Consider the following 57,070-nt stretch of genomic DNA (forward strand, 5'->3'; position numbering starts at 1 on the left):
GTCATGACCTCGCGCACGTCGGTTTCCGGCTCGCTGACCAGCAGCGTGGACAAGGGCAGGATGCCTTGCAGCTTGTCCTGCCGGTCGACCACGAAGATCTGGTCGGTGTGGTCGGGGAGTTCATGCAGCCGGCGCAGGTAGCGCAGCACCACTTCCAGCGTCACGTCCTCGCGCACGCGGACCATTTCGAAGTCCATGATGGCGCCGACGCTGTCCTCGGGGTAGCCCAGCGCTTCCAGCAACTGGGCGCGTTCTTCCTCGGTCAGGCCTTTCTGCACCTCGGCCACCACGTCGGGCGGCAGGTCGGGCGCCAGGTCGGCCAGCTCGTCGGCGTCCAGGTTGCCGGTGGCGGCGACCAGGTCCTGCCGGTCCATCGCCTCGATCAGCGATTCGCGGACCCAGTCCTCGACTTCGAGCAGCACGTCGGCGTCGTGCTCGGGGCTGACCAGGCGCCAGACGTTCTGGCGCTCGGCCTTGGGCAGCGACTCCAGGATGAAGGCGATGTCGGCCGGGTGCAGGCCGTCGACCAGGGCCTTGAGTTCGGCTTCGTGCTGGCGCTGCACCAGTTGTTCGACCAGGTCGGCCTTGTCGTCGCCTTCCTCCTGGCGGTGGACCAGGTTGGCCACCACCTCCTGGCGGCGCAGCAGTTCATGCACTTCCGCCAGCGCGTGCTGGGCGTCCTCGGGATCGAGGCGCCGGGGGGCGTGGCGGGCGGGGGGCGAAGACTTGGTCGCGGCGGCGGCTTCCGTCATGCGTGGAATTCGTCAGAGGGTAGGCAGGGGGCGGCTGTGGCGGGCGTCGTCCGTGGCGACGTAGACCAGGGTGGCCTCGGTGACCTTCACGACTTCGGCATCCAGGCGGTGGCGCTGCGCATAGACCTCGACGGAGACGGTCACCGAGGTGGTGCCGGTCTTGACGACTTCCGCGTAGAAGCTGCAGACATCGCCGACGAACACGGGCTGCTTGAAGACGAAGGAGTTGACCGCCACGGTGGCGACGCGCCCGGCGGCGCGCCGGGCCGCGGGGATGGATCCGGCGATGTCCACCTGGGCCATGATCCAGCCGCCGAACACGTCTCCGTGCACGTTGGCGTCGGCCGGCAGGGGCATGACGCGCAGGACCGGTTCGCGGTCCTTGGGCAGGGAATTCGAGTGGTGGGGCTTGGTGGAAGTCATGAGGCCGGTTCCTAACGGAGAACCGGCCGATTATGCAGGAAAAATGCGCTGGCGTTTGTGGCGGCGGGGTCCGGCGGCCGGCATGGGCGGCCGGCCGTCGCGCCCGCGCGTCAGCTTGGCCTCAGGTCGCCAGCTTGACGATGGCGTAGCCGCCGAAAATCAGCCAGGCGTAGATGATCAGGCCCAGGGCCATGACGCGCGGGCCGGCCTTGCGGATCTGGCTGAAGCGCGTCTCGATGCCCAGCGCGGTCATGGCCATGGTCAGCGCGAACACGTCCAGGCGCTTGGCCACGGCGATGACCGGCTCGGGCAGCACGTGCAGGGAATTGACGACGGCCAGCACCAGGAAGCCCACCGCGAACCAGGGCACCGGCAGCTTGGCCGCCGGCGCGCCGTCGGCGCCGCCGGCGCGGCTGCCGCGCAGCCACAGGCCGAGCACCAGCAGCACCGGCACCAGCAGGGCGACGCGGGTCATCTTGACGATGGTGGCGACTTCCGTGGTGGCCGGGTCGATATTGCTGGCCGCGCCCACCACCTGGGCCACTTCGTGCACCGTGCCGCCGATGTAGATGCCCAGCGCCTGGGTGTCGAAATGCAGCCAGCCGGCCCGGTAGAAGACCGGGTAGAGGAACATGGACAGGGTGCCGAACAGGACGACCGTGGCCACCGCCACCGCGCTCTTGTGCGGCTGGGCGCGCAGCGTGGGTTCGAAGGCCAGCACCGCCGCGGCGCCGCAGATGGCGCTGCCGGCGGAGGTCAGCATGGCCGTGTCGCGGTCCAGGCCGAGCAGGCGCTGGCCCACCACGGTGCCCAGGACCAGGGTGCCGACCACCACCGCCACCGACACCGCCAGGCCAGGCAGGCCGACGGCGGCGATCTGCTGGATGCTGATGTTCAGGCCATAGAAGGCCACCGCGATGCGCAGCAGCTTGCGGGCGGTGAAGTTCACGCCCACGCCCCAGTCCGCCGGCATGGTGCCGCGCAGGAAGTTGCCGTAGATCATGCCGCAGACGATGCCGACGACCAGGGGCGAAAAGCCCAGGTTGCGGATGGCGGGCAGGTCCGCCAGTTGGACCACGGCGGCGGCCATCAGGCCGACGAACAACACCCCGTTGAGCTTGTCGCGCCAGGGCGAGGAGAGGGGGAGGGCAGTGGAGGACATGGTTTCTTTATAAATAAATAACTACAAGAAATATTAGGTCCGCCGTCGATATTTGAAAAATGGCATTATTGAATATGTAATATCAGGAATTCGGATAACGTGTGCGTCACGCCGCGGCATCGCCATGGAGGCGGCCGTCGCGCCGGGGCCGAAGCCGTCCCGCCCTCATCCACGATTCACCGATCGAAGCGCCATGACCCCTGAACAGCTCCTGACCTTCGCCTACGTCGCCGATACCGGCAACATCAGCCGGGCCGGCGAACTGCTGCATCTGTCGCAGCCGGCGGTGTCCGGCCAACTGCGCGCCCTGCAGGAATGGTTCGGCGAACCCCTCTACCGCCGCCGCGGCCACGGCGTGGCGCTGACGAGCGCCGGCGAGCGGCTGGCGGAACAGGCGCGGCTGCTGCGCCAGGCGTATGGCCAGGCGCGCGCCGTTCGCGACGACTGGCGCAACGTCGCCTCCGGGACCCTGCGCCTGGGCGCCAGCACGACGCCGGCCAGTTACCTGCTGCCGGCGCTGGTGGCCGAGTTCCGGCAGCGCTATCCCGCCGTCACCCTGCATCTCTCGGACGGCAACACCGCCGAGATCGTGCAGCGGCTGCCCTTGCTGGACATGGCGTTCATCGAAGGCGAGGTGCCCGCCGGCCTGCCCGCCGATACCCGCGCGCATGCCTGGCGGCGGGACGAAGTGGTGGCGGTGGTGCGGGCCGATCACCCGCTGGGCGGCGCGCGCTCGGCGACGCTGGCCGAACTGGCGCGCTATTCCCTGGTGATGCGGGAGCCGGGGTCGGGGGTGCGGCGCCTGGTGGAGCAAGCCTTCGCGCAGGCGGGCCTGGCGCCGGAAGTCGCGCTGGAGCTGGCGGGCGTGGAGGGCGTCAAGCAGGCGGTGCGGGCCGGCCTGGGCGTGGGCTTCGTCTCGGCCATGTCGATGCGGCACGAGGACGGATCGCTGGCGGCGCTGCGCATCGGGGCCGGGGGCGCCGCCGAAGGGCTGGCGCGCACGCTGAGCATCCTGCTGCCGCATGCCGGCGCTCCCGCCCGCGCCGCCGCGCTGTTTCTCGAATTGTGCCGCCGGGAGGCGGCCGCGCCGGTGGCATGAGGCACGATCCCCATGCGCCTATGCGGGAAGGCGCCTCGCCGCTTCCTTCAGCGCGCCTGCCCCAGCCACTGGCGCGCCACTTCCACCCAGTAGCTGCCGCCCAGGGGCAGCAGGTCGTCGTTGAAGTCATAGCTGCCGTTGTGCAGCATGCACGGCCCCAGGCCGTGGCCCGCCTCGCGGTGGGCGCCGTCGCCGTTGCCTATCCAGACGTAGGCGCCTGCCTTGGCCTGCAGCATGAAGGCGAAGTCCTCCGCCCCCATGGTGGGCTGGACGTTGGCATTGACGTTCTCCGCGCCGACCAGCCCGCGCATGACCTCGGCGCAAAAGGCGGCGTGCTCGGGATGGTTGATGGTGGGCGGATAGTTGCGCGAGAAAATGAACTCGGCCTCGCAGTCCATGGCCGCGCAGGTGTGCTCGATGATGTCGCGCATGCGGCGCTCGATCAGGTCCAGCGTCTCCAGGGTGAAGGTGCGCACCGTGCCGCGCATGACGGCCTCGGTCGGCACCACGTTGTCGGCGCTGCCCGTGTGGATCTGCGTAATGCTGAGCACCGCGGCGTCCAGCGGATTGCGGTTGCGCGTGATGATGGTCTGCAGCGACTGCGCCACCTGCACCGCCGTCATCACCGGATCGATGCCCAGGTTGGGCATGCCCGCATGCGTGCCCTTGCCGGTGATGTTGATGATGAATTCGTTGCTGGACGCCATGATGGGGCCCGGCGTCAGGGCAAAGGTGCCGACCTTCATGCCCGGCCAGTTGTGCATGCCGAACACCGCTTCCATCGGGAATTTCTCGAACAGGCCGTCGTCGACCATGCGCTTGGCGCCGCCGCCGTTCTCCTCGGCCGGCTGGAAGATGACGTAGACGGTGCCGTCGAAATCCCGCTGGTCGGCCAGGTAGCGCGCCGCCGCCAGCAGCATCGCGGTATGGCCGTCATGGCCGCAGGCGTGCATCTTGCCGGGGGTCCGGCTGGCATGCTCGAAGGTGTTGACTTCCTGCATGGGCAGGGCGTCCATGTCGGCCCGCAGCCCCACGGCGCGGCCATTGTCGGTGCGGCCCTTGATGATGCCGACCACCCCGGTGCCGCCCAGCCCGCGATGGGTGGGGATGCCCCAGGCTTCCAGGCGGGCGGCGACCACGTCGGCGGTACGGTGTTCCTCGTAGGACAGTTCGGGATGGGCGTGCAGGTCGCGGCGGATGGCGGCGATCTCCGCTTGCCAGGCGACGATGGGTTCGAGCAGGTTCATAAGGCACCATATTGGGAGCGCGCCACGGACGGGCGCGGCTGCGGGCGGCGCCGGTGGGCGCGCGCCGGGGACGAAGCGATCGCGCCCGCGGATGCGGCGAAGCGCCGGGCAAGCCTGGCGGGGCGATCGTATACGTCTGAGCGTATCATCAAACCCAAAATGGATTAAATGGAGACTAACACCATGCCCCGTCCATGGCTCAGCCACTATCCGCAGGGCGTGCCCGCGGATATTTCCGCCGATGGCTACGTGTCCCTGGTCGATTTGCTGGACCGCGCCTGCGACCGCTATGCCAGCCGCGTCGCCTGCACGGCCCTGGGGACCGATATCAGCTATGGACGGCTGGACCGCCATGCCCGCCATTTCGCGGGCTGGCTGCAATCCCTGGATCTGGCGCCCGGCAGCCGGGTGGCCCTGATGATGCCCAATGTCCCCGCCTACCTGGCCTGCATGCTGGGTGTGCTGCGGGCCGGCCACGTGGTGGTCAACGTCAATCCGCTCTACCGGCCCGCGGAGTTGCGGCGGCAGATGGAGGACAGCGGCGCCGAAGTCATCGTCGTGCTGGAGCGCTTCGCGCACGTGGTGCAGGAGGCGCGCGGCCAGGCGTCGCCGCGCCACGTGGTCGTGGTGGCGATCGGCGACCTGCTCGGCGGCCTGAAGGAAACGCTGGTCAACGTCGTGGCGCGCCATGTCAGGAAGGCGGTGCCGCCCTGGCGCATCGCCGGCGCGCGCACCCTGGCGGCCGTCCTGCACGCCGGGCAGCGCGCCGGGTTCGCGCCGCCGGCGCTGTCGATGGACAACCTGGCCGTGCTGCAATACACGGGCGGCACCACCGGCATACCCAAGGGGGCGATGCTCACCCATCGCAACCTGGTCAACAACGTCCTGCAGACCGAGGCCGTGGCCTGGCCCGCCCTGCACGATATCGCCGGGCAACTGACCATCCTCAGCGCCCTGCCGCTCTATCACGTCTTCGCCATGACGGTCTGCGGCCTGTACGGCATCCATGCGGGGATGCGCAACCTGCTGATCCTCGACCCGCGCGACCAGGCCACGCTGGTCAAGGCGTGGCGCCGCACGCCGGTGAACATCTTCCCGGGCGTCAACACGCTGTTCAATGCGCTATCGCACAACCCGGACTTCGCCGCGCTCGATTTCTCCGGCTTGCGGCTGACCTTCGGCGGCGGCATGGCGGTGCAGGGCGCGGTGGCGGAGCGCTGGATGAAAATGACGGGACGGCCGGTGATCGAAGGCTACGGCCTGTCCGAGACCTCGCCGGTCGCCGCCGTCAACCCGACCAATTCCCTGGCGTATACCGGCAGCATCGGCCTGCCGGTGCCCTCGACCGACATCGCCATCCTCGACGATGCGGGCCGGCCGCTGCCCTATGGCGAGCGCGGCGAGGTGTGTATCCGCGGACCGCAGGTCATGCGCGGCTACTGGCGCCGGCCCGACGAGACGCGGATGGTGATGACCGAGGACGGTTTCTTCCGCACCGGCGATATCGGCGTCATGGACGAGCAGGGCTACATCCGCATCGTCGACCGCAAGAAGGACATGATCACGGTCTCGGGCTTCAAGGTCTATCCGAACGAGGTCGAGGACGCCATCGCCGCCTTGCCGGGCGTGCGGGAAGTGGCCGCCATCGGCGTGGACGACGCGCACTCCGGCGAGGTGGTCAAGGCCTACGTGGTGCGCGACGACGAGACGGTGACCGAGACCCAGGTGCAGGAGTGGTGCCGCGCGCGGCTCACCGGGTACAAGTGCCCGCGCACGGTGGAGTTCCGCGAGGAATTGCCCAAGAGCAACGTGGGCAAGATCCTGCGGCGGGAGCTCCGCGAGCAGTGAGCGGGCCGCTCGCGCCCGCGGCGCGGCCCGGCGGGGTTCAGCCCTGTGGGGTTCAGCCCTGTTTTGCCGGCGGCGCCTTCAGGTGCGGCGCCAGCATGCCCTTCAACGCCTGGGCGATCTGCGGGTTGCCCGACACCACGTAGCCGCCGATGGGCCAGGGATCGACGCCGTACATGTCCTCGGCCACGCCGCCCGCTTCGCGCAGGATCAGCGTGCCGGCGGCCACGTCCCAGGGCGCCAGGCCCATTTCCCAGTAGCCGTCGAAACGCCCGGCCGCGGTCCAGGCCAGGTCCAGCGCCGCCGCGCCCAGCCGCCGCACGCCGCGCGTGTGGTTGATGGCATGGTGCAGCGTCGGCATGTATTGGTCGGCGAAGGAAAAATCGCGGAAGGGAAAGCCGGTGGCCAGGACCGCGTCGTCCAGCGTCTGCGTGCGCGAGCAGTGGATGCGATGACCGTTGAGCCAGGCCCCGATGCCGTAGACGGCGTTGAACAGCTCTTCCCGGCTGGGATCGTAGATCGCGGCCACCACCGGCGTATCGACCTCGACGGTCGTGCCGGCGGCGACCTGCGTGCCGGCGTGGGCGATCAGCGCGATCGACACCGCGTAATGCGGGATGCCGTGCAGGAAGTTGGTGGTGCCGTCCAGCGGATCGATATACCAGGTCGCGCGGCCGGCGACCTTGCCGCCGGTTTCCTCGGCGACGATGCCGAATTGCGGCGTGCGCTCGCGCAGTTCCTGGATGACGGCTTCCTCGGCCTCGCGGTCGGCCTGCGAGACCAGGTCGTTGCGGGCCTTGCGGTCGATCACGAGATCGGCGCGGTGATGCGAATAAGATTGCAGGATGGCGGCGCCGGCGTGCGCCGCCGTCACCGCGGCATCCAGTGCCGCGCCCAGGTCGAGAGGTGCTTCCGTCGACGGAGTCTGGCTGGTGTTTGGCATGCGGTGTGACCTTTGTACGTAGGGAGGACGGTGCGCCGGCATTCGTCCCGCGCGGGACGGCGGCGGCGCTGCGTGCGCCAGATCATCCCGTGGGTGTAATCTGCCGGCCGCATTACCCGCGATTCTACGCTTTCGAGCTCAACGCAATAGGTACGCCGCGTATTGCGAGGTCCACCCGCAGATGTCTTCGTTGTTTTCCTACCAGCCCCTGATTCCCGCCGAGCCCGCCACCGATGCGCGCGGCATTCCCTATAGCGAGCGCTATGGCGATATCTACCATTCCCCGCATGGGCCCTGGGGACAAATCGACCATGTCTTCCTGCGCGGCAACGGCCTGCCCGGCCGCTGGCGGGGGCGGGAGGCCTTCACGGTCTGCGAGACCGGTTTCGGCCTGGGCCTGAATTTCCTGGGCTTGTGGCGCGCCTGGCGCAACGATCCGGCGCGTTCGCGCCGTTTGCACATGGTGTCGTTCGAGGCCCATCCCTGGCGGCGCGACGATCTGGCGCGCCTGTTGCGCGAGCATGCCGGCGCGGATGACGTGCGGCCCTTGGGCGAGGCGCTGCTGCGGCAATGGCCGCCCTTGCTGCCGGGCGTGCATCGCCTGGATTTCGAGCAGGGCTGCGTGACGCTGACGCTGGCGTTCGGCGACGCCGCGGCCTGCGTGCCGCGCATGCGTTTCGGCGCGGATGCATTCTTTCTCGATGGCTTCGCGCCGGCCCGCAATCCGGCCATGTGGACGCCCGAGCTGATCCATGCCCTGGCGGCGCACGCGCGGCCGGGCGCGACCGCCGCCACCTGGTGCAGCGCGGGCGCGGTGCGCCGCGCCATGCAGGACGCCGGTTTCGCGGTGAACAAGGAGCCGGGTTTCGGCGGAAAGACGCATATGGTGACCGCGCGCTGGACCGGCGCGCGGGAGGGCGACGAGGGCGCGGGTGAACACGACCGCGGCCGCTTGGGCGAGCGGGTGCGTACAGGCGGCGTCCTGGTGGTGGGGGCAGGGCTGGCCGGCGCCGGCGTCGCGCATGCCCTGGCGTTGCGAGGGATTCCGGTGACGGTGGTCGATGCGCATGCGGCGTTGGGCACGCCGGCCTCAAGTACTTCGGCGCCAATCTCTCCGGCGCCAGGCTCCCCGGCCGCCGGCCTGCCTGGACCAGCATCCCATTCGGTCGTCCTGCCGCATGGCGGCCACCTGGCGGCGGCACTGACGCCGCTGGTCTCGCGCGACGACAACCTCCGCGCCCGGCTGTCGCGCGCGGGCAGCCAGCGCGCGCTGGCCCGCTGGCTGGGCTTGCCGGCGCCGGCCGCGCCTCTGCGCTGCGGCACTTTGCAATTGGCGCGCGATCGTGGACGTGGCGCGCAGGACGGCGCCGACGCCGCGGCGGAGATGCATGCCGCCAACGAATCAATGCTGGCGGCGCTCGGCTTTCCCGCCGAATGGGTGCGCGCCGTCGATGCCGAGGAAGCGGCGCGGCTGGCGGGCCTGCCGGTATCGCGCGGCGGCCTGTATTTCGCCGACGGCTTGCTGGTGCGGCCGCAAGCGCTGATCGACGCGCTGCTGGCGACGCCCGGCATCGCGCGCGGCGCCGCGCGCGTCCTGCGGCTGCGGTCGCGGGACGACGGCTGGATCGCCGAGACCGATCGCGGCGACTTGCCTTCATTCGCGGCGGTGGTCCTGGCCAATGCCGCCGGCACGCCCGCCGTGCTCGCCGCCAGCGGCTTGCTGGAAGGCCTGCCTCGCCTCGCGCGGATGCACGCGCTGGCGGGCGAGGTGGCGCGGATAGAGGCCGGCCTCCTGGACGGCGGTCCGCGCTGCATCGTCGGCGGCGAGGGCTATCTGCTGCCCGCGGTCGACGGCGGCTGCGTCGCGGGCAGCACCTATGTGCATGGCGCGGAAACGGCGGAAATCAGCGCGGCGGGACAGGCGGTATGCCTGGGCAAGGCCGCCTCGCTGCTGGGCGGCGCGCCCGCGGCCGCGCTGTCGGCGCTCGCCGATGCGTTGGGCGGGACGACGGCGAGGGTGGAGGGCGCTGCGGATGCGGCAAATGCTGTCGGTGGAGCAAGTGCGACGGATGCGGCAGGGCCGGCCCCCTTGCCGGGATGGGCCGGCTGGCGCGCCGTCCTGCCGGGGCGCTTGCCCGCCATCGGTCCCGTTCCGGCGGCGCCGGGCCTGTTCCTGGCGACCGGTTATGCCTCCCGGGGGTTGAGTTGGAGCGCCCTGGCCGGCGACCTCATCGCGTCCATGCTGTGCGATGAGCCCCAGCCGTTGGAGACGGACCTGTTGTCCGAAATCGTCCCACGCTGACTCCCGGACTTGATAACTTGTCAAAAGTTGAACGCAATTGGCGGATTTTGCGCGCCGATCCGCGCCATATCGGGTTCCCCCGCCAGTCTGTCGCCGTGCCCTTCCGCACAAAATGAGTGCTTGCTTTCGCGATCGGGCGCATGCTTACGCGCGCCTGTCGGCCCCCTCATGCGGCCCCAAAAAGCAGGTCGAGTTTATTTCAGCGGATAAATCCGTCAAAATAGCGCCTTTTGGTGCTTTTTTGGCTTCAGCGGGGGATGCTCTGTGCCGTCCAAGTACGACTTTGCCCACACTAACCAACTCGAGACGGTCGAGTTGCTGACTGCCCGCCCCAGCCGTATCGATTTCGACGCGGGCGACGGTCTGCGCCTGGTGGTCGAGGCGCATGCGCCGAACGTGCTCCGCCTGCGTTTCGGGCCCGCCCATCAGTTCGCCGACGACAAGCCGACGCCACGCGCGCGGGCGGTCGCCGAAATGTTGCTGGCGCGCCAGGAGGCGGTGGGCGAGGCCACCGTGGCTCCCGTGGGCGACGGCGCCGGCTGGCGCATCACGCAGGGCGATACGGCCCTGGAAGTGCATGGCGATCCGGTTCGCGTGGCCTTGTTCAAGGGCGAACAGCGCGTTCTCGAATCGGCGCTCAACGAACACACGCCGGGTTTCGGCCACAACGCGCTAGACGACGCCAACGAGGCGGTTTGGACCGCCGGTTTCGCGCTCGGCGCGCAGGAGCGCGTCTACGGCCTGGGCGAAACCCCGGGCGACCTGAACCGGCGCGGCGAGGACGTCGTCTCCGACGATCCTGAACATCGCGCCCTGCCGCTGGCCTGGAGCCCGTCGGGCTGGGGCGTCTACGTCAACACCATCCGCCGCGTGCAGCACGCTCCGGGCGTGGCGCCGGCCGACGATGCCTACATCGTGACGGTCGACGATACCGTCCTGGATCTTTTCCTGTTCGCCGGCGAGCCGGGCGAAGTGCTCAATCAGTACACCGCCCTGACCGGCCGCGCCGGGCAGCCCGTGCTGTGGGCGATGGGTATCTGGCTGCGCCAGGCCGAAGGCGAAATGCCCACGCAGACCGCGGCCCTGATCGAGCGCCTGCGCGAGCAGCAACTGCCGCTGGACGCGGTGTCGCTGGCGCAGCCGGCGGCCTGGTCCTTCCTGGCCGACAAGCCGCTGCTGGAATGGGACGCGACGCGCTTCCCGGACGCCAGGCAGATGCTCGCGCTGTTCCACAAGCACAACGTGCACGTGTGCGCCTCCGGCTTCCCCGGTGTCGTGCTGCACACGCCGCTGTTCGAGGAGCTCGAGGATCGCGGCTGGCTGCTGCTCAAGGACGAGGGCGGCGCCCAGGTTTTCGACGGCACGCCGGCCTCGGGCGGCAGGCCCTTCGGCCTGCTGGACCTGACGCATCGCGACGTCTATTCGCTGTGGGTGGAGCGTCACCGCCAGTTGATCGACGACGGCCTGGATGCGCCGGCGGGCGATGCCCAGCCGAATATTCCCGACAACGTCACCGCGCGCGGCGGCGAGTCGGGCCCGGCCTTGCGCACCATCTATCCCTTGCTGGCGCGGCGCGCGCTGTATGACGCCGTGGCCGGCCTCAAGGTGCCGCCCGAGGGCGTGGCGCCCGGCGCCGACCTGTTCCCGGGGGCGCAGCGCCTGCCGTGGCAGACGGGCCCCGCCGTCAGCAACGACTGGCACGGCCTGCAGCACAGCCTGCGGACGGCCTTGTCCATCGGCGCCAGCGGCGTGCCGGTGCAGATGCACAACCTCGGCTCCGCCACCGCGCCGCACGAGGCCATGACGCCGGAGCTCTATCTGCGCTGGCTGACATTCGGCGTGTTCTCGGCCAATTTCTGTTTCGAAGGCGTGGACCGACTGCTGCCCTGGGCCTTCGGCGAGGAAACGCTGGCGCATGCGCGGACCTGGCTGCAGTGGCGCTACCGCCTGGTGCCCTACGTGCTGGGCGCCATCGAGGACGCCGCCCGCACCGGCTTGCCGGTGCAGCGTTCGATGGCGATGTCCTTCCCCAACGACCCGCAGGCCCACGACTGGGATCTGCAATACCTGCTGGGACCGGCGCTGCTGGTGGCGCCCATTGTGCAGCCGGGCCAGAGCCTGCAGGTCTACCTGCCCAAGGGCGAGGCTTGGTGGGACCTGAACACCGGCCATCGTTACGAAGGCGGCAGCGTGCTGACCGTCGAATGCGGCCTGGGCCAATACCCGGTGTTCGGGCGCGAGGGCCATATGCTGTGCCTGGGACCCGCCGCCCAGCATACGGGCGAATTCAATTCGGCCCGCATCCTGGACGAAGTCTGGATGTTCGGCATGCCGGTGCACAACCCCGTGGTGATGCGCAACAAGATCCGCGTCATGCAGATGCAGGGGTCCAGCTACATCAAGGGCCTGGAAGGCCTGCGCATCCTGCCGTCCGAAGGGTTGGAGGTCAAGCGCCGCGGCGCCGAAGTGCGCATCTCGCGCGCACGCTGACGCCGTCCTCCGCCGCGCCATGGTTCCTTCCCCGGAAGGGCCATGGCGTTTTCTTTTGCTTCGAGCACTTATAATTGAAAGTTATAAAAACTAGAAGAAATGGTCGTTCTAATTAGAACGGCCCTCGTCCAGAATGTCGCGTCATGATTCATATCGAAAATCTCCATAAAACCTATGCCACGCCGCACGGCTGCTTCGAGGCCTTGCGGGGCATCAGCCTGGACATCGCCCCGGGCGAGGTTTTTGGAATCATCGGCCCCAGCGGGGCCGGCAAGAGCACCCTGGTCCAGTGCATCAACCTGCTGGAACGTCCCGACGAAGGCACGATCGCCATCGGCGGCCAGCCGCTGACCGGATTGTCCGAAGTCCAGTTGCGCCAGCAGCGCCGCCGCATCGGCATGGTGTTCCAGGGATTCAATCTGCTGGCGCGCCGCACGGTCTACGGCAACGTGGCGCTGCCGCTGGAAATCGCCGGCGTCGCCAAGGCCGAGATCCCGGCGCGCGTCGAACGCCTGCTGGCGCTGGTCGGCCTGGAGCACCTGCGCGACCGCTATCCCAGCCAGATCAGCGGCGGACAGAAGCAGCGGGTGGGCATCGCCCGCGCGTTGGCCAATTCGCCGGACGTGCTGCTCAGCGACGAGGCCACGTCGGCGCTGGATCCGGAAACCACGCACAACATCCTGGCCCTGCTGCGCGACATCAATCGCAAGACCGGCGTCACCGTGGTCATGATCACGCACCAGATGGAAGTGGTGCGCGAGGTCTGCGACCGCGTGGCCGTGCTCGCGCAGGGGAGCGTCGTCGAAATGGGGCGCACGCTGGACGTCTTCGCCGCGCCGCGCCACGAGGTGACGCGCGCCATGGTGTCGGCCGCCACCTCGGCCGACCTCAGCGAGGCCAGCCTGCAGGCCGTGCGCCAGCGCATGAAGGATGCGGCCGCCCGCAAGCCCGAGGCGCCGGTGCGGTTGCTGCGCCTGTCGCTGGGCGGCGCCGACGATGGCGCGGGCGTGCTGCTGCAGTTGGCGCGCCAGTTCGATCTCGACCTGCACATCGTGCAGGCGCGCGTCGATGACGTGCAAGGCGTTGCCGTCGGCACCCTGTTCGTCCTGGCGCAGGGCCTGCCGGCCGCCTTGCAGCAGGCCGTGGCCGCCCTGGCTGCCCGAGAAATCACCGTACAAGAAATTGCCCATGAGTCCGCAACTGTTCGATCTTCTGCTTTCCTCGCTGCTTGAGACCCTGCTGATGGTGGGCGTCTCCAGCGGCTTCGCCGTGCTGCTGGGCGTGCCCCTGGGCGTGGCGCTGATCGTCACCGGGCGCGGCGCCATGCTGCAGAACCTGCCGGTGAACCGCGTGCTGGCGGTCATCGTCAACGCCACGCGCTCGGTGCCTTTCGTCATCCTGATGGTGGCGATCATTCCGTTCACGCGCTGGATCGCCCAGACCTCCATCGGCACCGCCGCGGCCATCGTGCCCCTGTCGGTGGCCGCCATCCCGTTCATGGCCCGGATCGCCGAAAACGCCATGCGCGAAGTCGATCCCGGCCTGATCACGGCCGCGCGCGCCATGGGCGCCTCGCCGCTGCAGATCATCCTCAAGGTCCTCCTGCCGGAGGCCTTGCCGGGGCTGGTCGCGGCCACCATCGTCACCGTGGTCAGCCTGATCGGCTATTCCGCCATGGCGGGCGCCATCGGCGGCGGCGGCCTGGGCGACATGGGCATCCGCTACGGGTACCAGCGCTTCCTGCCGGAAGTCATGCTGGCCGTCGTGGTGGTGCTGGTGCTGCTGGTCCAGGCGATACAGAGCTTCGGCGATTGGCTGGTCCGGCGGATGTCGCATCGTTGATGCCGGCGAATCGACGCAATCGAATCGACGCAATCGAATTGACGCAGCCCAATCAAGACACCCCGAATTACCAGGGGAACCGCCCGTGATCCGGGAGCGACGGTTTCCTTTTTTTCATCCAGACGAGCCGATCCGGCTACAGGAATAGTGCAAATGAAATCGACCCTTCTCAAAGTGCTGGCCACGGTCGCCCTGGGCGCCAGCTTCGTGTTGCCGGCCGCGCAGGCCCAGGACAAGCCGTTGAAGGTGGGCGTCACCGGCGGCCCGCACGCCGAGATCTTCGAAGTGGTCAAGCAGGAGGCGGCCAAGCAAGGCCTGAACATCCAGATCATCGAATTCTCGGACTACGTGCAGCCCAACGTCGCGCTGGCCTCGGGCGACCTGGACGCCAACAGCTACCAGCACCAGCCTTATCTGGACAATGCCAACGCCGACCGCGGCTACAAGCTGGTGAGCATCGCCAAGACCGTGATCTTCCCGATGGGCGTCTACAGCAAGAAGGTCAAGAGCCTGGCCGACCTGAAGGAAGGCGCCCGCATCGGCGTGCCGAACGACCCCACCAACGGCGGCCGCGCCCTGTTGCTGCTGCAAAGCCAGGGCCTGATCAAGATCAACCCCACCGCCGGCCTGAAGGCCACGCCCCTGGACGTGGTGGAGAACCCCAAGAAGATCCGCTTCATCGAACTGGACGCCGCCCAGTTGCCCCGTTCGCTGGACGACACCGACGCCTCGGTGATCAACACCAACTTCGCCATGCAGGCCGGCCTCGATCCCAAGCACGACTCCCTCGTGCAGGAATCGGCCGATTCGCCCTACGCCAATGTGCTGGTGGTGCGTGAAAAGGACAAGAATCGCCCCGAGTTCGCCAAGCTCGTCGCCGCCTACCACTCGCAGGCCGTGAAGGACTTCATCGCGAAGAAGTACAAGGACTCGGTGGTTGCTGCCTGGTAAGGGGAGGGGAGGCGAGCGCCTGAGCTATTCCAGCCGCCACGTGGCAAAGCGGAGGGAGGCGAGTCTCCACGCCACATGGAAGGCAAGCCAGGTCCCCACGTCCGATGCTCGCTTCCCGCACTGGTTTGACAATCAGACTCGACCTAGGCCATAATCATTGGCTTCGGTCGGGTCGTTAGCTCAGTCGGTAGAGCAGCGGACTTTTAATCCGTTGGTCGCGCGTTCGAGTCGCGCACGACCCACCAAATTCCCCTGTAGTATCAAGTGCTTAACGCAGCCCTAGCCGGCTGCGTTTTTGCTTTCTGGGCTGACTGTGTCCAAAAACTGACCCTATGAGTAGGGTGCGCCAAGTGCAATGGCGTGAGATGAGTATGCTTCTGAACCCCGCTCAGGGGCCCTTCGTTGATAACAGTTCATCCCCGCGCATGCCAGTGGCCGCGGCCGACTGCTCGCTGGGGTGACGGCCTACGGAGACACGTCGGCGCCGGAGTAATTTCAGAGGCTGGGCTGGCACACTACCTCAGCGTGCCGCCAAGCTTCTCGCAATCTATGGTCTTGCCGTCATCAAGGCGATAGCTCTCGCCGGAGGCCACTGGCCGTGCCCACGCCAGCGCGCCCATCCGATGGCCAGACTTTACCTCCGTGACGACATTGGCGCCGGTTCGACGCGCCTCATCGGCAGCGACCTGAAGGACCTCTGTCGTCCCGCCATACCATCGCTTCGAGCCGACCAGTCTCCCAACGTGGGTTGCCTTTACGTATGGGGGAAGCGGGCTAGGAAGGAAACACACGGGGCCGTTGTAGCGATTAAACTCCGGACCGTCCTTCGGCCGTTTCGTGGAGCTTCTGGCAGCACAGCCTGCGAGCAGCACCACGATAAGCAACCCGCTCAGTGTTTTTCCTCTTTGCATGCGTTTTTCCACGTGCCCCCTTTTGGCGGGACGCATTGTATTGGGAAACGTTCCCAGGCTGTGGGTTGCCTTGGTGTCCGATCGACGCCGCAGTTCATTCGTATTCCCCATACGCGGTGCACCTTGAGCCAGAGAAGGGAACCCCGGCTGCGAGGTTCGCGACCGCCTGCGCGGCGAGACGAACGGTCTCTGGCGAGGACTTGTCAGCCTCAGATATTTGATAGAAGGTGTGCTAGCGCCTCGCTCGTATACAAATACGCTTCAGCACAGACAGTGGAGCAGCCGATGCCAGATAAAAATCTCGATGAGAACGCGGCGGAGCAGATGGCAAGTAATTGGGCTATTTCGCGTGGGCGTCCGCCGGCAAAATTCCAACGATTCGCAATTGAACATCTTCGTAAGAATCCGAATATCAATTCAGAAAACCTCAAGGTCAACATGGAGTATTTTGACCTCGCTACCGAAGAAGCGAAGAACCTGTGGCTCAAGTATTGTCATGAGCAAACTAATTGGTCAGGCGAATGGATGCTGGAAACGGTGAAGCACCTAGCCATCATCAATGCTGCGGGAATCGCAGGTGCGGCAACTCTGCTCGCAACGCAGAACGCCGATGGGTGGGTCAAGCTCGCATTTTGCTTATTTACGGGAGGCTTATTGTTAGCGGTTCTCGACCTGTGGCTCTGCGCTTGCGGATTTCAGTCCCGAAGCGACGAGGGGGGCGTCGTTTTGTCGCAGCCCGTGATGCTTTCACATGGGAGCAATGGGGCAAGTCACTCGATCCTGTTGTGCACGGCAAGAATTGGTTCCAAGTTGCCGAACGGGTTGGATGGACTTCCGCGATATCTTGGATCGCTGGAGCTGTAAGTCTAGGGGTGCATTTATTCAGGTGAGGTACGCGAGGTATAGCCACTATCAAGCAGTCAAGAAAGCCGGCGCCTGGCGTTATTCCTGCCGAAGATTAGTCGCGATACCAATGCCAAAGTGCAGACCGCTCGGATAACTTTCCATCGGGTGCGGCGACGCCTAGTCGATCTGGTGCAACAGTTATGTGGCACCTGTGCGCACGAAGTCGAACGAGCCAACGAGGCCGCGAGTACCAGCCTACGGGTGCCGCCGTTGCCACCAGGCCCAGGCCTCATAGGCTCAGCAGGACAAACTCCGCTGCGACGCTATTGCCAAAGGCAACCAAAACCAGAGCGATAGTCGCCAGCAACGCTCGCTCTGGCGATCCAATGCCATCGGTGCATCGCGGTACCGGAGCACCGAAAAGTCTGGCAACCATCACACGCACTTGCGAAGAGTCCAAGCCACCGCGCCCACGTCATGGAACACCATGCGGCAGCGCGCCGTGCGCAAGTCCGTCACGGTTAGCCGGTCGGCGTGCGCGTCAGCCGCTTCTTCTCGCGGATCACGAAGCCGCCGTTCCGCCGACAGTGGCCCCAGGAAATGTTCGATCAACTCGAAGGCCGAGGCCGGCCCCACATGCTGCGCGAAGTAGTGCCCGCCCGGCTGAAGAACGTGATGGATTTCCGCCCAATCCGGGCGCGCTGGATGGCGCGACGTGACTAGCGCGAACGGGGCATCGGCAAAGGGTAGCGCCGCGCCATTCTCCACCGCAACGATCTATACGCCACGCGGGCCCAGGCGTGCATACACCTTTTGCACGTTGGGCGTCCAGGTTTCGGTCGCGCACATGCGCGGCGGAAAGCGCTCGGCCTCCTCCAGCACTTCACCGCCACCCCTGTCCAGATCCAGCGCCGATTCCAAGCTGGCCAGCCGCCGAGCTGCGCTTGAAGCAAACACCGCAAACATGCCACCCATCGCAGTCATGCAATAGTGTGCAATACTAGGAAAAACAGCCGATGCGAATTCCTGAATTCACTATTTCGGCAAAAAAAAACCACGGCCGAAGCCGTGGTCAAGTGTGTCCGACTACAGTCTCTCGGCGGTACTGCGGACGCCGAGGACAAGCCGGGTTATTACCCTATCAAGGTTCCGACGGCGGATTGAGTGACAGTCCGTGCGGGGGTAATACAGTTTTTTGTCGCGTGAAAATACTATGCGTCAGGAAAGCCCCGATAAAGCCGTGCTTTTTATGTAGCGGAAAGACAGGAAAGTTACATGAAAGATTGCGCCTGCCATGGTAGCGTTTAAAGCACGATATACACACCAGATACACACCGGACTGTCCCCCTTCATCTGGTTCTCCATTCCTGCCGGACCTGGCAGCCTGTCAGGTTCTTGCAGCCCGCAAATCAGCATTCTCCGGAGGTATTGGCATGGCTACGAACGGTACTGAAAAGGTCAAGGAAGCGGTGAAAGAGGGCGCCGATCAACTGGACGACGCCGTCCAGACCGCCGCCCGGAAAACGTCCAAGGTCATCGGCCAGGCCCGCAGCAAGGCGGGAGACCTGATCGACGACGGGGGCGACGTTCTCGAAGACGTCCTGGCCAATGCGAAGGACGTGATCAGGGCGAATCCCCTGACGGCAATCATCGCCGCCGCCGGCGTCGCCTATCTCATCGGCAGGCTGCGGAGGTAGGCGAATCCAGGCACGTCTCCCAAGCGTATGATGCACAACGTGACCCGATAAAGGACTGCGTTCGATCTGCGAAGGGGTTGTTGACGTGCCTATCATCTATCTGCGGCGGCTGACCTCGGTGCAGCGAAGCCCCATGGCCAACCAGCATTTGGCGTGTTACCTGGCGTTCGTGGCGGGCGCGGTCAATGCGGGGGGCTTCCTGGCGGTCAAGCAGTACACCTCGCATATGTCCGGCGTCGTCGCCACCATGTCGGATTCCCTGGCGCTGGGCCAGATCGACGTGGTCCTGAACGGCGCGGCGGCGCTCCTTTCCTTCCTCCTCGGCGCGGGCACGTCGGCGGTTCTCATCAACCTGGCTCGCCGCGCCGGCCTGGCCAGCGTGTTTGCCTTGCCCCTGGTCCTGGAGGCGGGACTGCTCCTGGCCTTCGGCCTGGCGGGCGCCCGTCTCGATGCGCAGCGCTGGTCTTCCGTGTCCATGACCGTGGTGCTGCTTTGCTACATCATGGGACTGCAAAACGCCATGATCACCAAGGTCTCCAAGGCCGAGATACGCACCACGCACATCACGGGCATGGTCACCGACATCGGCATCGAGCTCGGCAAGCTTTTCTATTGGAACCGGATGGCCGAGGGCGGCGGCGGCGACAGGGTTTGGGGCGACCGCAAAAAATTGCGCATTCTCGGCGCGCTGGTGGGCCTGTTCTTCCTCGGCGGCCTGGTGGGGGCCGTGTGCTTCAAGGAAATCGGCTTCATCTCCACGCTGCCGCTGGCGGTGCTGGTGCTCCTGCTGGGCATCGTCCCGGTCTGGGACGATATACGCAAGCGCGTGGCGCACTGAGCCGGACGACGCCTGCCCGCCATTGCGCGTTTCCCTTAAGTTCCTGCGGCCTCGTGCCGTAAGGAAGAAGGGACGGAGGCATGCCGCTTCCGCATGCTTCTATCGCTGCCTGCCACAATGACCACACTGTCGTCGCTGTCCTCGCTGGATTCCGTCACGCGCCTCGATGCCAATGCCGCCCTGGCGTCGCGCGTCACGGCCCAGCAGGACGCCGCGCCCGCGTCGACCGCCGTCATATTGGGACAGGCCAGCGATACGGTGCAGACCTACTCGGTGCGCAGCGTGACCTCCGCCGTCAGCACGGTATGGGAAAGCGACACATCCGATGCCGTCAGCGCCCTGATGGCCGCCAACAGCCGCGACGCGTCGCTGTCGGGCCGCTTCAACGGCCTGGGCGCGGCCCTGTTGAACAGCCTGGCCAGCGGCGGCGGCGCCTATTCGCAGTCCGCGTTGCAGACCAACACCGCCGGGCAATCCGACGCCGTGGCCGCCGCGGCCACGGCCATACGGCAGACGTCGCTGCATACGAAGGCCGACAACCAGATCACGCTGTCCGTCAAGACCGCGCGCGGGGTGCAGGTGACGATTACGCTGGGCAGCCAGCAGAACGGTCTCGCCGCCAGCATCCAGGTCGCCGACGGCGCAACCTTGAACGACGCGGAGCGCAAGGCGCTGGGCGCGCTGGCGGACAGTTTCCAGGATGCGGTCGACGGCTTGACGGCGGCGCCGCCCAAGCTCGCCCTGGGCGGCCTGACGCAGTTCGACGGTTCGGTGTTGTCCTCGGTCGACCTGCAGGCCAGCGTGCAGGCCGACGGCGGCGTCCAGACCCTGAGTTTCCACGCGGACGGCAAGGGCCGCAGCGTCGAGTTCGACGGGCCCGTGGGCACGGTGAAGGTGAATGTCGATATGTCCGACGCCCGCGTGTTCGGCAGCGATGACCAGCGCGCCGCCGCCGTCGCGAACTATCTGTCGGGCATCGACAGCGCCGGCCGCCGCGGCCATGGCGATAGCGATCTGGTGGACATGTTCAAGGACGCCTTCGCGCAGATGAACAGCAACTATGGCAGCGCGACCCAGCCCGATCCGCTGGACCGCCGCCGCATTGCATTGAGCGATACCGATCACGCGCTGACCTCGGGTCTGGCCGACTTCACGGCCTCGGTCAAGAAGACGGCGACTTCGCCCAACCCGCTGCGGCCGGAGGAACAGGACACCTTCTCCTACGAAGCCAACCAGCGGACGGAAATCGGCGGCAGGAGCATGCGCGACCGCACGATCAGCCAGGAACAGTACTCGCACCTGACGGCCAGCTACCACCAGCAGATCAGCCCGGACATTCCGATGAATCTGACGCTGGACCCGAATACGCAGAACTATTACTACACCCGCATCGACGATAGCGCGAGCACGCAGGTCGATCTGGGCTACAGCGACGGCAAGCTGGTGAACGCGACGGCGCAACGGTCGGCCAGCCAGACCACGCATACGCAGAAATTCATCGGCGGCAAGGTGACGGAAGACACCGTCACGCCGGACAGCGCCACGCAGGTGGAAAACCTGCTGGCCACGCTCAAGCAGGATCCCTCCGACGAGGAAAATCCCAGCGCGCTCGACCTGGCGCGCTGGCAGCAGACGATGACGGCCCTGCGGCAGCGGCTGATGCTTCAGGCTACGCCCTCCGTGCTGCGGGACCAGGCCGTCGGCCATGGCGTAACGACGCAAGAATAAGACTTTTCTTATTTTTGGCGCCGTACTCAGCAAATAGACTGCGGGCATCTCTTTTTACGTTTTGCGCAACCGTTTCATCGCGGCTGTTCGATCCGAGATGCTGTTCGCCGTGTTTCCTGCTGCCGGTCGTCGCGTTCCGCTCGCCTGTATCGCCGCTCACCTGCGTGAGCGGCTCCATCATGGCAGGGGGCTCTCGCGCGCCGGCCGCAATGTCGGCCACAACGGCATCCACCGCGATGCCGTTGCGCAGCCGAAGCCATGTCCCCACTCCAAACCAAACCGATCGTCATCCAGTTGCTCGGCGGCTTTAGCATCCGGGTCGACGGCGTAGACCGCACCGAAGAAATCGGCTATTCCAAGCCCAAGCATCTGCTCGCGGTGCTGGCGCTGGCGCATGAACGCGTATGGTCCCGCGCCGCGTTGTCGGATCTGCTCTGGCCCCACGGCAATGGCGACGGCCGCGCCAATCTGCGCCAGGCCCTGTGCGTCCTGCGGCGCGTGCTGGCGCCGGCCGCTTCCGCCTTGCTGGCGACTTCCGGCACGGTGGCGCTGGACTTCCGCCTCGTCGAAGTCGACGCCATGGTGCTGCTGGGCATGGGCGACTATGGGAGCACCCCGCTCAAGGACCGGCTCGTCTTCGACCGCGGCGATCTGCTCGAACATCTTCCGCCCGTGGCCGGCACGGGGCTGCATGCGTGGCGCATAAGCTGGCAGTCGAGATTGGCGCAGGAGGTCTCGCGCTGCCGCCAGCAATACCTGCTCTCCCTGACGCGTCGCGGCGCCATCGACGAGGCGCTGGCCGGCGCCCGCAAATGGGTTTCGCTGCATCCCGGCGACGAGCTGGCGCATCGCAACCTGATCCGCCTGCTGCGCGATGCCGGCAGCCGCGAAGCCGCGCTGCGCGCCTATGAACACTGCGCGGCCGTCATGGGCGAATACTACGAAACCGAACCCTCGGCCGAAACCCGCGCGCTATTGCAAACGGGCGCGCCGGTCCGGGAGACGCCGGCGGCGCCGGCCCATACGCAAGGGCCATGGGCGGCGGGCCCCGTCGCCATCCTGGCGCTGGCGGTCTCGCAGGACGACGACGGACGCAGCCGCTGCGCGGCCGACCGGTTGCAGAATACGCGCGAGCACCTGCTGCAATTGGTCAGCGGGCGCGGCGGCCTGGTTTCCGCGGGCGCCGACGGCAGCATCTCCGTCACCTTCGGCTATCCCGAATCCTGCGAATCGCCGGCGGACGTCGCGGCCCGCCTGGCCTGCGACCTGCGGCGCTTCGCGCCGCCCGCCAATGCCATCCTCGGCATGGGCATCCACGCCGATCTTGCCGCCCAGGAAGGCGACAGCGCGGATGGCGCGATCATGCTGATCGGCCAACGCGCCATCCGCCTGGCCTATCTCGCGGGCAAGGGCGAGACCCTGGTCAGCGACGCCGCCAACGCGCAATTGCATGACCGCTACGTCATCACCCCCGAGGAACGCTATGGCTTGCGGGTGGGCGTGCTGGATTGCGTGGCCGAGGCCCCGCCCGTGCATCGCATGTTCGGCCGCGCGGCGGAGTTCGACATTCTCGTCCGGCGCTGGTCGGAGATCGCCGCCACGGGGCGCGGCCGCACGCTGTTGCTGCACGGCGAACGCGGCGTCGGCAAGACCCTGCTCATGTCGGTGTTCAGCGAGTATGCGCGCCGTGCCGGCGGCGCGGTGCGCATGCTGGAGTGCCGCCAGGAGAATCGCCAGCGCTGCCTGCATCCCTTGTACGACTATCTCCTGCGCCACGTGCTGGATGCCGCCGGCCCGGCCGCGCTGGCCTTGTCCGAGGCGGACAAGGCCGTGGCGCGCCTGGTCGAATCCCTGGGCTATCGCGCGGGCCTGGACCGGCACACCAGCGCCAGCGTCCATGAACAGGTCTTGCGCCCGGCGCCGCTGCGTCAGCGCAGCCAGCGCGGCGGCGCCGGTCCCACGGAAGGCGTGCTGCACGCCGTTACCGCCTTGCTGCTGCAGCGGGAGCGGGCGGGCCAGCCCTTGCTGCTGGTCATCGACAGCCTGCAATGGGCGGACGCCGCCACGCGCGAACTGACCGCGCGGCTGGCGCGGCTGGTGGAAACGGCTCCCGTCATGCTGATGCTGGTGGCGCGCGGGCCCTCGGCGGAACTGCCGGCGGCCATCGCCGTGCACGTCGAACCGCTGAGCTCGGCGGCGATGGTCGAACTGGTCAGCGCCCGCGCGCGCGGCAAGCGCCTGGCGCCCAAGATCCGGCGCCATATCGTCGAGGGCGCTTGCGGCATTCCCTGGCGCGCGGAACAGATGGTCCGCGATTTTCCCCTCGATGGCGGCGAGGCGGACCTGGCGGCGCCGGACGCCTGCGATCCCGCCGACGGTGGCGCGGGCAACCGTTCGCGCGCCGTGTCCAGCCTGAACCTGGATTAGGGCCGCGCGGAAGGCGTGGAGGAGCGCATCCGGGAACTGGATGACAGGGGCCGGTTACTTACCCGCCATCTGAATGGACCACGGCGCGGGGCTGGGTCCCGCTCTCTAACGCACCGTGGATCAATACTATGGACGCATACAGCCTGATCGAATTGTTCGGAAAGGAAAGCTGCATCAACCTCAGCCTGGGAGAATCGGGCACGGTCGATCTGGTATTCGAGAACGGCGTCACGCTGACGCTGGAACACGACGATCCCCAGGACGTGCTGCACTGTTATGCCGTGCTGGGCCGCATCCCCACGGACGAGGACAGGCGGCTCACGGTGTATGGCGATCTGCTCGAGGCGAATCTCTTCGGCCACGAGACCGACGGCGCCACCTTGGGCATCGACAAGCACACGGGCGAAGTCCTGCTGTCGTGGCGCCTGGAATTGCTGGACGCCAACGTCAGCCTGCTGCGCAACATCGTCCAGAAGATGGTCAACGTCGCCGTGGTCTGGCGCGAGTACCTGGGCACCGTGGACCGCGGCGACGCCAAGGCGCCGAAATTGTCGAGCGTGCCGGGCGACAAGGAGCCGCAGGTCGCCAGGGCGATGCCGCAGGGCTATGACGATCGTTCTCGCAGCGGAACCCTGCGCGTCTGAGACGGCGGCGCTCGAACTTTCCGGGCGGCCTGTCATCCGGGAGAATCTATGACTGTCGTGGAACGGCCTGGCCAGGGCGCCATCGCGTACGCGGATGACGGGGCGGCACATGCCGCCGGCGGTCCGAACGAGGCCGCGCCTGCACGGCGGGCCTCCCTTGCCCGATCTTCACGCGCGTCGGCCGGGATCGGATCCTGGATTCGTTGCTGGTGCCCGGGAAGAAAGCCTCGCGCCGTCAGCGCCGAAGCCAGGCGCGCGCAGCGGCAGGAGAAAATAAGGGAAGCGTTCGAGGCGCTGTCGCATGTGCTGTCCACGCCGCCAGGCAAGCGACGTGCCGCCGACATGAACCAGACGGCGGCCTCCATCGAGCGCCTGTTCAAGGAGGCAAGGCGCCTGGTGGCCTTGATCCCCGCGCTGGAGCCGGGCGACGATATCGCGGCGGTGGCGGTCTTCGAAAAGGAAATCCTTCGATGCGCCGCCGCCTTGCCGCCCAAGCCGATTCACATCGACGCTGCGTATCGCCAGGCGCTGCTCGGGCGTTTGCAGCGTTGCAAGCATCTGCCGGCGGAGACCTTGCTCCTGATCCTGGACCGGGCCTTCAAACGTCCTGCGTGGATCCTTCAGGCGGAGCGCGAACTGGGATCGCAGGCCGGGAGCGCGATGCAGCGGATGGACGCCTGCCTTCGTCCGGAACAAGGCGGGGAGAAACTGCAGCGTGCGTTGGGCGGCATTTTCCTGAGCCTGCCGGAGGAATCCCCCGATCCGCTGGGTGGACGCATGGGCATGTTCCTGGCGCTGAGCCGGCTGCCGCCGGGGATGTGGTTGCTGTATCAGCGTTCCCTGCCGTTCGCGGTCGTCAACGAGGCGAGGCAGGCGCTTCCGCGTCATCCATGCCCGCGCCCGCCATGATAGGCGAGTCGCAATGGCGGCAGTATTGTGAGAGCTGGGAGAGCGAATACCGCCGGCGTGTCGCCGCGGTGGACGACGAGGTCGGAAATCTGCGCGCGGCGACGAGCCTGCCCGACGAGAAAGCCGGTATTCGCGCGCGTAAAGTCTCGCTGGCGTTGGGCCGTTTGGCGGCCCTGATACGGGTCGACTTTGCGGGAGACGGTCAGCGGTCAGGGGCAGGGGGGATAGTGCCCGACCCCGATCGGGATGGCGAAATCGCCGGCCGCTATGCGGGCATGGTCGACGCGGTGCGGGCCGCCGCGCGCACGCTGGGACTGGAGACGGCTTCCGGCGCCGAGGAAACGGTTGCGACGCGTCGTGCGCGGCAAACGTCCGCGTTGCGTGCGATGTCGGACAAGGAGTTTGCCGGCATCGCGTCCGCGTGCGCGTCGAACGCGCTCGATGCCTTCGGCCTGCGCCCCGATGAGCGCGCCGTCGCTACTGAGCGCGAGCGCAGAGTGGCCGGGTTCGCGCAGGCGACGCTGGCGCCTTGCCTGGAGCGCCTGGTGAACGCATCGCCGGCAGCCGAGGCGCTTTCGGTGGCGCCGTCTGCGATGGCCGAACGCGTTGACGACATATCCGTACACGACATCGGCGCGCGATTGCGCGAGGCGACCGATGCCTTACAAGCCGTGCTGGCGCTGTATTCGGCCTGCGACGGCAAGCTGGACGGGGCGGATGCCACCGCTGCCTTTATTGAAGATATCGTGACGCGCACTTTGCCCGATCTGCGCATCGCGCCGGCGCGCGCGCAGGTGCTGGGCCGCCTGTGCGTGGCGCTGAGCGCCACGCAGGCCGCTCTGGCCAAAGGCGAACCCGGCTTTTCCGACGCCGGCGCCGGGGCCGACAGCCTCGACAAGCTGCTCGTCCGGGAAGACATGCTGCGCACCTTTGGCGATCGTCTCGACGGCCTGGACGCCTCGCCGGATGTCATCGGCGGGGCGTTCTTCGCGCTGATGCGCCGGACGTCGTTCGCTTCCATGCTTGCCGCTTATGTCTCGTCGGCCCCGCCGAGGCAGTCCATCGACGACGACGCCACGGGCACGATCCGCGCCATGCGGGACGAAGAAGCGCGGATCCTGTCGGACCCCGGCATCCGTGACGTGCTGCAAGGCGATTTCGGCCTGGAGGTCGCCGTCCTCGCGACGCCGGACGAGGACTCCGGGTATACGGTGATGGCGAGCGACGCCATGGGACGCCACGTGGAAGATCGGGATACGGGGCGGGCGATTGCCGTTCGGAAGATCTATAGGCAGGAGCTCTTGCTCAGGGATTTTCCCTTGCCTGGATATTCCGATGCCGCATTCACGGCGGAGCCGGGCAGCTATGCGGTAAGCGATGCCGTGAATGAACTGTACGTCGTGGATTACGCGCGCGGCTCGTGTTCCCTGTCGGTTCGCGGCCGCGCGCCCGATGGCGCCCTGGTGTCTTTCGAATCCGCGCCATCGCATGCGCCGGACGGCGGCGATGCGCCAGGCCCGGACGCGCGCGTACAGGCTCGGGCCGCCGCCGTCGAGCAGGCCTTGGCGTGTTTGAGCCGGATCGTGGACGCCCAAGGGTTCTGGCAGATTACCTGCCTGTTGTCGCAAGCCGCCGACGCATCGATTTTCCGCGCCGAGGTGCGCGCGGACACGGGCACGCCGCTGCGCCTGTCCTCGGGCGAGCCGGTGATCGTCGGCGGGCGCGCCTATACCCATGCCGTCATCGAACAGAATCTCGACGACACCTTCGATATCAGCGTCTACCTGGCGTGGCCGTGGGTGAATGCCGCCAAGCCGGTGGGGACGGACGCGGATAGCGCCGCCGCCGTCATCGAACTGGATCCCGCGCTCAGCCGAAAAAGCGTGCGCTATGTCTGGCGGCTGCGTCCGGGCGGCGATGCCGTCGCGCGGCCCCTGCAACTGGCGGATTATCGATATCGCTTCGTCCCGGCCTTGCCCGCGCCGGAAAACGAATAGCCGCGGCGGACGCCCGGCGCATCAGAGCAAGCCGAGATCCTTGGCGTATGCGATCAGTTCGGCATCGTTGCGCGCGGCGAGCTTGCGCATGGCGTCCTGCTTCTGGCGGCTGGTGGTCTTGGCGCTCAATCCCAGGATCTGGGCGATCTGGTTATTGGTATGCCCACTGGCGAAAAGGCGCACGACCTCCATTTCGCGGGGCGACAAGGCGGTGCGCGCGGTCAATTGCGACTGGGCCACGCCCAGGGCCGCGAACTCATTGCGTATGCTTTCCGTGAAATAGGACAGGCCGGACGCCGCACGCTGAATGGCGGTGCTGATTTCCTTGATTGCCGCGCTTTTTTCGACGAGCGCGAGCGCGCCGGCCTGCAGGGCAGGGCCGATCATGGTCGGCGTCGCGATCTTGGTCAGCACCACTACATGAACGTGCGGGTGCTGCGCCCGCAACTGCTGCAACATGGCCAGCCCGTCCGGCTGCGTGCCGCCCGGCATGGAGAAGTCGGTGACAACCACGTCGCAGGGCGTCTGGGCCAGACAGGCGAACAGGCCGTCCGGGCTGTCGGCGGAGCCGACGACGCGGATATCCGGCGACGTCGCCAGCGCATTCTTTATTCCCAGCAACACAATGGGGTGATCATCGGCCAGTACGACGCGGATCATGTTGACAACTCCATCCTAAGCTCAAGCAAGTCTGCTGGCCCGGACGGATATCGATCCGGTAATGACAGCGGACATTCATCGGCGCGCGGGCCTGATCGGCTTGCCGGCGCGTGGGCGGTTTGACCTTCTGATTGCCTGAATCGTTCCCGGCGCAAAGCGATGCGTTCCGACACGGGGGAGCGGAATCAAATTTCCGTATAGGTTCCCGCTCGCATTTCTTCTTTCACTTGATTGCGGTACGTCGTGGGCGTAATGCCGGCATGGCGCCGGAATGCTACCGTGAAATTGCAGACGCTGGGGAAGCCCACGTGCCGCGCAATGGCGTGCACCGGCATGCCGGTGCGGGCAAGCAGGCGGCGCGCGGCGGCCATCTTCTTATCGAAAATGAATTTATGCGCGGACTTCCCCGTTCTCGATTTGAAGATGGAAGAGAGTTTTCTTTCGTGCGTTCCGACGCGGTGCGCCAGTTGACGGACGGTGTGAATACTGCCGACGTCGGCCTGGATCGCATCCAGGGCATTGCGCAGCAGAATATCTTCCTGCGAGGCATTATCGGGAAGCGGCGCCGTTCCGATTGTTTCCGGCAGGGCCGCGGTCGTCCGCAGGTGCACGGAAATGCGCGCCAGGAGTTCTTCGGGATAGATGGGCTTGGCGACGCAATCGACGGCGCCCACGGCGAAGGCCTCGGTGGACGCGCCGTTGACGCCGGGCTTGACCAGGAAAATGATGGGAATCGAATGGGTGTCCTGGGATTGCGTCAGCAGCCGCGCCATCATGAAGGCGTCCATCTGCTGCATATCGCCATCGAGCAGGACCATGTCCGGGCGCCAGGCCTGCGCCTGGTAGAAACCATGCCAGCCCGCCGCGAAAGAAACCCTGAACAACTGGTTGCGCAGCAGCGCCACCGCGTCGCCCAGCGGCGCTTCCTGGTCAGTGATGATCAATACGTGGGCTGGCTTTCGGTGGCGCGATGACATCTTCTTGATCGGGGCCGCGTTGCCGAACATGACCGAGGCATGTCCGGGAGCAGTCTCGGGCAGGGGTTGGGGGACAGCAGCCATATTGCTCTCCTGGCGTGGGACATATCGAAACCCACCCACGCTGCTGCGACGCAACGGTTGGTTCGCCGCTTTTTCGCTTGGCCGTGACCTGGGCGGACTCACCTGGGCGGGCAGCGTCATCGCTCGTTTTTGTTCGATCGCGCGACGGCACGGGGGTGGGATTGCGCCGTTATCCTAAGTAAGGAACGCAAAAGACACTTTTGAATTAGGCAAAAAACGTTTTGATTTTTGTACGTTTATACAGAATTTTGACGCTTTTGCGGTTTTCTCAGGGTTGAGACTTCCAGCCGCCTCACTGGTCCGCGCCCGGCTGCGGCTCCGCCCGCGACTGTTGCCGAAAGTTCACGGGGCTGCACCCCACCTGGCGGCGAAACGCCGCGGCGAAGTTGGCGGGACTGGAGAAACCCAGCATTTCGGCGATCTCGGAAATGCTCAATTTCCCGAGGCGCAGCAGCTTCTGGGCGGAATGCATGCGTTCATCGCGCAGGTAATCCTTGACCGATTTGCCCAGCGAAACCCGGAATGCCTGCGTCAGCCTGCGCTCGTGGACGCCCATCTGGCGCGCCAGCGACTTCAGCGAGGGCGGGTTGGCCAGCCGTTCATCCAGATAGCGGCGGGTCATGGCGACGATGGCCTGGTCGGTCGGGTTGGGCATGGCCGCCGGAAGCTGGATATCCATATCCGGCATGAAGCCACAGGCCGGGGAGGGGGAGACGAGATGCCGGGCCGTTTCGGCGCCCTCATCGACCGGCCGGTCACTGCGAGCCGCGCCGGCCGGCCGGCTCAAATGGACGCGAATGCGGGCCAGCACCTCGACCGGGTTGTACGGCTTGAGTACGTAATCCGCCGCCCCGGACTGGAACCCTTTCAGGCGCTCGTCCAAATGGGTCGATGCCGTGACGAAAATAATGGGAATGTGGGCGGTCTGGGGATTTTCTTTCAGCAGCGCGCATGTCGCATAGCCGTCCATCTGGGGCATGCAGACATCGAGCAGAATCAGGTCCGGGCGAGGCAAGGCCTGGGCGCGCGCATAGCCTTGGCGGCCGTTCATCGCCACGGTGAGCCGATAAGCCTCTTTATCGAGTTCCTGTACCAGGAGCTTGAGATCCGCAGGACTATCGTCTACCAACAATATATGAGCGGAGTTCTCGCGATCATCGACTGGGCGCATTTCTCCCCTCCAGTAACATTGCGACGTGCAGGCCCTAGGCCGAGCAGCTATCAAATGTCACCGGAGTATAGCCGTGATCCGATGGAGGGTATCCTTGAGTAACGTTGAGTTTCCCGTTTATTACATTGCGCGCGCTTCGCGTTCGAAATACCGAGGAAACCAGGGTTACGTCAGGTGCTGAAGTTACGCGCGATGCCTTTCAGGGTGTCGAAAAACGCCTTCATCAAGTTGGTCACCGTGGTGACGAACAACTGATATTTATTGACCCCGCGCTGGATATTGATCATGTCGCTGGTATTCAGGCGTTTGTCCAGGCCGCCGGCGGGGATGACCTTGTTCTGCGCCGAGACCAGCACGCGGCTGAGGGGATCGGCGGGGCCGCTGCCGTTGGCGAGCGCGCCCAGATCGTCCGTTGCGTTGTTTACGTGAAAAGCCATAGGGATCCGCGGAGAGAGAAGAACAGGGAATGCCATGTCGCCCGCTACCTTTGAACGGTGACGAGGGCGTCAGGGCCTTTGAAAACGATCTTGTCCTTGGAGATCGACTCCAGCCGGTAATTGGCATACGTGCCCCCAACCATCAATTTGGTTCCACACCCCAGTAGCAGCCACGGGTGAGGCCCGCCGATCACGCTGGCAATGCGGAAAGGGACCGTGGTTTCGGGCGTGGGCGCGTCGGGTGGCGGCGGGATGGGCCGCACGCTGTTGAAATTGTTCTTGTTGAACTGGGCCACCAGGGGCGACAGCACCTGCAATTGGCGGGTATCGAGCTTGCCGGTATCGATGTCCAGGGCGTCGTCGGCCCACGCGATGGGGACGTTCGGAAGCAGGACGGCGTTCATGGCGTATTTCAAGCGGGCCGTCACGTCGGAAAGCAGGGCGATGCCATGCGTTTCGACGGTGACGCCCGCCAGCTTCGCTTCGAGCGTCTGGATGGCGGCGGTACGGCGTTCCGCGGTCGCCGCGATGCCTTGTATGGTGAGCCGCCCCGAGCCGAGGTATTGCACATGGGAACGGATCAGGAAATCCTTCAGCACGTTTTGCGCGGCGCGTATCTGGACGGTGGCGATTTCGACCTTGATGGCGGGCCGGGGCTGGATGCGCGACAGCGCTTCGGCCAGTTGCCCGTACTCGGCGTCGTTGCGGACCCAACCCGTGACCGTGACCGGCCCGTCGTCCTGCTGCCGGACCTGGGCGTCGGAGGCCAGCGCCAGCGCATCGAGCGCCGCCGCGGCCTGGCGCGCCGCGCGGTCCAGTTCCATTTCGTAAGGGGACGCCGGCGTGGCGTTGGCGGTGCTGTGCGTCCAGAACATGCGGATGCCGGCCGCCAGGACCAGCGCGATGCACGCCATCATGGCGCAGGCGGCGGCCCGTCTGTAGGGTTTCCGGCACGGCGGCGCGCCGCCGCCCGCGGGCCGCGCGTCGGCATGGAAAGCCGCGTCCGCGCGGGTGGCCGCCGGGTCCTCGGCGCGGGTCGCGATGCCGGGGATGCCGCCGGGGGCAGCGCGGTCGACGAGGCCGGCAAGATCGGGCCATGCCGCGGCAACCGGCGCGACACTGATCCAGACGGGACCCACGCGCAACGGGACGCCCAGCGCGAATAGCGCGGGCTCCGTCGCGGCGGCGGCGATGGCGGTGGCGGGGACAGGGGACGCGGGTTCGGCGTCGAAGCGCCAGGATCGGTCCGCAATGTGGATGCGGCCGGCTCGGGCAGGCATGCCGGGATCGGACAGGACAATGTCGCAGTCGACGTCGCTGCCGAGCCAGGCCGCGTCCGCGACAGGCGCCCGGGCGCCGCGGTGCAGACCGGACAGGATCCTCAGTTCTAGTTCATCGGCGCTGATCATGCGGGGAAATGGCAAATGCTGGGATTCAAAGTTCGATGCGGGATAGCGGTTGTATGTTCAGTTCCGCGGACAACTCCTGGTACGACAACACGGGAAGCTGATAGAGGTCGTTCTCGATCAGTTTGCGCACGTACCGCCTGATGTCCATGGTGGTCAGCAGCACGGGACGTTGCGCGGTCGTTGCCTGCGGGCCGACAGTCTGCTTGATGCGTTCCAGAAGCAGCGCGGATTGTTCCGGGTCCATGGCGAGATAACTGCCCCCCGACGTTTGACGGATGGCATCGCGCACGGCCTGTTCGGTGGCGGGGGCGAGCAGGTAGGCGGGCAGGAAGCCGTGCTCGTTCGCGTACTTGTAGCTGATGTAGCGTTTGAGGCCCATGCGTGCATATTCCGTTAGCAGCACGGTGTCCTTTTCCTTTTGCGCCCACTCGATCAGCGCTTCCAGGATGGCCCGCATGTCGCGTATGCAGATATGCTCGGACACCAGGCGCTGCAGGATCTCCGCCACCCTTTGCACCGGCATGACGCGCTGCGTCTCCTTGACCAGTTCCGGATAGCGCGTTTCCTGCGCGGTCAGCAGCAGGCGCGCTTCCTGGATGCCCAGGAAGTCGGCCGCGTGGCGCCTGAGCGCCTGGGCGGCGCGTTCCGCGATCACCTGCGCCGGCCAGAGGAAGGGCACGCCCGCCGCGCGCAGCGCCGCCGCGTGGCTGTCGGCGACCCAGTATTCGCGCGGGTCGTGCCATGCGTCGCCGCCCAGGCGCGGGATGCCGAGCGCTTCCATATTGTCCGGGCTTTCGCGCGCCAGGATGGCGTCCGGCGGGCAATAGCCCTGGTCGGCGGGGACGTCATAGAGATGGATGCGATACAGCCTGCCGGCGTGCGCGAGGTCGGTATCCTCCTCCCCAACGCCCCGCGCCGCGTCGCCGACGTGCACATGGACTTCCGGCAATGGGATGCCCAATTCGCGATATAGCTCGCCGCGCGCCGCGAGATAGTCGCGCTTCAGGTCCTCCGGATCCAGTTCCGCGTCCAGCTCGGCGGTGATCTCCATGGTGAGCGGGCGGGCCGACGTCAGTTTCGCCGCGTCGTCGTCCGCTTCCTTGTCCCCGGCCCCCGTGCGCCCCGCGCCGTCGGCGTCGTCGCCGTCCGGGCCTTCCCTGGCCGCGCGCGCGAGCGTGAAGCCGACCAGGCCCAGGACGGCCGCGAGAATCAGGAATACCAGGGTCGGCATGCCGGGAATCAGTCCCATGCAGAGCGCGACTGCGGCGCTGATCAACAGCGCGCGAGGATGCGCCATGACCTGCTTGCCGATGTCCTTCCCCACGTTCGAGCGTTGTTCGTCGGGCACACGGGTCACGATGATGCCGGCGGATATGGCCGTCAGCAGGGCGGGGATCTGGGAGATCAGGCCGTCGCCGATGCTCAGGATGGAGTAGGTGGCGCCGGCCTGCGCGGCGCTCATGCCATGCTGGAGAACGCCGATCGCGAGCCCCCCCAGCAGGTTCACCGCGACGATGACCAGGCCCGCGATGGCGTCGCCCTTGACGAACTTCATTGCGCCGTCCATCGCGCCGTAAAGCTGGCTTTCCTTCTCCACCAGGCGCCGGCGGCGGCGCGCCTCGTCCTTGTCGACGGTGCCGGCGCGCACGTCGGCGTCGATGGACATCTGCTTGCCCGGCATGGCGTCCAGGGAGAAGCGGGCCGCGACCTCGGCCACGCGCTCCGCGCCCTTGGTGACCACGATGAATTGCACGATGGTGAGGATCAGGAAAACGACCAGGCCGACCACCAGGTTGCCGCCGACGACGAAGTTGCCGAAGGTTTCGATGATGTGTCCCGCATCGCCGTCGAGCAGGATCAGGCGCGTCGTGGCGATGGAAATGCCGAGGCGGAACAGCGTGCCCACCAGCAGCACCGAAGGGAACGACGAGAACGCCAGCGGAGAGGGCAGGTAGATGGCGACCATCAGCAAGACGCAGGTCAGCGTGATGTTGGCGCCGATGAGCGCGTCCACCAGAAGGGTCGGGAGCGGCAGGATCATCATGAAGATGATCGCGATCACGAAGGCCGCCAGGACGACGTCGTTGCGGCTGGTGGCCGCGGTGACCAGACGGGATATCCGTTGCATGGTTCAGCTCCCCGGCGCCGGATCGGGCGGCTGTCCCCGCAGAGACACATACCGCTGCATCGCCGCCCGCGCCAGCGTCGCCCGGCCCTGTTTCATATAGGCCTGGGCGCGGACGAGGTGGAACAAGGCCATGTCTTCCGCCTTGTCGGCGCCTTCCTGCAGCGTCGCCAACGCGTCGGCCGGGGCGCCGCTGCGCAGTTCGGCCAGCGCCTTCATTGCCCGCGACCGGACGTCCAGATGACCGAGGTGGGCGAGGGCCGTCAACAATGTGCGCGCGTTGCCGGGCTGGTTGTTCTGCAACTGGGCATAGGCCAGCACGCGCAACACATTGCAGGCGGTGGGCAGTCTGGAATCCTGGAGCACGGCGTGTCAGCCCATCTTCGGCGCGAAATCGATGTAGATGGCGAGCGTGTCGCCGTGGTTGCAGATTTCGCCGACCAGCGCCTCGGCGGCTTCGAGCGCCTTTGCCGCTTGCACCGTCCGGGCGGCGTCGGCGGGCTGCGCCGTGCCCGCGCGCTGGTGGAGCGCCGTCTTGTGGTCCGCCAGAACGGACTTCAATGCGCGCGTGGCGTCGCGGAAGGAGGCGCCGCCGCGCGTCGCGTCCCGATAGGCGGCCGGCGAAATCAATTGCAGGTGCATGTCGAGGTCGAGGCTGGGCCGCACGCTCGCCGCCTCGCGTTCGCCCCTGTGCGGCGCCCGAGTGCGTCCGGTCGCCGGGCGCGCGTCGACGATGCGCGGGCCTTGCGAGACGGCCTGGGCGTCGAGCGCGGCAGGTTCGGCGATCGCGCCTATGTAGGAAGGATCGGAGGTTGACGTAGGAATTCGGTTGTTCATATTCAAGTCTTAAATCGACGCCTTGCGCCTCGCTTCCGCCATGGCGCCCGAGGGTGTTCTCCCGCAGCGCCGGCACCGAGGCGACCTACGACCTCGTGCGTGTCGCGCCGGGGAGGCCAAGGCCAGAGGCCGCGGCGCCGGAAGCAGATTCGGAAAAATCCCGCTGGCCATGGGAGGGCGTGAACCCCCCAGCATCGGCATCTCCGGCGGCATCCTCCTGGTACGGGACGCGACGGCGCGGCCATGCGGCCAAATGCGGGCGTCGACCGTAGTAACGAAGGGTTCTTTGTTGGTTCCATGGCGCCTTGAAGCGCGCTTGGCGGGACTAAGTTTTTTCTCATTCGGAACCGGCAGGGGCCGCTGGCAACATACCGTTCGAGTTTTGTCCCGGGGGCGATTCGTGAGTAGGTCGCCCAGGTCTTAGTGTCAATCTGAACGGTAGGTGGCGAGATGCCAGGCATCGGAAATTCAAGCTTCAACGGCGGCGCCCCGCTAGGGGCCGCGCTTGCGCCCGCGCTGGCGGCCGGCGAAGGCCGGCTGGCCGGCTTCAATGGGCTGGAGCGCGAATGGGACGATCGCGATGACGCGTTGCACGACATCCATCTTGGCGAGCATGCGGCCAATGCCGAAGACGGTCCGGCGCCCAGGTTCGCCACGCGCCCGTCGCGCGCCCAGCCCGGCGAGGGGCGGTATGCCGACTCCGCCGATCCCGAGCTCAGGGCCGCGCTGGCGTCGGGCGATGTTTTCGAGGTCGTCTACGCCATCATGAAAGTGATGTACGGCGCCGCGGCCGAGAACGTGCGTCGAAGGGGCTACGCGGTCAGGGAGAAAAACCTGGAGCAGGAGCGGATACGCAGCGCCCAGCAACGTATTCGCGACCTCGCGAACGGCTTCAAGCCGGGCGCGAAAGTGGACGACAAGCTCAAGGACGCGACCGGTTATTCCGAGGAAAAGGCGAAAGCCGCCACCCGGGAGCTGCAGGCGCTGGGCTGGGATCTCGGTCCCTATGGGGGCGCCGTTGCCGGCGGTACGCAGAAGCAGCAATTGGATGACCTGATCACCAGCATGGATTCGAAGCTGACCAGCTACAACAACATGAACAGCATCGAGACGAACGATCTGGCGCGTGAAGGCCAGGCGGCGCAGGCTTATCTCACCGGCATGACTAGCATTCTTTCCAAGGAGAACCAAACGCTCTCCGGCATCGCAACGAGTCTGGGACGATGACGGCCGCGACGAACGAGGCCGCCATGGCCGACGCGGTCGCGCGCCTGCGGCAAGCCATCGGACAGCTCGAAGAAGGAATGGGACCGCGGATGACGCCGGCCATGCGCAAGGCGCTCTACGAGCGTGGCTATGCGCTTTATGAGTCGGCGCGCTACGACGAGGCCTACCGGCTGTTCGTGCGGCTGGTCCTGGACGACCCCGGCAACACGCAGGGCCTGAGGGCTGCCGCGGCGGCGGCGCAAGCACAGGGCAAGTATGAACTGGCGCTCAACTTCTATACGCCCTGGATGATGGCGACCGACGATCCGCTGCCTGCCGCGCGTTTCGCGGAATGCCTGCTCAAGCTGGGCAGGATGACGCTCGCCAGGGAAGCAATCGATATCGCGCGGTCGCTATGCGTGAGCGAGGAACATGGCGCGGTGCGGGAGTACTGCGCCAGCCTGGAGTGCCGGGCAGCCGGCGTTGAATCCGTTTTCTGAATCTGTTTTTGAATCTGAATTATTGGAGGAACTTATGGAAAGCCAACAACTGGGAAGCCAACAACCCGACTTCGCGGCCGGCCTGCGCGACGCATCCTGGGAATATGCGCATTCCATGGCGACAGGCCCGGAGGAAGGTCCGGTGGTCGACGTTGCCTATGCGGGACTCGCGAAAGACAAGCCGAGATATGCGAATTACACCGAGGCGGATGCATCCCTGCATCAGGCGGCGGACATTTGCAGCCTGGCGGCGGTGAGCAGCAACGACGACCAGCGGCGCCGGATCATGGACGGCGCCGCGGCCGCGCAGCGCGGGGCGGACGAGGCCAGAAGCGCCGCCTTGAAACGGGCGATTTTCGGCGGCATCGCGGGTGTCGCGGCGGTCGCCGGGGGCGCCTACGCCACCTACTCGGCGTTCAAGGCCTCGCCGGCCGGACTGAAGGAGATAGAGGCCAATAACAACAAGATGGCGCAGATGAAAAGCGAAAGGGATTGGGCGCTGAAGGAGGAAGCGTTCATGGAACATGCGCGGCAATCGCAAGCCCGGTCGAAGGCGCCGGCCGACGCGGGCGGAGAGACCGTGCCGAACGCCGGCGAGGCTCGGCTGGTCGAACTCGACGCCGGCGACAAGACCGCCGCGGCGCGGGACCAGGCCAACCATCAGGCCGATGCCGAACGCTATATGAGACAGGCCAACGAAGCGCGGCAGAAGAAAACCGAGGCGGCATACCTGCGGGAAACAGCGAATCTGGATGGGCAAAGCGCCAACAGCGAGCGCACGCGCCGCCTGGAAAGCGCACGCAACAGTTCGACCCTGGCGACAGGCCTGAGCGGCCTCGCGAACGCCGGGAGCGCATGGGCGGGCTTGAACGAAGCGGCCCGGATCGGGGCGGACGCGGCCAAGAACCAGGCGGACGCTTATGGCGGCCTGTCCGGTTCGGCCAAGCAGAACGCGCTCTCTCAGCAGACCGAAATGGTCAATGCCAAGAAGGCGCTGTACACGGCCGAGTACCAACGGCTTCTGGCCACGCTCGGGCGCTGATCGTCAGTCGGCATCGGCATTCGCCCATCTTCAACCGCTAATCGAAAATCAACCAGGAGCAGCATATGTCCTCTGAAGTCGCGGGACCGGCCCGGTCGCCGTTGTACCTGTCCGCCCCCGGCATGCCGCCCCTCCATGAGGCATTCGACCGGTGGCTGGGCGGGCTGGGGAGCGATGCCGGAGCGCACTATCCCCAGCTTCGGGACGAGGACGCGCTGTACAACGCCAATGGGGCGCCCGTTCTTCCCAAGGACTATGTCCATTCGGAAGACGCCCGGTGGGGACGGGTGGACCTCCAGGTCCTGCTGGCGGCCATCGACAAGCTGAAGGCGACGACCGCCCTCGAGCAGATGGACGGCGCCGCGAAGAGCCTGAAAGGCAGGATCAACGCCAATGAGACCTTGCGGAACACGGCGGACGCGAAGCGCAAGGAGGAACGCGAACGTCGCGCGCATGCCAGGAAGACGAACCTGGTCGGACGGGTCTTCGGGCTCGCCGCGCAGATCGTCACGACGATAGGCTTCGGAATTGCCCTGGCCGCGTCGGTGGTGTCGGGCGCCGGTCTTCTGGCGTCTCCTTTCCTGCTGGCCATGTTCACCGCGTCGGCCATGGGCGTGGCCGAGAAAAGCATACAACTGGCCGGGAACGAGAATTTCTCGCTGACCGGCACGCTTTGCGCGGCGGTGACGGCGGGCCTCAAGACCTTGGACGTGGACGATGAGCTGGCGGAAAAGCTGGGCAACGTCATCGGTTCGGCCATCATGGTGGCAACGGCCGCGGGCTTGATCAACGATCCTTCGGCGGCCGGACGCCTGTGGGCCCATGCCTTGGCGCTCGTGGGCGTGCCCAAGGCCACCGCGGAAGCGATAGGAATGGTCGCGACGGTCGCAGCCACGGCGGGCGTCGTCGCCTTTTCGTTCTGCAGCGCGGCTGGCGCCGCGGACGCAACGGCCATATGGAGCAAGACGATTGCCAGGCTCGGCGGCAGCCTGAAGTTCCAGAGCGTCGGCGTGGGGGCGGATGTCCTGGCGAGCATCGTCAACGGAGTGGCCGCCGCGGGGGAAGGGGCGACCAGCCTCTGGGCGACCTGGGACACCTACGAGGCGGATAAAAGCGGCACGGAATGCTACCGGCTCCAGAACCAGATCAAGATCGCGAATAGCTGGAATTCCATGGAGGCCGAGAACCTGACCCGCGTGGTCAGGAGCTACAACGAATGGCGCGAGACCGACGTCCAACTGGGACGCTTGCCGGCCGAGGCGTTGGCGCGCGCGACCGCGTCCATCGGAAGCTATGCATAACGTGTTTTTCCCCGTTCTACCCGGAAACCGATCATGAGCGCCCAGGCATTCTCCAGCGCTTCCATACCGCGAATCACGCTGATGGACGCCGGGCAAGACGGCGCTGCGGCGTTGACAGCCCCGACGTTGCGGCCGCGGCGGCTCGACGGCGTGGACGATGCGGCCGTTCAACGCTTCTCCGACATCATGAACGCGGCAGCGCCGGCGGGCAGCGCCATGCCGGCGGCGGGCGTCGCGACGGTCGAGCAGGCATCCGAGGCCGGGGTGTCCTCCCTGTTCCATCGCGCCGCCGCGCGGCATGTGGCAATGGGCGTTCAACCCGCCAGGAATTCGGGCGCCGTCACGCAACGCTTTATCGATACGATGAATTCCGCCGCCGCAATCGAGCGCGGCGCGGCGGAGGCCGAATCCGGCATGGCTGTGGGTGCGGCCGCCGGCGAGGCCGGTCCAGGCGGCGTCAAGGCCGGTCTATCTTCGTTGTTCGGAAAGATATCGGCCATGCATGCGGATCTGGAAAAGCGTTTCATGGATCCCGCGTCCTACACGAGCGCCGCGCGCATGATCGGCCTGCAGCGCATGACCGGCATGTATTCCATCTACTTCGAGACGGTCTCCAAATCCGTGTTCAAGGTGGTGCGCGACGCGGATGCCTTCATGAAGAGTAATGCCTGATGTTCCGGTGGCTGATGCTTCTTCTTCGCACGGATTGCCGCCGGCGGCGCGTCGGTCCGCCAAGCCGGGCGCGATGGCTGCCGCTGCTATTCGTTTGCCTGGCGTCGCTGGCGGCCTGTGGATCGGACGTCAACATCCTGACCCTGACCAGCGAAGGCGATGCGAACGAGGTGATGTCCGCATTGTTGAACAAGCGCATCGTGCCGTCGCGCACCCCCACCAAGGCGGGTATCGTGATCGCGGTTCCGAGCGCGTTCGTGGGCAGCGCGCTGGAGGTGTTGCGGCAAGCCGGCCTGCCGCGCGAGCGCTTCGAGGGCTTGGGCCAGACTTTTCAAAAAGAAGGGATGATTTCGTCGCCGGTGGAAGAGCGCGCGCTCTACATTCATGCCTTGTCGCAGGAACTGGCGAACACGCTGTCCAGGATAGATGGCGTGGTCGTGGCGCGCGTGCACGTGGTGTTGCCCGAGCCCCCGGGCGTGGACCGCGTGGCGACGCCCGCCAAGGCCGGCGTGTTCATCAAGTATCACGCCGACCAGCCGCTGGATGCGGTGCTTCCCCAGCTCCGTAGCCTGGTGACGCATGCGATTCCGGGGCTGAGCGCCGAGAACGTGTCCATCGCCCTCGTGCCCGCGGCGGCGGGGGAGGATGCGGCGGGGCAGGCCCAAGGGAAGGATGTATCGGGCGTGACGGTAGCGCCCGGGTCGGTGGCGAAGATGGAATTCGTCGTCGTGGGATTGATGCTCGTGGCCGTGGCGTCCATCGCCGTCGGCGGCATGGTCTGGTGGCGCGCCGCGCGGCGCATGCGCAAGTCCGGCGAGTCCGGTCCCTTCGGCAAGTCCGGCGAGTCCGGCAAGGGTGTGGACGCCGCGAGGCCTGCGTCGGCTCCAGGCAATCAGGCAGAGGTGCCAGGCCCATGAACGCGCCGCCGTCATATCGCCAGGCCTTCGATCCGGATTGGTGGCAGTTCAACATGCTGCCCAGCAAGACCTTGCATCCCAGCCATTGGCGCACTTACCCGCCGGGTCCCGCGTTGGCGGCGATTCAGGCCGGTCCGGGTCACGCGGAGGCGTGGCATCGGCATTGGTCGCGGCACATCCTGCGTAGCCTGGGGTTGTGGGAGCGGCCGGCCTCGCTGGAGGCGGCCGCCGCGGGATGGCTGGTCTTCTACGGCGCGTCCGAGCTCGAGCTGCTGGCGCGGCGCATGGGCGCCGTGCTGTGCGCGCCGCGCCTGCGCCGTTGCGTCTCGGGCGCGTTCGTGCGGGAGTTGGCGGCGACCCTGGGCGAGGACCTCTATGCCCTGACGCTGTTGGAGGCGGCTCCGCCGCATGCCGGCCTGGAGGGAGAGGCATTCGGCACTCCTGCGGCCGCCGTCGAACGGATCGACGCGATGGGTTGGGGAGCGCTGCGCCTGGCGCTGGATGGCGAGGACGACGCGCTGCGCCTGCGGATGGCCTTGCGGCTGCCGGCGGATGCGGCGGCGCCGGACGGCTTGCCGGTGTCCGAGGCGCTGGGCTTGGCCAAGGCGTTGGCCGCGCGGGAGATTCCGGCATGAGATTTCGCGTCATCGGCGAGTCGGCGATCCAGGCGCTGGGCGCCGCGCGGATCGCGGCCGACGGCAAGGTCGTGCGCGGCGCCGACCATGCGCGGTGGGTGCGGGCGGAAAACATCCTGCGCGAGGCCCGCGCCCAGGCCAGGGTCATACGCGACCACGCGCGGCGCGATCACGCGGCCGAACGCGCGCGCGGCTATCGGGAAGGCTTGCAGGAAGCGCGCGTCGCCCAGGTATCGGCGATCGAGGACACCTTGCGGCGCGCGCGGGAGTATCTGGACGGCGTCGAGACGGAGATGGTAGAGCTGGTGATGGACTGCGTGCGCGAAGTCATCGGCGAACTGGATGGGCGCGAGCGCATCGTGCGCATCGTGCGCGGCGCGCTGGCGCGGGCGCGCCGTCAAAAGCAGGCGGTGGTGTGCCTGCATGCCGAGGACGTCGCGGCGGTGCAGGCCTGGCGCGACGACTTGCTGGCCGAATTCCCTTGCATCGAGGACCTGGACATCGAGGCGAGCGCACGAGTGCCGCGAGGCGCCTGCCGGATCGAGACCGATATCGGCGTGATCGAGGCCGGCGTGGACGAACAACTGGCCGCATTGGCGCAGGCCCTGCGCCTGAGTGTCGCGCCGGAAAAAGCCGGCGGAGAGCGCGATGGCCAGTCTTGAAACCCTCCTGCCCCGGCTGCGCGTGGCCCTGGGCGAGGCCAGGACCGTGCGCATCACCGGCCGCGTGACGGAGTCGGTCGGCACCATCATCCGGGCCGCGGTGGCCCAGGCCCGGGTCGGCGAGCTATGTGAATTGCGCAATCCGGAGGACGGCACGACCGTGCTTGCCGAGGTCGTGGGATTCGCCGCCGGCGTGGCGGTGCTGACCCCGTTGGGCGATATGTGCGGCATTGCGCCGACCACCGAAGTGATTCCGTCCGGCAAGGCCATGACGGTGCCCGTGGGCCTGGCGCTGATGGGCCGCGTGCTGGACGGCCTGGGCCGGCCGCTGGACGAAGCGACGCGCGGTCCGCTGGTCACGACGGGCGTGTATCCGGTGCAGGCGGACGCGCCGCATCCGTTGTCGCGCGATGTGATCCGTCGGCCGTTGCCGCTGGGGGTGCGCGTGCTGGACGGCCTGTTGACCTGCGGGGAAGGACAGCGGCTGGGCATCTTCGCCGCCGCGGGGGGCGGAAAGTCCACCTTGATGCGCATGCTCGTCAAGGGCGCGCGGGTGGACGTCAACGTCATCGCGCTGATCGGTGAGCGGGGACGCGAGGTCGGCGAGTTCCTGCAGGACGAATTGGGGCCGGAAATGCTCGAGAGCAGCGTCGTCGTGTGCGCGACGGGAGACAAGCCGCCCATGGAGCGAAGCAAGGCCGCCTTCGTGGCGACGGCCATCGCCGAGTATTTCCGCGACCAGGGCAAGCGCGTGCTGTTCCTGATGGATTCGGTGACCCGCTTTGCGCGCGCCCAGCGGGAAATCGGCCTGGCGGCGGGCGAGCCGCCCACGCGCCGCGGTTTTCCGCCGTCGGTGTTCGCCAGCCTGCCGCGCCTGCTGGAGCGGGCCGGGAATAACGGCAGGGGATCCATCACGGCGTTCTACACCGTATTGGTCGAGGGGGACGACATGAGCGAGCCGGTCGCCGACGAGGTGCGGTCCATCCTGGACGGGCACATCGTGCTGTCGCGCAAGCTCGGTGCCGCCAACCACTATCCGGCGGTCGATGTGCTTGCCTCGACGAGCCGGGTGATGGGGCGCGTGGTGGGAGAAGGGCACAGGAGGGCCGCCGGCCGGGTGCACGAGCTGATGGCGCGCTACCAGGACGTCGAGCTGCTGCTGCGCATGGGCGAATACACGCCTGGCGCCGATCCGGACACCGACGAGGCCATCGCGAAGATGCCCGCGATCCATGCGTTCCTGCGCCAGCGGGCAGCGGAGTCCTACGCATATGGGGATACGGTCGCGCAATTGGAACAACTGGCGTTCGGCCGGATGTCCGCGCGGTGAGGAAGAGGACGAGCCATGGCCTTGTTGAAATGCTTGCTGGCGCTGCGGGAAATGCGGGAAACGCGCGACGCGCAATCGCTGCGCCGCGCCCGGGACGCGCGCGCGCAAGCCGATGCGGCTGTGACGAGGGCGGAGCGGGCGCTTGAGCAAGGATTGATGGAGACCCGGCGCCAGGAGGATGCCTTGTTCGATGGCATGCGGGGCGCCCTCTGGCCGCTATCGACCGTGCAAGGGATGCACGGCAGGCTCGAGGCATTGCGGCAGGGGGCCGAGACGCTGCGCGACGGCGTGGCCGAGGCCGAGGCGCAGCGCACGCAGAGCCAGGCGCGGCTGGAGACGGCGCAGGCGGTGCATCGACGCAGCCGGAAACAGGCCGACAAGGCCAGTGAAGTACATGCCGCGCATGAGCGCGAAGCGCGCCTGCTGAGCGAGCGCAAGGAAGATATGGAAATGGAAGAAGTCGCTGCATCGCGGAGGCCGGTTGCATGATTACGACAGGGAATTCGGCGATGACGGACGCGCAATCGGGCGTGTGGGGCACGCAGTCGGGCGTGTCCGCGGGGCAAGGCCCTCGGCCAGCGCCTGCGATACCGAAGATTGCCGGAAACGATCGTGCTCGCGGCATTGCTGCCAGTGCGTCGGAGAAACCGGTCGCCGGACGCCGGAAGCCCAGGGAAGCAGCAGGCGATGAGCGGCTGAGGCAGACGCACGACCCTTCGATGCAGAGGGTGCTGGCGCAAGCCGATCTGCGTTCCGGGCGCCGAGACGATTTCGATTACGCCGCGGGCGTTTTTGCCTCGCACTACCTGGAGCGGGACGGCGTCCTCCCGGCGATGGATGAAGGTTCGACCGGCAATCCAGGCCTGGGCGACACGGGTTGTGCGGGCGATGCCTGGGATGCGGGTGATTCCGGGAGGGGCGGCGATGTCGGTGCTACCGGGGGGGTTGGGGATTTCGAGGATGTCGGTGGCGCCGACGATGCGGGTGATACAGGCGGCATGGGCATCGCGTCATCGTCGCCGCGCGATACGCATTCCGATGTACATACAGCGCATGTCGCGCGTCCCGGGCCGCCGCTCGCCGCCATGCTGGGCGCCGACATCATCGGCATGCTGGCCGTTATCCACAGGGACGGCAGGCGCGCGGTCAGTATGGCGTTGCGGCACGCCAGGCTGCCGAGGACGTCGGTCACGATCGAGCAGCTTGCCGGGCGCCTTCGGGTCACCTTCGAAAGCGGCGACGCGACGGCGATAGACCTGCTGGGCAGGGAGATCCCTCGCCTGGCCGCGGATCTGGCGCTGCGCCGGAAATGCGATTGCAGCGTCCTGGTGAATACTGCGCCGCCCCGGTCGGAGACGCGGCACCGCTCGGACGCGGACGGTCCCAAGCCCTGGTTCGAGACGGGGGGAGCGGCTGCCCGGCCGCTGCCGGCATGAGCGGCGTTGCACCTGTCGTCAGGCCCTGTGTGCTGCCCCGCATCGCCGGGGACTGCGTCCACGCGCTCAACGCATTGGCGTGCCACGGCGTCCAGTTGGACTGGCTGGACGCGGATGGACGGGGCGGATGCTGGCGCGTGGCCATGGACCCGCCGCGAGCGCGGGACGCGGCGGGGGCTCCTGTCCCGGCGCAGGACGCTGACGCGTGTGACGGCTTGGAGCAGCGCGAAGAGGTGTGCGATGGTTTGGTGCAGAGCACTGAAGCATGCGACAGCTTGGCGTTGTGGCTGCGCACGGACGGCGCCAGCCTGCGCTTGACTGTCCCACATGCGGCGCTCGCGGCGTGGCTCGCAGCCGTCTTTCCCGGCGTGGGCCGCGTCGATCTGCATGGGTGGGTGTTGGACGCGGCGGTCGAATGCCTGTTCGATTTCCTCGGGCCGCGCTTGATGGCGCTGGGTTTGCCCGCGGACTGCCGGTTTTGCCGGGAGCCTGTCCAGACGCCGGCCTCCGCCGATCTGGCCTGGCAGGGTAGGTTGCGCGTGGCGGCGCCGGAGACGGGGGAGACGTGGACGCTGCCCCTGGAGGCTGACGACGGCGGCTTGTCGCTGCTTGCGTGCTGCCTGTCGCGTCGGCCCGTCATGGGCGAGGACGTGTGGCTGGAGGACGTGCCCATCCCCATGCGCGCCATGGTGGGATACACCGACCTGACGCAGCGCGACGTGCGCGGGCTGGCTTCCGGCGACGTCGTGTTGCTGGACCAGGCATGGGGCGGCAGCCAGGGAGGGGCCTGCCTGCTCGCTCCCGACGGGCGGGCGCTGGTGCTCGCGGCGGCCATCCCTAACGAGTCCGGCGAGCGGCCGGGCCTCTCCGCGTCTCATTTCTCCGCGCACCATGTCTCAGCATCCCATGCCTCAGCATCCGATGCCTACACGCCCCATACCTATACGCCCCATATCTCCACGCCCTATGTTCCCACGCCTTATTTGATAGCCACGGATTGGATTTCGATCATGTCTCCTGAAGAAAAGGAAAACCATCCCGAGGATCTCGATCCTCTCGATTTCGATCGCATGGACGCCGGAGAGGCCGGTGACCGCGTCGAATTCGGCGATCTCCGCGAATCCGACCCATTCCTCGCTCCCTCGGCACGTCAGGCACCACAGTCAAGTCAGGCGCCCCCGACATTCCAGGCACCCCAGGTAGTTCATCCTGTCCGGCCTGCGCAGGCATCGGACGACCTCGACGCACCCGACGCCCCCGATCCCCTGGACGCCATCCCCGTGCGCCTGGGCTTCGACCTGGGCGCGCGCGGCATGCCGCTGGGAGAAGTGCGCCGCCTGCGCCCGGGCCAGACGCTGGTCCTGGACTGCGAGGTCGCCACGGCGCCGGTCTCCCTGCGCGCCAACGGCCGCTGCATCGGCCACGGCGAACTGGTGGATATCGACGGCCGGCTGGGCGTGCGCATCGTCAGCCTGCGGCGCAGGCAGGCATGACCGGCATCGATCCCATCGCGCTGCTCGTCGTCGCGGTCGGGCTGTCGCTCATTCCCATGATCGTGGTGCTGACCACCTCCTTCGTGAAGCTGTCCGTGGTGATGGTGCTGTTGCGCAATGCGCTGGGCCTGCAACAGGCGCCCCCCAACACCGCGCTGTACGGACTCGCCATGATTCTTTCCGTCTACATCATGGCGCCCGTATTCACGCAATCGTTCGAGAAACTGGAGCCGGTGGCCGTGGCGCTGGAACAGCCCGGTCCCGTGACCGACCGCCTGCCCGAGATCGGCAAGGCGCTGAGCGACGGCGTCCAGCCCCTGCGCGCGTTCATGTTGCGCATCAGCAAGGCCGAGAACCGCGAGTTCTTCCTGCGGACTGCCCATCGCTTGTGGGGGGAGGAGGCGGCCCGGGACGCCAAACAGGACGACCTGCTCATCCTGGCGCCCGCCTTCCTGGTGTCGGAACTGACGTCGGCCTTCCAGATCGGGTTCCTGCTGTTTCTTCCCTTCGTCATCATCGACCTCATCGTCTCCAACGTGCTGCTGGCCATGGGAATGATGATGGTGTCGCCGATGACCATCTCCTTGCCGCTCAAGCTGTTCCTGTTCGTCATGGTCGACGGATGGACGCGCCTGTTGCAGGGGATGGTGCTCACCTATACCTGATCCGGGAGTCGCCGTCACCCCATGTCCAGCGCCGAATTCGTCTATTTCATGAAGCAGGCCTTGTACCTGATCTTCTGGCTGTCGCTGCCGCCCATCGCCGTGGCGTCGGTGGTGGGCACGCTGTTTTCGCTGTTCCAGGCGCTGACCCAGATCCAGGAGCAGACGCTGTCCTTCGGCGTCAAGCTGATCGCCGTGTTGGCGACGCTGCTGTTGACCGGCGCCTGGATGGGCGGGGAGATTCACCAGTTCACCATCATGCTGATGGCGCGCTTCCCGGCGATACGCTGAGCGGACCGGCCGGATGGGATCCCTTGCCGGATACGAATATGTGTTGCGCGCCCTGGTCTGCCTGGTGCTGACCCAGGCCCGCATCGTCGCGATGTGCGCCTTCATTCCCGCCTTCGGCCGCAATGCGCTGCCGGGACGCCTGCGCGTGACGCTGACGGCGGTGCTGGGGGCCTTCGCATTGCCGCCGATGATGGCGCGGGCGCCCGAGACGTTCAATCTGGCGCTGCTGATCGCCGTCCTGCTCAAGGAGGTCTTCGTCGGCCTGTGCATCGGCTATCTGCTGGCCATTCCTTTCTGGATTTTCGAATCCGTCGGCACCTTCATCGACAACCAGCGGGGCGCCGGCATCGCGTCCATCTTCAACCCGGAGCTGGGCAGCGAGACGACGCCGCTGGGGACTTTGCTGGGGCGGGCCTACGCGGTGTTGTTCTTCACGACCGGCGGGTTCACGCTGTTCCTGACCGTCCTGTACGACAGCTATCTGCTGTGGGATCCCTGGCGGTGGATGCCGGCGCTGCGCCTGGACGCCGTGCCGCTGTGGCTGGGCCAGGTGGACAGCTTGCTGCGCTTGACGGTGCTGTATTCGGGGCCCGCCGTCATCGTCATGCTGTTGGCCGAGGCCGGCCTGGGCCTGGCCAGCCGCTTTACGCCGCAATTGCAGGTGTTCTTCCTGGCCATGCCGATCAAGAGCGCGCTGGGCGTGCTGATGCTCGCGCTCTACCTGGACGTGCTGGCGGGATACGCCGCCGGCCTGTCCAGCCGCGTGGGTGAAGTCCTGCCGCTCGTGCGGCCTTATTGGGAGGCCCTGTGAGCCAGGCCAGGACCGAGCCGCCGTCGCAGAAGAAATTGCGCGACGCGCGCAAGAAGGGCGACGTGCCGTATAGCAAGGACTTCAGCCAGGGCCTGTTGCTGCTGTCGCTGCTCGGCTATGCCTTGTTCGCCGGCGGCACGTTGCTGCCGCTGCTGGAGCAGTTGATCCGGATTCCCGCCGATGTATACGGCCTGCCTTTCCCGCAGGCGTTGAGCGTGGCGGGCTGGCGTTCGCTCAAGTTGATGCTGTACATCATGCTGCCCTTCATCGGGATCCTGCTGGGATTCGGCTTCATGGCGGACATCCTCCAGGTGGGCTTTCTGGCCGCGTTCGAGAAGATCAAGCCGTCGGGCAAGAAGCTGAACGTGGTGGAGAACGCGAAGAATATCGTCTCGGCGCGTAACCTGGTGGAGACGGTGAAAGCCGTGGTCAAGATACTGGGCTTCTCATACTTCCTCTACCTCCTGATTCACGATGCCGTGCGGCCGCTGGCCTACGCCGGCTATGCGGGCATTGCGCCATTCTTCACGCTGATCTCCGGGTTGATGAAGCAGCTCCTGCTGTATGTCGCGCTGTTGTGCGCGGTGCTCGCGGGCTTCGATTTCGCCTGGCAGCGCAGGCAGCGGACCAGGCGCCTGCGCATGACGCGGCAGGAGGTCAAGCGCGAGCAGAAGGAGCAGGAGGGCTCGCCGGAGATCAAGCAGAAGCGCAAGCAGCTACGCCAGGAGAACGCCAAGGAATCCACGCAGTTGGCGAAGAAGGCCACCGCTGTGGTGGCGAATCCCACGCACATCGCCATCGCCTTGTATTACGAGGCGGGGCGCACGCCCTTGCCGGTGCTGCTGGCCAAGGGATGCGATGACGAGGCGCTGGAGATGATCGCGGCCGCCCGGGAGGAGGGCGTGCCCGTCATGCGCGACGTTCCGCTGGCCCGCAGATTGTTCGCCGACGCGCCGGCGGAGGCATACATCCCGACCGAATTCATCGAACCCGTCGCGGCGGTATTGCGCTGGGCGCGCAGCCTGGACGGCAAGGACGATGACGCCACCGCCGGTGACGATCAGTCCGAAGACAGATAAACCAAGAAAGCATCATGAGCAAACCAGTGCAAGGAAAAATCCTTTTGGCCACGGCGCAATATGCCGTCGCGCAATGCCGGCAGGCTTCGGATCGGCCGCTATGGCGCCGGCCGGCGATGTGCTGCGCCCGGCTGCTCCTGGCCGCCGCCTTGGCGGCCGTGGCGGGTCAGGCAAGCGCCGGCCCCCGTTGGCCCCAGGTTCCCTATACCTACTTCGCGGACCAGCAGAGCTTGCCGGAGGTGCTGCAACACTTCGCCTCGGGCTTCAGCCTTTCATTGCGCCTGGGCAGAGGGGTGGGCGGCGTCGTCAGCGGAAAGTTCAACACGAATACCCCCACCGATTTTCTCGACCGGCTGGGCGGCGTCTACGGTTTCAACTGGTTCGTCTATGCGGGCACGCTTTATGTCAGCGACGCATCGGAAGTGGAGACGCGCGCGATCAGCGCGGGGCCCAGCGGTATCGGCGGCATGCGCCAGGCCTTGCTGCAACTGGGCGTGCTCGATCCCCGTTTCGGCTGGGGCGAATTGCCCGGGCAGGACATGGCGCTGGTTTCCGGGCCCAAGGCTTATGTCGACTTGGTTGCGAGTACCTCGCGGGCCCTGCCGACTGCCGCCGCGCGCCAGGAGATCGAGGTGTTTCGCCTGAAGTATGCCTCGGTCAGCGACCGCACGATTACCTACCGCGACCAGACCACCACGTCGCCCGGCGTGGCGACGGTATTGCGCAATCTGATCGAGGGGACGTCCGACGCCGGCGCGGATACGGTCTTGCGCGTCATCGCGCAGCCCTTGCGTCCCGCGCCACGGCTGTTCAACGACGCTACCGCTGGCGTCGTGGAGGGCGGCAATGGCGCGGTCGCATATAACGGCGCGCCGCCCAATTCCGTGAAGGTGGCGGAGGGCGCGGGCCAGGCGGGCGCTGGTGCGGGCGGCGCGGGCAGTGCGAGAGCGCGGCCGGCCCGCTCCATCCAGGCGGATCCGCGCCTGAATGCGCTGATCATCCAGGATACGCCCGACCGCATGCCTGTTTATCGCGCGCTGATCGCGCAACTGGACGTGCCCAGCACGCTGATCGAGATCGAGGCGACCATCGTCGACGTCGACGCCCGGGCCGTCGACGAACTGGGCGTCAGTTGGCAAGGACGGGCCGGAGGATTCAACTACAAGTTCGACAGCGGCGTGGCGGGAGGAGCCCTGAAGGGGGCGCTGGCCGATGCGTTGACGCCTGGCGCGTTGGGACTCGGCTACTCGTCGGCCGTCCTGAATGCGCGCCTGAACTTGCTCGAGACGCAAAGCCAGGCGGATATCCTGGCGCGCCCATCGGTCGTCACGACCGACAATACCAGCGCGGTCCTCGACCTGCGGCAGACTTTCTACATCGATCAGACGGGGGAGCGGGTCACCAACGTCACGCCGGTATCGGTGGGGACTTCCCTGCGGGTGCTGCCACGTTACATCGAGTCGCCCGTTGGCCGCCAGGTCGAACTCACCATCGATATCGAGGACGGCAACGTGATCGAGCGCAAGGTGGCGGACAAGTATCCGATCACCAAGGCGAATTCGATCAGCACGCTGGCCGTGGTCGGCGACGGCCAGACCTTGGTGATCGGGGGCTACAACAGCAATCAGTTGCAGGACGAGGTCGCCAAGGTGCCTCTCCTGGGGGACATTCCGGTCCTGGGCGCGCTGTTCTCCAACCGGGCGAAGCGCAGGGCGCGGGTCGAGCGCCTGTTCATGATCCGGCCGCGCATCGTTGCCATCAATGGGCGGCCGGTTGTGCGGGACGAGGACCTGGTTGCTCGGGCTGATGCGCTGAACGCTACCTGGGCGACAGGGTCGGCGCTGGGCGATTCGCTGGGCCTGATATTGGTGGATCGCGGCGTCGCCACCCGCTTGCGGCAGTGATGCGGCTGGATCCTCGGGACGGTCGGGGCGCGGACGGGGGCGTGCCGCGTGCGCGCCCCCGGTCGTCGAAATCAGCCAGAAAATCAATCATCGAAATGAAAGCCCTTGTCGCCGAGGCGGCGCCGCAATTCGGCGCGCGCCCGCGAAAGGCGGCTGCGGATGGTGCCGACGGGAACGCCGACGCGATCCGCCGCTTCTTCATAGGTGTATCCGTTGAGGCCCATCATCAAGAGGATTTCCCGCATGTGGGACGGCAGCTCGTCCAGCGTGTTCTGGAGCAGCGTCATGGTCTGGTTCTGCTCCGCGACGAAGTCGGGCGCGGGGTCGTGCGAAGCACGGTCGATGAGCACGTCTTCGTTGACGAAGTAGTACCGGCACTCCGGCGCGCGGGAAAGATAGTTGCGTACCAGGTTCAACGCGATGCCGTATAGCCAGGTCGACAACTGCGATTCGCCCCGAAAGGTATCGTAGGAGCGCGCGGCTTCGAGGAAGGCTTGCTGCGCGAGATCTTCCGCGTCCGGACAATTGCCGATCTGCCTGATGATGAAGCGGTGCAGCCGCGTGGAGTGGTTTTTCACCAGGTCGATGAAGATGGCGTCATGACAGTTCTTCGCCGTGGCCGGACGGGTGGGGAGAGAACGTTTCTTGACGCGCTCAACGAGAGGGGCTAGATGTGTCATGATCGTTCGAATGAGGTTTTGATGCGACCGAGTATCGCCTCATCGAATCCGGCATGGCGTGTTCGCCGCCTGTCCTACAAGATTCTCATTTGACGGCGCTTTCACGAAGCGCGGGGAAAGTCATAAAAACTATTCGAGCACACGGAAATTCCTCATGTTTTGAGACTTTTCCTATGGCGTTTCTTGTTGTCGATCGAACGTCTGTTAATTGCTCGCGATGTATGCCTTGAATGGTATTTCCTACGTTCATTTTTCCGAAACTTAGGAACGAAAATTCATCGACGTTACAAAGGTGGCTGAAACACGGAACGACTCGCGCGGTTGCGGCGCTGGTCGGTGAATAAGAATCCCACGAGATCCTTCCGGATCTGGATCGAGGACCCGTGTCGTATCCCGCGAGTTCGCACCGTGAGTTCGTCTTCACACGCGTGGCGGCGTGGTAAATCCTCGCGATGGCCGTGGCTGTCGCTGCGGCTTGCGCCTTGCCCCGCGTATGAATTCATCGATTTCATCTTGGGCGCGAACCGCTGGGGCACGGCGCCAGGAGACAACGGTGGCTTCCCGCCAGGACGCGATTCCGCGCTTCTTACCCTATGAATTCGGTGCGGACGGATGTGGCCGCCTGCGCGGCGCGGCGTTTCGCGCGGAGGCGCGTGCCGGCACGCGCGTGTCGCGACGGGCAAGCGGTTCGCGCAGGGTCTCGGATGCGGGCGATGAGACAAGAGTCTTGGCCGGGATGAGGGGCCGGTCGGGGCCGCCGATGCGAGTGCCTTTGCGCTCCTATGTTTGCGAGGCGCGCTTGCTCGCGGCGATAGCGGGTTTGCTGCCGTCGATCGCGCGGGCCGCCGACGGATTCGACTGCGCCGATGTCCGGCCTTCGATGGCCGCGGTGCTGCGGGAGATGCTCCACCCGTGCGAGACGGCGGATATCGCGGCGCGTATCGAGCGTTGCGTGGAGGCGGGTCTCGCCGTGCAGGAGGTCGACGCGCTGGCGCGTTTGCGGTTGGGTTATGCGAAGCGCCGGCAGGGGTTGGAGAGGATTTGCAGCGACCTGGTCTCGCGGCTGTGCTGGGATGGCGCCGAACGCGGGGGCTTGCTGTTGCCGCTGTTCCTGGACGCGCTGGCGCGCAGCCTGGAATCGTGTTCGGTACGCGCCATATCGCGCGCTGCTTGTGAAATGGCGGCTTTGTTCTCGGCCGAGACGGATGGCCCGGAGTCCGTGCCGCTGCCTTCGCGGGATGGCTCTGCGTCTGTGCCGCTGTCCTTGCCGGATACCCTGGCGGCGATGAGTGACCACGAGTTGAGTTGCTTCCGTGCTGTCACGGCGAGTCTGGAGCTGCCTGATTGGAAAACGCGGAATAGCGCGTGGCGGGAAGCGTACGCGTGTCGTATTGCCGATTCGGATGAGGCGATGCAGGCCGGGGCGCAGCGGTTGCTGCAATTGCTGCGCCTGCGCGGGGTCGGCGTGGATGCCTTGCTCCGCGCCCTGCGCGATCTGGTGGACATCGTGCATGCGCGCAATACGCGCAGCGAGTCGATGGGCTTGCTGGACGTGGATATCTGGAGCGACGAGGCCATCCGTGCGCGGGCCGACGCCATCCTGGCGCGGGCCACGGCGCAGACTGCGTGGGATCACGCGATAACGGTCCTGACCGGTCCGGCGGCGCCGCTGGTCATGCGAGCGCTGAGGGCGGCCCACGGCGGCATGGCGCGCGGCCAGGGCCAGGAGACCGCTTTCGAGTGGCCGTCGGCGGGGCGGGCGCATGGATGGCGCCTGCGTATCGCCATCGTCTGGCTGGAAGCCGTCCACGCCGCGCTATGGCGACGCTGGATGTTGTTGGCCGATGTCTCCCCCTGGACAGTACTGCAACCGACCCAGCCCCAACCGGCCCAGTCGCAATTAACCATTCCCCAATCGTCCGCGCCGCCGGCATGGCAGGGTTGTCCGCCGGATCGTTGGCCCCCCATGTTGCGGATGGCCTTGGCGGGCGAGTTCGGCGTGTTGCTGCCGGCGCGGCCGGCGCTGCCGCCTGTCGTCCTGGGCATGAACGTCGAACAGGCCTTCCTGCATGCATGTTCGGTGCTGTCCGCGCGCCTTTTCGAGACCGGCAAACGGGCCCCGCGTTTCGTCCGTCATGCGATCGACGCAGGCGGCGGACCGGGCGGCGCCGGGAGGACGCTGCTGGTGTGCCGGGATTTCCTGGCGGATGCGCTGGAGCGGGTGTGCCTGTCATTCGGCATCGGCGGCGTCAACGCGCAAGGCCTTGCCGTGCGGGCCGGCCTGTCGCCATGGGCCGGCGTGGAGGGCGGGCGCGACATCGCGGTGAGGCAGGCCTTGCGGGCCCTGCTCCTGCTGGCCGGGCCGCGCGATGCGCGGCGGCTGACGGCGCTGCTCAATCGGGTACTGGCGCAGCCGGTCCGGTGCGTGCTCGCCATGATGGGGCGCGACGCGCCCATCTGCGTGGGCGACGAACGCGCATACCTTCCGCGGGATAGCGGCAGCCAGATCCACGTGGACGTGACGCGCCTGCCGGACGGCGCCTACCGCTTCGACGTCGCGGTGTGCTTCGAACAGTTGCGCTGCGTGGAGGTGGACGAGCCCTGCGGCGGCCGGCGCCGTATCCCGCTCGATCCTCGCGTCAGCCGCGTCTGCGCAAGCTATGCCGTCCAGGCGGCGCCGGGATTCTCCCGTTTTTCCTATTTGCTCGGCTCCGCCGGATTTCGTTATCGCCTGATCGCGCGCGAACCGTCAATCGCCGTTGCGCCGCGATGAGGGGGCTGTTTCAGATTCTTCTTATTTTTCCTTTCCCCTCTCTTTCCTAACATTCCGCTGCTTGCCTTCGGGAAGGGGCAAGTCTCACGCGGGCTCGATGGGTCCGATTCATGGTCCCCGGTCTCTGGAGTCCGCCACGGCGGGCATGGAATGGAAAAAAATGAGAACGTTCTATTGGGTGTCGGGCATAGGCGGTACATGGACGTACATCGATGCCGCATGCAAGCAGCATGGCCGCATCGACTGGTTCGACAATATTGCCGACATCGGCTACTGGTGGCAGACCGCGCACGACAACGGCATGTCCTATAGCCTGGACGTGGCGAAACGCAGCGTCGAGCAGGCGATCCTGCGTCGCGCCACCGAAACGGCGGCGCGCGTCATGGAGCAGGTCCTGCAGGAAGAAAGCGCCATGTCGAGCGGGGAGGAAAGCGCCGCGGATGCCGTGGATACCGGCGCGGAGGACGGGCTCGCCGGGCAGTGCGCCGAGCCGGCGCCTTCGGGCGTGCTTGCCGGCGAACTGGCCGCATCGAGCCGCGTTTCCGCGCCGGCGGCCTGATGTCCCTGATGCCCCCGGCTCAGCCGTAGAACTCGGCGGGCATGGGCTTGCCGTAATAGTGACCCTGGCCATAACGGCAACCGCTGCGCAGTAGCTGGTCCCGGTGCGCGCGGGTCTCTATCCCTTCGGCGACGATGTCCAGGTTCATGCTGGTCCCGAGGGCGATGATGGCGTCGACGATGGAACGGGCTTCCGGCTCCTGGACGAAGGACTTGTCGATCTTCAGCGAGTCGATCGGAAAGCGTTGCAGTTGCGATAGCGACGCGTAGCCCGTGCCGAAGTCGTCCAGCGCGATGCGCACGCCGGCATCGTGCAGCTTGCGCAAGGTGCTCTCGACGGCGTTGCTGCCCTGGCCGAGATAGACGCTTTCGGTGATTTCCAGCGTCAGGTCGCGCGGGCTCAAGCCGTATTCCGTCAGCAGGGAGAGGATCTGCCCGGCCAGGTCGCCGGTGTAGAACTGCGCGGCCGCCACGTTCACCGATACGCGCCCGAAATCGAAACCGTGTTCCTTCCAGCGCCGCATTTGCGAGAACGCCGCGTGCAGCGCCACGGTGCCCAGCGTGGGCGCCAGCGTCTGGTCGTCGAAGGCGGGAGAGAAGACGGCGGGGGCCAGGATGCCGCGCTCCGGACGCGACCAGCGCATCAAGGCCTCGAAACCCGACAGGGTCTGGTTGCACATGTCGTAGATGGGCTGGTAATAGACGATGAATTCGCCGCGCGCGATCCCCAGTCGCACGTCGCGCAGCAATTGCACCCGTTCTTCCAGGTGGTCGCGCATCTCCGGTTCGAACATGACGGAACAGTCCCCGCCCGCTTTCTTCGCCTGGTAGAGCGCGATATCGGTATTGCGTATCAGTTGATCGGCGTCCGCGGCCTGGCTGGGCGCCGCCGATACCCCGACGCTGACGGATACCATCAGCGTGTATTCCGGGTAGGTCATGGGCGCCTTCAGCGCCAGGCGCAATTGGTCGACCACGCCGAGGAAGTCGGCGGCGCTGCCGTCCGGCGCGTCGGCGATGACCGCGAATTCATTGCTGCCGATGCGCGCCGCGAAGGTGCCGACCGGAAAGAACCCGGCGATACGATGGCTGACGTCGGTCAGCAACTGGTCGCCGGCATGGTGTCCCAGGGTGTCGTTGACGTCCTTGAAACCGTCGACGTCGATGGCGACCAGGCTGATGGGCTGGCTGCGCACGAAGCGGCGACCCAGCTCCAGCAGGAAAGCGCCGCGGTTGGGCAGGCCCGTCAACTTGTCGATATAGGCCAATTCATGGAAGCGGCGCTGGGCCTCCACCTCTTCGGTGATGTCCTCGATCAAGCCGTGCACCCGCACCACCCGGCCGTCGCGCAGCTCGGGCTCGGCCAGCGCGTGGATCCAGCGCGAGGTGCCGTCGAGACGCTGGATGCGCCGGCGCGAATCGTAGCCCTTGCCGTCGCGCAGGATGCGGGCGAAGTCCTCGCGGGTATCGATCAAGGCGTCGCCGGGATAGAAGCGGCGCATCATCATGTCCAGCGTCGGCTTGGTGGACGGTTCCAGCCCGTAGATGTCCATGGCCTGTTCGCTGAGCGTCAGGCCGCCGGTCTCGACGTTGTATTCCCAGCCGCCCACGCGGGCCAGGCGCGAGGCGCGCGCCAGCAACTGCTCGCGCATGCGGGCGTCATCGAGCGCCCGGCGGCTCTGCACGGCGCCGGCGGCGACGGCCGCGTAGCTGCGCAGATGGCGCAGGTCGTCCTGCGAGAAAGGGCGCGCGTGGCGGTCGGCGATGCATAGCGCGCCGGCGCGTTCGCCGTCCTCCAGCAGCAGGGGCACCGCGACGAAGAAGCGCAGGTCGGCGGGCGCGCCGGCCGCGGCCAGCGCCTGCGGGTCCAGGTGGGCGACGTCCAGCGTTTCCTGCGTCGCCTGGCTCAGCGCCTGGTACGGCGACGCGCTCCCGGGCGCGATGCCGTGCGCGCACAGCGGCGTGGCGGTATCGCCGGCGGCGGTGATCACCACGATGGGCACGCCGAAGAAAAAGGCGATCAACGTGCACAGGGTGTCGAGGCCCGGGGGCGCCGTCTCGGGCATGGCGTCCGCCACGCGCGCGCGTGCGGTTTTCGGTTCGCTTTTCGAGGGAGGAAAGCGCAGGACACTCATGCTGGGCCGCTATCGATAGGATCGCCGCGGCCGGGAGGCCGCGTCCGCCAGTTTAACCATCGGCCGCGTCGACCCGCGGCCAACGCGCACCGTACTTACGAATGATTTCCTGATTGCGCCGGGGGTGGCGGATCCTCGGTCGGCAGGCTGATTGTCCAGCCTTCTTCGTTGCGCCGCACCTGCCAGCCGTAGCATTGCGCCACCAGCTCGACTTCCGCCATGGACAGGGG

The 57,070-nt window shown here is 66.7% G+C and carries 50 protein-coding genes, 1 tRNA gene and 1 pseudogene (2 of these 52 running past the window's edge); 35 read left to right on the plus strand and 17 right to left on the minus strand.

Annotated features, from left to right (window positions below; all coding sequences use genetic code 11):
- The 3 genes from mgtE to CAL29_RS05195 form a co-directional block, all read right to left on the minus strand.
- Positions 1-752, minus strand: partial view of a magnesium transporter gene (gene mgtE, locus CAL29_RS05185; RefSeq protein ID WP_094851872.1) — the 5' portion only. 733 nt of this gene lie to the left of the window's left edge; only the first 752 of its 1,485 coding nucleotides appear in the window; its start codon is at positions 750-752; the stop codon falls past the left edge of the window.
- Positions 753-764: 12 nt separating this feature from the next.
- Complete coding sequence (locus CAL29_RS05190) at positions 765-1,175, minus strand: acyl-CoA thioesterase (protein WP_094851873.1); 411 nt, start codon at positions 1,173-1,175, stop codon at positions 765-767.
- Positions 1,176-1,296: 121 nt separating this feature from the next.
- Positions 1,297-2,337 carry a YeiH family protein gene (locus CAL29_RS05195; RefSeq protein WP_094851874.1) on the minus strand — a complete coding sequence of 347 codons (1,041 nt, stop codon included), beginning with the start codon at positions 2,335-2,337 and terminating at the stop codon, positions 1,297-1,299.
- A 193-nt stretch (positions 2,338-2,530) separates the two neighbouring features.
- On the opposite strand from CAL29_RS05195, the gene CAL29_RS05200 reads away from it, so the two are divergent.
- A complete protein-coding gene (locus CAL29_RS05200) occupies positions 2,531-3,436 on the plus strand; it encodes a LysR family transcriptional regulator (protein ID WP_094851875.1) in 906 nt (301 codons plus the stop codon).
- Between the two features lie 47 nt (positions 3,437-3,483).
- On the opposite strand, the gene CAL29_RS05205 is transcribed toward CAL29_RS05200, so the two are convergent.
- Positions 3,484-4,683, minus strand: a complete 1,200-nt coding sequence (locus CAL29_RS05205; protein ID WP_094851876.1) for a M20 aminoacylase family protein — start codon at positions 4,681-4,683, stop codon at positions 3,484-3,486.
- A 183-nt stretch (positions 4,684-4,866) separates the two neighbouring features.
- Here CAL29_RS05205 and CAL29_RS05210 point away from each other — a divergent pair, with 183 nt between their 5' ends.
- Complete coding sequence (locus CAL29_RS05210; RefSeq protein WP_179283911.1) at positions 4,867-6,531, plus strand: AMP-binding protein; 1,665 nt, start codon at positions 4,867-4,869, stop codon at positions 6,529-6,531.
- Between the two features lie 52 nt (positions 6,532-6,583).
- Here the strand turns inward: CAL29_RS05210 and CAL29_RS05215 are convergent, their stop codons facing one another.
- The gene (locus CAL29_RS05215; RefSeq protein ID WP_094851878.1) at positions 6,584-7,471 is read right to left on the minus strand and encodes an inositol monophosphatase family protein; all 888 of its coding nucleotides are present in this window, start codon (positions 7,469-7,471) and stop codon (positions 6,584-6,586) included.
- A gap of 181 nt (positions 7,472-7,652) precedes the next feature.
- Here CAL29_RS05215 and mnmD point away from each other — a divergent pair, with 181 nt between their 5' ends.
- The 7 genes from mnmD (at position 7,653) to CAL29_RS31220 (ending at position 16,831) form a co-directional block, all read left to right on the plus strand.
- Positions 7,653-9,773, plus strand: a complete 2,121-nt coding sequence (gene mnmD / locus CAL29_RS05220; RefSeq protein ID WP_094851879.1) for a tRNA (5-methylaminomethyl-2-thiouridine)(34)-methyltransferase MnmD — start codon at positions 7,653-7,655, stop codon at positions 9,771-9,773.
- Positions 9,774-10,037: 264 nt separating this feature from the next.
- Complete coding sequence (locus tag CAL29_RS05225) at positions 10,038-12,263, plus strand: glycoside hydrolase family 31 protein (protein WP_094851880.1); 2,226 nt, start codon at positions 10,038-10,040, stop codon at positions 12,261-12,263.
- A gap of 143 nt (positions 12,264-12,406) precedes the next feature.
- Positions 12,407-13,495 carry a methionine ABC transporter ATP-binding protein gene (locus tag CAL29_RS05230; RefSeq protein ID WP_094851881.1) on the plus strand — a complete coding sequence of 363 codons (1,089 nt, stop codon included), beginning with the start codon at positions 12,407-12,409 and terminating at the stop codon, positions 13,493-13,495.
- Positions 13,452-14,105 carry a methionine ABC transporter permease gene (locus CAL29_RS05235; protein ID WP_094851882.1) on the plus strand — a complete coding sequence of 218 codons (654 nt, stop codon included), beginning with the start codon at positions 13,452-13,454 and terminating at the stop codon, positions 14,103-14,105. Before CAL29_RS05230 ends, CAL29_RS05235 begins: the two co-directional genes overlap by 44 nt.
- A gap of 153 nt (positions 14,106-14,258) precedes the next feature.
- Positions 14,259-15,056: a MetQ/NlpA family ABC transporter substrate-binding protein gene (locus tag CAL29_RS05240; RefSeq protein ID WP_094851883.1), complete on the plus strand. Its 798-nt coding sequence runs from the start codon at positions 14,259-14,261 to the stop codon at positions 15,054-15,056.
- Positions 15,057-15,225: 169 nt separating this feature from the next.
- Positions 15,226-15,301, plus strand: a tRNA-Lys gene (locus tag CAL29_RS05245).
- Positions 15,302-16,252: 951 nt separating this feature from the next.
- On the plus strand, positions 16,253-16,831 hold the full coding sequence (locus CAL29_RS31220; RefSeq protein ID WP_143277606.1) for a hypothetical protein: 579 nt from the start codon (positions 16,253-16,255) through the stop codon (positions 16,829-16,831).
- Positions 16,832-17,590: 759 nt separating this feature from the next.
- Here CAL29_RS31220 and CAL29_RS31535 read toward each other — a convergent pair.
- Positions 17,591-17,797 (minus strand): hypothetical protein, encoded by a 207-nt coding sequence (locus CAL29_RS31535; RefSeq protein WP_179283912.1) that lies wholly within the window; start codon positions 17,795-17,797, stop codon positions 17,591-17,593.
- 449 nt (positions 17,798-18,246) lie between these two features.
- On the opposite strand from CAL29_RS31535, the gene CAL29_RS05255 reads away from it, so the two are divergent.
- The 7 genes and pseudogenes from CAL29_RS05255 (at position 18,247) to CAL29_RS05285 (ending at position 27,053) form a co-directional block, all read left to right on the plus strand.
- Positions 18,247-18,510 carry a hypothetical protein gene (locus CAL29_RS05255; protein WP_094851884.1) on the plus strand — a complete coding sequence of 88 codons (264 nt, stop codon included), beginning with the start codon at positions 18,247-18,249 and terminating at the stop codon, positions 18,508-18,510.
- A gap of 85 nt (positions 18,511-18,595) precedes the next feature.
- Positions 18,596-19,339: pseudogene (locus CAL29_RS05260) on the plus strand (YoaK family protein); the annotation flags it as partial.
- 126 nt (positions 19,340-19,465) lie between these two features.
- On the plus strand, positions 19,466-21,076 hold the full coding sequence (locus CAL29_RS05265) for a hypothetical protein (RefSeq protein WP_094851886.1): 1,611 nt from the start codon (positions 19,466-19,468) through the stop codon (positions 21,074-21,076).
- Between the two features lie 258 nt (positions 21,077-21,334).
- The gene (locus CAL29_RS05270; RefSeq protein WP_094851887.1) at positions 21,335-23,503 is read left to right on the plus strand and encodes an AAA family ATPase; all 2,169 of its coding nucleotides are present in this window, start codon (positions 21,335-21,337) and stop codon (positions 23,501-23,503) included.
- Positions 23,504-23,631: 128 nt separating this feature from the next.
- A complete protein-coding gene (locus CAL29_RS05275; protein WP_094851888.1) occupies positions 23,632-24,147 on the plus strand; it encodes a type III secretion system chaperone in 516 nt (171 codons plus the stop codon).
- A 48-nt stretch (positions 24,148-24,195) separates the two neighbouring features.
- Positions 24,196-25,056, plus strand: a complete 861-nt coding sequence (locus CAL29_RS05280) for a hypothetical protein (protein ID WP_143277607.1) — start codon at positions 24,196-24,198, stop codon at positions 25,054-25,056.
- Positions 25,038-27,053, plus strand: coding sequence for a hypothetical protein (locus tag CAL29_RS05285; protein ID WP_143277608.1), 2,016 nt, complete (start codon positions 25,038-25,040; stop codon positions 27,051-27,053). Before CAL29_RS05280 ends, CAL29_RS05285 begins: the two co-directional genes overlap by 19 nt.
- Positions 27,054-27,074: 21 nt before the next feature.
- Here the strand turns inward: CAL29_RS05285 and CAL29_RS05290 are convergent, their stop codons facing one another.
- The 8 genes from CAL29_RS05290 to CAL29_RS05325 all read right to left on the minus strand — a co-directional run bounded on the left by CAL29_RS05290 (position 27,075) and on the right by CAL29_RS05325 (position 34,753).
- Complete coding sequence (locus CAL29_RS05290; protein ID WP_094851891.1) at positions 27,075-27,713, minus strand: response regulator transcription factor; 639 nt, start codon at positions 27,711-27,713, stop codon at positions 27,075-27,077.
- A gap of 185 nt (positions 27,714-27,898) precedes the next feature.
- Positions 27,899-28,774 carry a helix-turn-helix transcriptional regulator gene (locus tag CAL29_RS05295; protein ID WP_179283913.1) on the minus strand — a complete coding sequence of 292 codons (876 nt, stop codon included), beginning with the start codon at positions 28,772-28,774 and terminating at the stop codon, positions 27,899-27,901.
- Positions 28,775-29,066: 292 nt separating this feature from the next.
- Positions 29,067-29,945 carry a response regulator transcription factor gene (locus tag CAL29_RS05300; protein WP_094851893.1) on the minus strand — a complete coding sequence of 293 codons (879 nt, stop codon included), beginning with the start codon at positions 29,943-29,945 and terminating at the stop codon, positions 29,067-29,069.
- 170 nt (positions 29,946-30,115) lie between these two features.
- The gene (locus CAL29_RS05305; RefSeq protein ID WP_094851894.1) at positions 30,116-30,382 is read right to left on the minus strand and encodes an EscF/YscF/HrpA family type III secretion system needle major subunit; all 267 of its coding nucleotides are present in this window, start codon (positions 30,380-30,382) and stop codon (positions 30,116-30,118) included.
- A 44-nt stretch (positions 30,383-30,426) separates the two neighbouring features.
- The gene (gene sctD / locus CAL29_RS05310) at positions 30,427-31,791 is read right to left on the minus strand and encodes a type III secretion system inner membrane ring subunit SctD (protein WP_094851895.1); all 1,365 of its coding nucleotides are present in this window, start codon (positions 31,789-31,791) and stop codon (positions 30,427-30,429) included.
- A gap of 25 nt (positions 31,792-31,816) precedes the next feature.
- Positions 31,817-33,919, minus strand: a complete 2,103-nt coding sequence (gene sctV, locus CAL29_RS05315) for a type III secretion system export apparatus subunit SctV (RefSeq protein ID WP_094851896.1) — start codon at positions 33,917-33,919, stop codon at positions 31,817-31,819.
- Positions 33,920-33,922: 3 nt separating this feature from the next.
- The gene (locus CAL29_RS05320) at positions 33,923-34,282 is read right to left on the minus strand and encodes a tetratricopeptide repeat protein (RefSeq protein WP_143277609.1); all 360 of its coding nucleotides are present in this window, start codon (positions 34,280-34,282) and stop codon (positions 33,923-33,925) included.
- 6 nt (positions 34,283-34,288) lie between these two features.
- On the minus strand, positions 34,289-34,753 hold the full coding sequence (locus CAL29_RS05325) for a hypothetical protein (RefSeq protein WP_094851898.1): 465 nt from the start codon (positions 34,751-34,753) through the stop codon (positions 34,289-34,291).
- A gap of 450 nt (positions 34,754-35,203) precedes the next feature.
- On the opposite strand from CAL29_RS05325, the gene CAL29_RS05330 reads away from it, so the two are divergent.
- The 17 genes from CAL29_RS05330 (at position 35,204) to sctC (ending at position 50,694) form a co-directional block, all read left to right on the plus strand.
- Entirely contained in the window at positions 35,204-35,980 is a 777-nt protein-coding gene (locus tag CAL29_RS05330) for a hypothetical protein (RefSeq protein WP_094851899.1), read from the plus strand.
- On the plus strand, positions 35,977-36,459 hold the full coding sequence (locus CAL29_RS05335) for a hypothetical protein (protein WP_094851900.1): 483 nt from the start codon (positions 35,977-35,979) through the stop codon (positions 36,457-36,459). The genes CAL29_RS05330 and CAL29_RS05335 overlap by 4 nt, the downstream gene beginning before the upstream one ends.
- Positions 36,443-37,501, plus strand: a complete 1,059-nt coding sequence (locus tag CAL29_RS05340; protein ID WP_143277610.1) for a hypothetical protein — start codon at positions 36,443-36,445, stop codon at positions 37,499-37,501. Before CAL29_RS05335 ends, CAL29_RS05340 begins: the two co-directional genes overlap by 17 nt.
- 65 nt (positions 37,502-37,566) lie before the next feature.
- On the plus strand, positions 37,567-38,802 hold the full coding sequence (locus CAL29_RS05345) for a hypothetical protein (protein WP_094851902.1): 1,236 nt from the start codon (positions 37,567-37,569) through the stop codon (positions 38,800-38,802).
- 33 nt (positions 38,803-38,835) lie between these two features.
- Positions 38,836-39,474, plus strand: coding sequence for a hypothetical protein (locus CAL29_RS05350; protein WP_094851903.1), 639 nt, complete (start codon positions 38,836-38,838; stop codon positions 39,472-39,474).
- 14 nt (positions 39,475-39,488) lie between these two features.
- Positions 39,489-40,391: a type III secretion system inner membrane ring lipoprotein SctJ gene (sctJ, locus tag CAL29_RS05355; protein ID WP_179283914.1), complete on the plus strand. Its 903-nt coding sequence runs from the start codon at positions 39,489-39,491 to the stop codon at positions 40,389-40,391.
- Entirely contained in the window at positions 40,388-41,026 is a 639-nt protein-coding gene (locus CAL29_RS31225) for a SctK family type III secretion system sorting platform protein (RefSeq protein WP_143277611.1), read from the plus strand. The genes sctJ and CAL29_RS31225 overlap by 4 nt, the downstream gene beginning before the upstream one ends.
- Positions 41,023-41,688 carry an HrpE/YscL family type III secretion apparatus protein gene (locus CAL29_RS31230; RefSeq protein WP_143277612.1) on the plus strand — a complete coding sequence of 222 codons (666 nt, stop codon included), beginning with the start codon at positions 41,023-41,025 and terminating at the stop codon, positions 41,686-41,688. Before CAL29_RS31225 ends, CAL29_RS31230 begins: the two co-directional genes overlap by 4 nt.
- The gene (sctN, locus tag CAL29_RS05365) at positions 41,675-43,018 is read left to right on the plus strand and encodes a type III secretion system ATPase SctN (RefSeq protein ID WP_094851906.1); all 1,344 of its coding nucleotides are present in this window, start codon (positions 41,675-41,677) and stop codon (positions 43,016-43,018) included. Before CAL29_RS31230 ends, sctN begins: the two co-directional genes overlap by 14 nt.
- Positions 43,019-43,033: 15 nt before the next feature.
- Positions 43,034-43,507, plus strand: a complete 474-nt coding sequence (gene sctO, locus CAL29_RS05370) for a type III secretion system stalk subunit SctO (protein WP_094851907.1) — start codon at positions 43,034-43,036, stop codon at positions 43,505-43,507.
- A gap of 230 nt (positions 43,508-43,737) precedes the next feature.
- Positions 43,738-44,454, plus strand: coding sequence for a type III secretion HpaP family protein (locus CAL29_RS31540; protein WP_179283915.1), 717 nt, complete (start codon positions 43,738-43,740; stop codon positions 44,452-44,454).
- A gap of 248 nt (positions 44,455-44,702) precedes the next feature.
- A complete protein-coding gene (sctQ, locus tag CAL29_RS05375; RefSeq protein WP_256977296.1) occupies positions 44,703-45,947 on the plus strand; it encodes a type III secretion system cytoplasmic ring protein SctQ in 1,245 nt (414 codons plus the stop codon).
- Positions 45,944-46,612 (plus strand): type III secretion system export apparatus subunit SctR, encoded by a 669-nt coding sequence (gene sctR, locus CAL29_RS05380; RefSeq protein ID WP_094851909.1) that lies wholly within the window; start codon positions 45,944-45,946, stop codon positions 46,610-46,612. Before sctQ ends, sctR begins: the two co-directional genes overlap by 4 nt.
- A gap of 21 nt (positions 46,613-46,633) precedes the next feature.
- Positions 46,634-46,900: a type III secretion system export apparatus subunit SctS gene (gene sctS / locus CAL29_RS05385; protein ID WP_094851910.1), complete on the plus strand. Its 267-nt coding sequence runs from the start codon at positions 46,634-46,636 to the stop codon at positions 46,898-46,900.
- A gap of 13 nt (positions 46,901-46,913) precedes the next feature.
- On the plus strand, positions 46,914-47,711 hold the full coding sequence (gene sctT, locus CAL29_RS05390) for a type III secretion system export apparatus subunit SctT (RefSeq protein WP_094851911.1): 798 nt from the start codon (positions 46,914-46,916) through the stop codon (positions 47,709-47,711).
- The gene (gene sctU / locus CAL29_RS05395; protein WP_179283917.1) at positions 47,708-48,790 is read left to right on the plus strand and encodes a type III secretion system export apparatus subunit SctU; all 1,083 of its coding nucleotides are present in this window, start codon (positions 47,708-47,710) and stop codon (positions 48,788-48,790) included. The genes sctT and sctU overlap by 4 nt, the downstream gene beginning before the upstream one ends.
- A 14-nt stretch (positions 48,791-48,804) precedes the next feature.
- A complete protein-coding gene (gene sctC, locus CAL29_RS05400) occupies positions 48,805-50,694 on the plus strand; it encodes a type III secretion system outer membrane ring subunit SctC (protein ID WP_094851913.1) in 1,890 nt (629 codons plus the stop codon).
- Between the two features lie 83 nt (positions 50,695-50,777).
- Here the strand turns inward: sctC and CAL29_RS05405 are convergent, their stop codons facing one another.
- Positions 50,778-51,374: an RNA polymerase sigma factor gene (locus CAL29_RS05405; RefSeq protein ID WP_094851914.1), complete on the minus strand. Its 597-nt coding sequence runs from the start codon at positions 51,372-51,374 to the stop codon at positions 50,778-50,780.
- 553 nt (positions 51,375-51,927) lie between these two features.
- Here CAL29_RS05405 and CAL29_RS05410 point away from each other — a divergent pair.
- Positions 51,928-54,147, plus strand: coding sequence for a hypothetical protein (locus CAL29_RS05410; RefSeq protein WP_143277613.1), 2,220 nt, complete (start codon positions 51,928-51,930; stop codon positions 54,145-54,147).
- Positions 54,148-54,307: 160 nt separating this feature from the next.
- Positions 54,308-54,706 carry a hypothetical protein gene (locus CAL29_RS05415; RefSeq protein ID WP_094851916.1) on the plus strand — a complete coding sequence of 133 codons (399 nt, stop codon included), beginning with the start codon at positions 54,308-54,310 and terminating at the stop codon, positions 54,704-54,706.
- Between the two features lie 19 nt (positions 54,707-54,725).
- On the opposite strand, the gene CAL29_RS05420 is transcribed toward CAL29_RS05415, so the two are convergent.
- A complete protein-coding gene (locus tag CAL29_RS05420; RefSeq protein WP_143277614.1) occupies positions 54,726-56,771 on the minus strand; it encodes a putative bifunctional diguanylate cyclase/phosphodiesterase in 2,046 nt (681 codons plus the stop codon).
- Positions 56,772-56,935: 164 nt separating this feature from the next.
- On the minus strand, positions 56,936-57,070 hold the end of the coding sequence (locus CAL29_RS05425) for a hypothetical protein (protein ID WP_094851918.1). The gene runs 552 nt beyond the window's last position; the window shows 135 of its 687 coding nt (coding positions 553-687); its start codon lies off the right edge, out of view; the stop codon is at positions 56,936-56,938.

It is taken from the genome of Bordetella genomosp. 10, assembly GCF_002261225.1.
In the GTDB taxonomy this organism is placed as follows: domain Bacteria; phylum Pseudomonadota; class Gammaproteobacteria; order Burkholderiales; family Burkholderiaceae_B; genus Bordetella_C.

Excerpts from the sequence above, each read along its gene's own strand:
- CAL29_RS05230 (WP_094851881.1), top strand. The coding sequence starts at position 12,407 with ATGATTCATATCGAAAATCTCCATAAAACCTATGCCACGCCGCACGGC.
- CAL29_RS05190 (WP_094851873.1), bottom strand. The coding sequence starts at position 1,175 with ATGACTTCCACCAAGCCCCACCACTCGAATTCCCTGCCCAAGGACCGC.
- CAL29_RS31535 (WP_179283912.1), bottom strand. The coding sequence starts at position 17,797 with ATGACTGCGATGGGTGGCATGTTTGCGGTGTTTGCTTCAAGCGCAGCT.
- CAL29_RS05200 (WP_094851875.1), top strand. The coding sequence starts at position 2,531 with ATGACCCCTGAACAGCTCCTGACCTTCGCCTACGTCGCCGATACCGGC.
- CAL29_RS05290 (WP_094851891.1), bottom strand. The coding sequence starts at position 27,713 with ATGATCCGCGTCGTACTGGCCGATGATCACCCCATTGTGTTGCTGGGA.
- CAL29_RS05275 (WP_094851888.1), top strand. The coding sequence starts at position 23,632 with ATGGACGCATACAGCCTGATCGAATTGTTCGGAAAGGAAAGCTGCATC.
- sctO (WP_094851907.1), top strand. The coding sequence starts at position 43,034 with ATGGCCTTGTTGAAATGCTTGCTGGCGCTGCGGGAAATGCGGGAAACG.
- CAL29_RS05195 (WP_094851874.1), bottom strand. The coding sequence starts at position 2,337 with ATGTCCTCCACTGCCCTCCCCCTCTCCTCGCCCTGGCGCGACAAGCTC.
- CAL29_RS05285 (WP_143277608.1), top strand. The coding sequence starts at position 25,038 with ATGCCCGCGCCCGCCATGATAGGCGAGTCGCAATGGCGGCAGTATTGT.
- CAL29_RS31220 (WP_143277606.1), top strand. The coding sequence starts at position 16,253 with ATGCCAGATAAAAATCTCGATGAGAACGCGGCGGAGCAGATGGCAAGT.
- sctN (WP_094851906.1), top strand. The coding sequence starts at position 41,675 with ATGGCCAGTCTTGAAACCCTCCTGCCCCGGCTGCGCGTGGCCCTGGGC.
- CAL29_RS05330 (WP_094851899.1), top strand. The coding sequence starts at position 35,204 with ATGCCAGGCATCGGAAATTCAAGCTTCAACGGCGGCGCCCCGCTAGGG.
- sctJ (WP_179283914.1), top strand. The coding sequence starts at position 39,489 with ATGCTTCTTCTTCGCACGGATTGCCGCCGGCGGCGCGTCGGTCCGCCA.
- CAL29_RS05210 (WP_179283911.1), top strand. The coding sequence starts at position 4,867 with ATGCCCCGTCCATGGCTCAGCCACTATCCGCAGGGCGTGCCCGCGGAT.
- sctS (WP_094851910.1), top strand. The coding sequence starts at position 46,634 with ATGTCCAGCGCCGAATTCGTCTATTTCATGAAGCAGGCCTTGTACCTG.
- sctD (WP_094851895.1), bottom strand. The coding sequence starts at position 31,791 with ATGATCAGCGCCGATGAACTAGAACTGAGGATCCTGTCCGGTCTGCAC.
- CAL29_RS05240 (WP_094851883.1), top strand. The coding sequence starts at position 14,259 with ATGAAATCGACCCTTCTCAAAGTGCTGGCCACGGTCGCCCTGGGCGCC.
- CAL29_RS31225 (WP_143277611.1), top strand. The coding sequence starts at position 40,388 with ATGAACGCGCCGCCGTCATATCGCCAGGCCTTCGATCCGGATTGGTGG.
- sctT (WP_094851911.1), top strand. The coding sequence starts at position 46,914 with ATGGGATCCCTTGCCGGATACGAATATGTGTTGCGCGCCCTGGTCTGC.
- CAL29_RS05280 (WP_143277607.1), top strand. The coding sequence starts at position 24,196 with ATGACTGTCGTGGAACGGCCTGGCCAGGGCGCCATCGCGTACGCGGAT.
- CAL29_RS05415 (WP_094851916.1), top strand. The coding sequence starts at position 54,308 with ATGAGAACGTTCTATTGGGTGTCGGGCATAGGCGGTACATGGACGTAC.
- CAL29_RS05335 (WP_094851900.1), top strand. The coding sequence starts at position 35,977 with ATGACGGCCGCGACGAACGAGGCCGCCATGGCCGACGCGGTCGCGCGC.
- sctC (WP_094851913.1), top strand. The coding sequence starts at position 48,805 with ATGAGCAAACCAGTGCAAGGAAAAATCCTTTTGGCCACGGCGCAATAT.
- mnmD (WP_094851879.1), top strand. The coding sequence starts at position 7,653 with ATGTCTTCGTTGTTTTCCTACCAGCCCCTGATTCCCGCCGAGCCCGCC.
- CAL29_RS05405 (WP_094851914.1), bottom strand. The coding sequence starts at position 51,374 with ATGACACATCTAGCCCCTCTCGTTGAGCGCGTCAAGAAACGTTCTCTC.
- CAL29_RS05300 (WP_094851893.1), bottom strand. The coding sequence starts at position 29,945 with ATGCGCCCAGTCGATGATCGCGAGAACTCCGCTCATATATTGTTGGTA.
- sctV (WP_094851896.1), bottom strand. The coding sequence starts at position 33,919 with ATGCAACGGATATCCCGTCTGGTCACCGCGGCCACCAGCCGCAACGAC.
- CAL29_RS05265 (WP_094851886.1), top strand. The coding sequence starts at position 19,466 with ATGACCACACTGTCGTCGCTGTCCTCGCTGGATTCCGTCACGCGCCTC.
- CAL29_RS05305 (WP_094851894.1), bottom strand. The coding sequence starts at position 30,382 with ATGGCTTTTCACGTAAACAACGCAACGGACGATCTGGGCGCGCTCGCC.
- CAL29_RS05420 (WP_143277614.1), bottom strand. The coding sequence starts at position 56,771 with ATGCCCGAGACGGCGCCCCCGGGCCTCGACACCCTGTGCACGTTGATC.
- CAL29_RS05270 (WP_094851887.1), top strand. The coding sequence starts at position 21,335 with ATGTCCCCACTCCAAACCAAACCGATCGTCATCCAGTTGCTCGGCGGC.
- CAL29_RS05350 (WP_094851903.1), top strand. The coding sequence starts at position 38,836 with ATGAGCGCCCAGGCATTCTCCAGCGCTTCCATACCGCGAATCACGCTG.
- CAL29_RS31540 (WP_179283915.1), top strand. The coding sequence starts at position 43,738 with ATGCAGAGGGTGCTGGCGCAAGCCGATCTGCGTTCCGGGCGCCGAGAC.
- CAL29_RS05235 (WP_094851882.1), top strand. The coding sequence starts at position 13,452 with ATGAGTCCGCAACTGTTCGATCTTCTGCTTTCCTCGCTGCTTGAGACC.
- CAL29_RS05215 (WP_094851878.1), bottom strand. The coding sequence starts at position 7,471 with ATGCCAAACACCAGCCAGACTCCGTCGACGGAAGCACCTCTCGACCTG.
- CAL29_RS05345 (WP_094851902.1), top strand. The coding sequence starts at position 37,567 with ATGTCCTCTGAAGTCGCGGGACCGGCCCGGTCGCCGTTGTACCTGTCC.
- CAL29_RS31230 (WP_143277612.1), top strand. The coding sequence starts at position 41,023 with ATGAGATTTCGCGTCATCGGCGAGTCGGCGATCCAGGCGCTGGGCGCC.
- CAL29_RS05205 (WP_094851876.1), bottom strand. The coding sequence starts at position 4,683 with ATGAACCTGCTCGAACCCATCGTCGCCTGGCAAGCGGAGATCGCCGCC.
- CAL29_RS05295 (WP_179283913.1), bottom strand. The coding sequence starts at position 28,774 with ATGGCTGCTGTCCCCCAACCCCTGCCCGAGACTGCTCCCGGACATGCC.
- sctR (WP_094851909.1), top strand. The coding sequence starts at position 45,944 with ATGACCGGCATCGATCCCATCGCGCTGCTCGTCGTCGCGGTCGGGCTG.
- CAL29_RS05255 (WP_094851884.1), top strand. The coding sequence starts at position 18,247 with ATGGCTACGAACGGTACTGAAAAGGTCAAGGAAGCGGTGAAAGAGGGC.
- CAL29_RS05325 (WP_094851898.1), bottom strand. The coding sequence starts at position 34,753 with ATGAACAACCGAATTCCTACGTCAACCTCCGATCCTTCCTACATAGGC.